This window comes from Agrococcus citreus, from assembly GCF_039527715.1.
In the GTDB taxonomy this organism is placed as follows: domain Bacteria; phylum Actinomycetota; class Actinomycetes; order Actinomycetales; family Microbacteriaceae; genus Agrococcus; species Agrococcus citreus.
This window is the reverse complement of the sequence record NZ_BAAAKK010000005.1, coordinates 305,232-356,800: the sequence shown is the minus strand read 5'-3', so window position 1 is coordinate 356,800 and position 51,569 is coordinate 305,232. Positions and strand designations below refer to the sequence as shown.

The following is a 51,569-nucleotide window of genomic DNA, read 5'->3' as shown; positions in this document are numbered from 1 at the left end:
GCGGCGGGCTCGCCGGCCAGTCCGACGACGACTGGGCGTGGCTCGAGGCGCGCGTCGTCGGCACGCTGCGCAACACGACGCGGGCGCTCGCCGACGCGATCGGGCGCTCCGATGCGGGCGTCATCGCGATCGTGTCGACGACGGGCGTCGAGCGCCCCACCGCGGGCAACGCGAACTACGTCGCGCTCAAGGCGGCGGCCGAGACGTGGCTCGCCGCGGTCGGCCACCACTTGCGCAGCACGCCCGCACGCACGGTCGTCAAGCGCGTGAAGTCGCTCGTCTCCGACGCCGATCGCGCGGCGCAGCCCGAGCGCGAGTTCGCCGGCGCGACCGACGTCACCGCCCTCGCCGCCGAGCTCGCGGGCGAGTTCGGCCCGAACCCCAGCTTCGACTGACCCGTCTCAGTCCTGGATGCGCGTGAGCAGGAAGACGGGGATGAGGCGCTCTGTCTTGCGCTGGTAGTCGGCGTAGTCGGGGAAGGCCTCGACCGCCCGGGCCCACCACGCGTCGCGCTCGGCACCCGGCTCGAGCTCGACCGCCGTGTAGTCGTGGCGCTCGGCGCCGTCCTGAAGCTCGACGTGCGGCTGCGCCTTGAGGTTGTAGTACCAGACCGGATGCTTCGGCGAGCCGCCAAGCGACGCGACCGCGAGGTACTGCCCGTCGTGCTCGACGCGCATGAGCGCGGTCTTCCGCAGCTTGCCCGACTTCGCGCCGATGCTCGTCAGCAGGATGATCGGCATCCCTCGCATCGTGTTCGCCTCGGCGCCGTTCGACGCCTCGAAGGCCTCGGCCTGCTTGCGCGCCCACTCTGAGGTGCTCGGTGCGTACTCGCCTGTCAGTGGCATCGCGTGATCCTTCTCGACGTCGTCAGTGGTCGCTCATCACGATATGCGCGCCGAGCGACCACCGGCGACGTCGAGCTCAGAGGCGGCCGACGCGGGTGACGCGCACGACCGCGGTGCCGGCATCCGCCGACGCCGCGAGGTCGATCGTGGCCCAGATGCGCCAGTCGTGGTCGCCGGCGGGGTCGGCGAGGATCTGCTGGGCCTCCCAGACGGCCGGGCCCTCGTCGATGACGAGCATGCGGGCGCTGCGGGCGTCGGCGCCCGTGCCGATCGCGCCGTGCTCGTCGTAGTACGCGTCGAGCGCCTCGCCCCACGCGGTCGCGTCGAAGCCCGAGGCCGCGTCGAGCTCGCCCAGCTCCTCGTGCTTGTCGAGGGCCGCGAGCTGCACGCGACGGAACAGCTCGTTGCGCACGAGCACTCGGAACGCGCGCGGGTTCGCGACCACCGAGGGCGGCGGCGGAGGCGCGATGGGCGCCTCGCCGGGCTCGGTCGGGTGCATGAGCTGCTCCCACTCGTCGAGCAGGCTCGAGTCGACCTGCCGCACGACCTCGCCGAGCCACTCGATCATGTCGAGCAGCTCGTCGCTCTTCGCCTCGGCGGGCACCGTCTGCCGGATCGCGCGGTACGCGTCCGACAGGTAGCGCAGCACGAGCCCCTCGCTGCGGGCGAGCGCGTAGTGCTGCACGTAGTCGGCGAACGTCATCGCCCGCTCCCACATGTCGCGCACGACCGACTTGGGCGAGAGCGCGAAGTCCGACACCCACGGCTGCGACGACGCGAACACCGCGAGCGCCTCGGTGAGCAGCTCCTCGAGCGGCTTCGGATGCGTGACGGCTTCGAGCAGCTCCATGCGCTGGTCGTACTCGATGCCGTCGGCCTTCATCGCCGCGACCGCCTCGCCACGGGCGAGGAACTGCTGTTGCGACAGGATCGGGCGCGGGTCGTCGAGCGTCGACTCGATGACCGAGATGACGTCGAGCGGATGCGTCGGCGACTCCGGGTCGAGCACGTCGATGACCGCGAGCGCGAACGGCGAGAGCGGCTGGTTGAGCGCGAAGTTGGGCTGCAGGTCGACGGTGAGGCGGATGCGCGGGGGTCCGTCGGGATCGTCGGGATCGGGATGCTGCTCCACGACGCCCGCGGTGCGCAGCGAGCGGTAGATCGCGAGCGCGCGCCGCTCGAGCGCGAGCTGCGACCGCCACGGCTCGTGCGAGGAGGCGATGAGGTCGCGCATCGCGCCGAAGGCGTCGCCGCCTCGGCCGATGACGTTGAGGAGCATCGAGTGGCTCACGTGCATGCTCGAGGCGAGCGGCTCCGGCTCGGCGGCGATGAGCTTCTCGAACGACGGCTGACCCCACGAGACGAAGCCCTCGGGCGCCTTCTTGCGCACGAGCTTACGGCGCTTCTTCGGGTCGTCGCCGGCCTTCGCGAGCATCTTCGCGTTGTCGGCCTCGTGCTCGGGCGCCTGTGCCACGACCGTGCCCGCGGTGTCGTAGCCCGCGCGGCCCGCGCGGCCCGCGATCTGGTGGAACTCGCGCGCCGAGAGCTGGCGCATCCGGGTGCCGTCGAACTTCGTCAGTCCCGTGAGCAGCACCGTGCGGATGGGCACGTTGATGCCGACGCCGAGCGTGTCGGTGCCGCAGATGACGCGCAGCAGCCCCTGCTGCGCGAGCTGCTCGACGAGCCGGCGGTACTTCGGCAGCATGCCCGCGTGGTGCACGCCGATGCCCGAGCGCACGAGCCGCGAGAGCGTCTGCCCGAAGCGGGTCGTGAAGCGGAACTCGCCGATCGCCTCGGCGATCTCGTCGCGCTGCTCGCGGGTGATGATCTTCACCGAGGTGAGCGCCTGCGCCCGCTCGAGCGCCGCGGCCTGCGAGAAGTGCACGATGTAGACGGGTGCGCGCTGGGTGGCGAGCAGCTCCTCGATCGTCTCGTGCACGGGCGTCATCGCGTACTCGTACGACAGCGGCACGGGCCGCTCGACGCCCGTGACGACCGCCGTGTCGCGGCCGGTGCGGCGGCTCAGGTCGTCGGCGATGCGCGTGACGTCGCCGAGCGTCGCCGACATGAGCACGAACTGCACGTGCGGCAGCGTCAGCAGCGGCACCTGCCACGCCCAGCCGCGCTGCGGGTCGCCGTAGAAGTGGAACTCGTCCATCACGACCTGGCCGACCTCGGTCGCCTCGCCGTTGCGGAGCGCGAGGTTCGCGAGGATCTCGGCGGTGCAGCAGATGATGGGCGCATCGCCGTTCACCGACGAGTCGCCGGTGACCATGCCGACGTTCTCGGCGCCGAAGATCTCGACGAGCGCGAAGAACTTCTCGCTCACCAGCGCCTTGATCGGCGCGGTGTAGAAGGAGCGCTGCCCCTGCGCGAGCGCCGCGAAGTGGGCGCCCGCGGCGACGAGCGACTTGCCCGTGCCGGTGGGCGTCGAGAGGATCAGGTTCGCGCCGCTCACGATCTCCATGAGCGCCTCCTCCTGCGCCGGGTAGAGCGTCAGCCCGCGCTCGGCCGACCAGGCGGCGAACGCGTCGAAGGCGGCGTCGGGATCCCAGGGGGACGGGGCGTGGTCGAGGAGGGGCATCGGATCGATCCTCCCGCACTTGCACCCGTTCGGTAGACTGGCCTGTGCTTCCCGCCCCCAATGACCCCTCCTCTGGCGTGCCCGCCGACGAGCCGTCGACGCCCGACGGGGCGCCCGCGAGCCTCGACCCGGCGGATGTCGCCACGACGCTCCGCGTGCTCGAGACGCTCCACCGCATGGATCGCGACGACCCGCACTACGTCGCGGTGCGCCAGGCGACGGCGAACATGTTCAAGGAGGTCAAGCTCGCGAGCCGCAAGGCGAAGCACGCGCGCATCCAGGCCGCCGACCGCGCGGTCGTCGCCGCGACCGCGACCGGTGCGCCCGACCGCATCGACGACGAGACGCGCGGCATCCCGCTCGAGACGCGCGTCGCATCCCCCACCGCCGGCACGCTCATCAAGTCGCGCGGCTGCTACATCTGCAAGCAGCAGTACACGCTCGTCGACGCGTTCTACCACCAGCTCTGCCCGGACTGCGCGGCGATGAGCCACGCGAAGCGCGACGCGCGCACCGACCTCACCGGCAAGCGCGCGCTGCTCACGGGCGGCCGGGCGAAGATCGGCATGCACATCGCGCTGCGGCTGCTGCGCGACGGCGCGCACACGACCATCACGACGCGGTTCCCGAGGGATGCGGTGCGTCGCTTCTCGTCGCTGCCCGACTCGAGCGAGTGGCTCGGCAGGCTCAAGGTGGTCGGCATCGACCTGCGCGACCCGGCCCAGGTGATGGGGCTCGCCGAGAACGTCGTGGCGGCCGGCCCGCTCGACATCCTCATCAACAACGCCGCGCAGACCGTGCGCCGCTCCCCCGGCGCCTACGCGCCGCTCGTCGAGGCCGAGCTCGCGCCGCTGCCGGACGGCCCGCTGCCCGAGCTCGTCACGTTCGGGCACACGAACGACGCGCATCCGCTCTCGCTCACCGCATCGATCGCGGCGCACCCGATCCTCGCGAGTACCGCCCGCACGGCCGATGAGCTCACCGCCGAGGCGATGGCGGCGGGATCGAGCTCGCTCGAGCGGCTCGCGGCCGGCACCGCGATCGACGCGGGCGGGCTGCTGCCCGACGAGGAGCACGTGAACTCCTGGACGCAGCACGTCGACCAGGTCGAGCCGATCGAGATGCTCGAGGTGCAGCTCGCCAACATGACTGCGCCGTTCCTGCTCGTGTCGCGGCTGCGCCCGGCGCTCGCCGCCTCGACCGCGCGCCGCACCTACATCGTGAACGTCTCGGCGATGGAGGGCGTCTTCGGCCGCGGCTACAAGGGTCCCGGCCACCCGCACACGAACATGGCGAAGGCCGCGCTCAACATGCTCACCCGCACGAGCGCGCGCGAGATGTTCGAGACCGACGGCATCCTCATGACCGCCGTCGACACCGGCTGGATCACCGACGAGCGACCCCACTACACGAAGGTGCGGCTCGCCGAGGAGGGCTTCCACGCCCCGCTCGACCTCGTCGACGGCGCCGCCCGCGTCTACGACCCGATCGTGCGCGGTGAGGCGGGCGACGACCTGTTCGGCGTCTTCCTCAAGGACTACGCGCCCGGGTCGTGGTGAGGCCGGCGTGACGCCCGCCGAGCTGCGCGCGCTGCCGCTCGGCACGCGCGTCGTCGTGCGCTACCGGCTCGACGACGGCGAGCACGCGGCGACGGATGCCCTGGGAGACCTGATCACGGTCGATCACGACCGGTGCACGGTCGCGACCCGTCGCGGCGACGTCGTGATCGCGATCGCCGACATCCTGATGGCGAAGACGGTGCCGCCGCCGCCCGCCCCGCGCCCACGCCGCCCCGCCAGGTGAACGTGCGGGTCCCGGGGCTACCATCGGCCGTGGGGTACACCCGCGACGAAGGAGCAGCTGCCATGACCGACACCACCGACTCAGGCGCCCGACGACGCGACGCGGACGGGCAGCGCTCCGCTGCCGAGCCGACCCGATCCGTCCCCGCGACGGGCACGGATTCGACCGACACCGCCTCCACTCGCAACGACGCTCCGGCGACCGCCGTCGAGCCCACCAGGGTCGCGCTCGACCCGACGCTCGACGGCCACCAGAAGCAGGGCATCACCGGCGGCACGTGGATCGCGCTCATCCTGGGCACGCTCATCCTCATCCTGCTGCTCATCTTCATCCTGCAGAACAACGTCGCCGCCGACTTCGCCTTCTTCGGGCTCGCGTTCAGCCTGCCGCTCGGCGTGGCGATGCTGTTCGCCGCGATCGCCGGCGTGCTCATCGCGGCGCTGCTCGGCTCGGTGCGCCTCTTCAAGCTGAGCCGCCGCGTGCGCAAGCTCGAGAAGGAGCGCGAGACCATCAAGCGCGCGATGCGCTGAGCGACTCGACAGCCGGCGCACAGAAGACTCCCCTGTCTCGCGGCCGGTCGACGGAGTAGCCTTCCCGACACCACGTCGGGGCTGCGGCGGGTCACTGGAAGCGACCGGCTCCGACATCGAGGGGGCCGTCATGATCCTCGTCTGCGGGGGCACCGGGCTGCTGGGCAGCCGGATCGTCGAGCACCTCCTGGACGCCGGTCGCGAGGTGCGAGCGCTCGTCCGGCCCGAGACGGATGCCGACACGCTGCGAGCCGCGGGCGTCGCCATCGCGCGCGGCGACCTGCGCGGGCCGACCGGTCTGCGCGCCGCGCTCACGGGAGTCGACACGGTCGTGACGAGTGCGAACGCGGTCACGCGCATCCTCGACGGCGACAAGGACCTCACGATCGCCGACGTCGACCTCGCCGGCAACCTCGACCTCATCCGTGCCGCGAGCGACGCCGGCGTGCGTCGCTTCGTGTTCGTCTCGGCGACCGGCCTGGGCCGGGGGCTCGAGCGGATGACGCCGCTCACCGAGGCGAAGTGGCACGCCGAGGAGGCGCTGCGGGCGACCGCCATGGAGGTCGTCATCGTGCGCAGCGACATGTTCATGGAGGTGTGGCTCGAGCCGCTCACGGGCATCGACGCCGAGAAGGGGAAGGCGGTCGTCTACGGGCGCGGGCAGACCCCGCACCGCTACGTCTCGGCGGACGACCTCGCAGCGCTGTGCGCGACCCTCGCCGTGCAGGCGTCCCCGCCGCGGCTGCTGGAGGTGGGCGGCCCCGAGGCGCTCACGCGCAACCAGGTGGTCGCGGCCTACGCCGCCGCGGCCGGCAAGCAGCTGCGCGTGCGCCACGTGCCCCGCGGGGTGCTCGACGTCGGCTCGCGCGCGCTCTGGAACGCGAAGCCGGCGCTCGCCTCGATGCTCGGCCTGGCACTGTTCAACGACACGCACCCGAGCATCACCGACGACGCGCCGCTGCGCGCGGCGGGCATCGAGCCGCGGACCGCCTCCGACTACATCCAGGCGGCAGTCTCGGTGCAGTGACCCCTTCGACGACGCCGGAGGTCACGCATCGGGCAGAGGCGCCTGTGCGACCACCCGCGACGTCGAGGATCCAGCGGCACGTCGGCGGCGCCGGGCGATGACGAGCTCGGCCACCGCGAGGTTGATGAGCCAGCCCGCCGTCATCGCGACGGCCCGCGACGTCTCGTCGCTCGAGCCGAACATCATCGAGCCGGGGATGAGCGCGAACGCCTGGGTGCCCGCCGCGACGCCGAGCGCGTAGGCACGCGTCATCCACGCGCCGTGCGCCGGGTAGCGGTGCTGCACCAGCGCCCGCACGGCGAGCGCGAGGGCGACGAGCATGTACGAGCCGAACGCCCAGCGGATCACGAGCAGCGCCGGCCCGTCGCCGGGCGGCAGCTCCGAGAACGTGGCCATCCACAGCGCCGAGAGCGCGACGACGAAGCCGGCCGGGATCAGCGCTCGGCCAGCGAGCCGGTGCCAGCTGCGCCGGCCGCGTCGCAGCTGCGGCACGAACTGGAAGGCGCCGACGACGCTGAACGTCACGCCCGCGATGATGTGCGCGATCACCGGCACCGGGAAGTCGGTGAAGCGCGCCGCCTCCGGCATGAGCGCGGGTCCGCCGCTCAGCTGCGTCAACCGGAGGGCACCCGAGATGATCGGGATCATCGTCAGCAGGACGAGTCCGACGGGGATGAGCCAGACGGCCCTCGATGTCCCCGCCCGCCCCTGCGTCGCCGCGAGCGCCACCGCCGTCACCTACGCCGACGCGGCGCCCGCGAGCGCGGGCTCCCGCGCCGCAGCGAGCTCCGCCTCGGTCGGGCGGGGCACGCCCGCCCACACGGCCTGGCCGAGCCACTCGGGCACGCGCGCCACCGCATCCGCGTCGCCGTCGATCCGCAGCTCCTCCGCCCGCAGCGCGTGCGCCCACGATCGGTCGCCGCGCCAGACGCGCACCATCACCGGCAGCCGGGTGGTCACCGTCGCGGTCACGTCGAAGCCCGGGTCGAAGTCGCACAGGTCGACGTCGCCGTCGCGGCACACGAGCCACCACCGCCCGGCGCTCGACGGCACATCCGTGAACCGCATCGCGACGACCGTGCGGCGGCGCGGCCACGCGTCGACATCGATCGTGCGGCGCATGTCCCACAGCAGCAGGTGCGGGTCGAGGTCCTCCTGGCCGAGCTCGCCGATCCAGCGCACGCCCCATGCCGCGAGCCCCTCGACGATCGGCCGCAGCTCCTCGCCCGACTGCGTCAGCCGATACGCGGTGCGGGCGCCGTCGACGCGCTTGCGCACGAGCCCCGCGTGCTCGAGCCGCTGCAGCCGCTTCGACAGCAGCGCGGGCGACATGTGCGGCACGCCGCGGCGCAGGTCGTTGAACCGGCTCGAGCCCGCGAGCAGCTCGCGGATCACCAGCAGCGTCCACCGCTCGTCGAGCAGCTCCATCGCCTTCGCGACGGGGCAGAACTGGCCATATCCACTCATCTTCGCCTCCACCGCCAGGTGTACGCCTGCGCGAGCGCGAGGGGAAGTACAGATCCAGTACCGCGAGCGGTGCACATCGGTGACTGGATGCGCGGCTCGAGCGGGAGCACGCTCGTCGCAGCGATCAGAGAGGATCACCATGAACACCATCGCTGCCGCGGTGACCACCGCGGCTCCCGAGATCAAGGCCAAGCACGCCGTCATGTGGGCGCTCGGCGACTACCCCGCCGTCGCGCACGAGGTCATCCCCGACCTCGGGCCGCGGCTCGTCGACGCGGTCGGCATCACCGGTGGCGAGCGCGTGCTCGACATCGCGGCGGGCGACGGCAACGCATCCATCCCCGCCGCCGAGCGCGGCGCGAGCGTCGTCGCGAGCGACCTCACGCCCGAGTTGCTCGAGGCCGGGCGGGCGCGCACCGCCGACTCCGGGCTCGACATCACGTGGCAGGCAGCGGATGCGGAGGCGCTGCCGTTCGCGGACGGCGAGTTCGACGTCGCCATCTCGTGCGTCGGCATCATGTTCGCGCCCTTCCACGGCGCGGCCGCGAGCGAGCTCGTGCGCGCGGTGCGGCCCGGCGGTCGGATCGGGCTGATCGCCTGGACGCCGGAGGGCTTCATCGGCGAGATGTTCAGGATCATGAAGCCGTTCGCGCCGGCACCGCCGCCCGGAGCCGAGCCCGCGGTGCTGTGGGGCAGCGAGGACCACGTGCGGTCGCTGCTGGCGGGGCGCGTCGACCTCGAGCTGCGGCGCGAGCTGCTCGACGTGCGGCGGTTCGCCGACGGAGCGGCATTCCGCGACTTCTTCAAGCGCACCTACGGGCCGACGATCGTCACCTACCGGGGCATCGCCGACCAGCCGGAGCGCGTCGCCGAGCTCGACCGGCTGCTCGCCGACCTGGGCGACCGCCACCGCGACGGCGACCTCGTGCAGCTCGAGTACCTGCTGACGACCGGCACCGTCCGCTGACCCCTTCTCAACGTCGCCGGTGGTAGGAGAGCGCGCATACGCGGCTGTGTGACCACCGGCGACGTTGAGGATGCAGGGGGCGGGGGCCCGGATAGGCTCGGAGGCCCGTCGCCACTGGAGGTTCGGTGCCCGTTTCACCCGTCGCCCATGCCGAAGATCTCGCCGACTTCGTCGACGCATCCCCCTCGAGCTACCACGCCGCCGCCGAGGTCGCCCGTCGCCTGGAGGGCGCCGGTTTCGAGTCGCTCGACGAGACGGATGCGTGGCCCGGCACCGCGGGCAAGTACATGGTGGTGCGCGACGGCGCCGTGATCGCGTGGGTCGTGCCCGCCTCGGCGAGCACCACGACGCCCGTGCGGGTCTTCGGCGCGCACAGCGACTCCCCCGGCTTCAAGCTCAAGCCGCAGCCGACCACCGGTCGGCTCGGCTGGCTGCAGGCGGGCGTCGAGGTCTACGGCGGGCCGCTCCTCAACTCGTGGCTCGACCGCGAGCTGCGGCTCGCGGGCCGGCTCGTGCTCCACGACGGGCGCGCCGTGCTGGCCGACTCGGGCCCGCTGCTGCGGCTGCCGCAGCTCGCGATCCACCTCGACCGCGAGGCGAACGACGGGCTCAAGCTCGACAAGCAGGCCCACACGCAACCGGTGTGGGGCCTGGGCGTTCCGGAGTCGGCCGACCTGCTCGCCGAGGTCGCGGCATCCGCCACGGTCGACGGTGCACCCGTCGACCCGGCGCGCATCCGCGGCTTCGACCTCGTCACCGCCGACGCTGCGCGCGGCGCGGTCTTCGGCAAGGACGACGCGTTCTTCGCCGCCGGCCGCCTCGACGACCTCGCGAGCGTGCACGCCGGCGCCGTCGCGCTCACCGCAGCCGCCGAGGGCTTCGACGGCGACCACATCCCCGTGCTCGCCGTCTTCGACCACGAGGAGATCGGCTCCGCCACCCGCTCGGGTGCCGCCGGCCCGTTCCTCGAGGACGTGCTCGAGCGCATCGGCCTCGCGCTCGGCGCCGACCGAGGCGAGCGGATGCGCGCCCTCGCGTCGTCGTGGTGCGTCTCGAGCGACGTCGGGCACTCGGTGCACCCGAACTACGCCGAGAAGCACGACCCGCAGGTGCGGCCGGTGCTCGGGTCAGGCCCCATCCTGAAGATCAACGCCAACCAGCGCTACGCGACCGACGGCGCCGGTGCCGCCGCGTGGAGCCGCTGGTGCGAGTCGGCCGGGGTGACGAGCCAGTCGTTCGTCTCGAACAACACGGTGCCGTGCGGCTCGACGATCGGCCCGATCACGGCGACCCGGCTGGGCATCCGCACGGTCGACGTCGGCATCCCCATCCTCTCGATGCACTCGGCGCGCGAGCTCGCCGGCGTGAGCGACCTGGCCGACCTCGCACGGGTCGCGGAGGCATTCTTCCGCGACTGAGCCCCCTCAGCCGTCGAGCCGGTCCGGCTCAAGCGAGCGACAGGAAGAGCTTCTCGAGCTCGTCGACGCGCTCGCCGCCATCCGGCTCGTCGGTCAAGCACTCCTTGAGCGCGCCCGCGACGACGAGGAAGCCAGCACGGTCGACGGCCTTCGAGACCGCCGAAAGCTGCTGCACGATGTCGCGGCAGTGCGCCTCGTCCTCGACCGCGGCGATGACCGCGGCGAGCTGCCCGTGCGCGCGGCGCAGTCGATTGACGATCTTGCGCTTCGCCTCGGGGTCGTGGGCGATGGACATGTCTGCGGTGCTGGTCATGGCGGTCCTCCTGGGTTGACATCCACGATACCCCTCGGGGTATAGTTTCGATACCCCCTGGGGTATCCACGATCACGAACTGCCTGGAGGGCAACATGTGCAGAGCGACGACCTGCCGCGTATGCGGCAAGACCACGTGGGCCGGCTGCGGCCAGCACGTGCAGGAGGTGCGGCGCACCGTGCCCGCATCGCAGTGGTGCAACGGCAAGCACTCCGAGCACGAGATCGAGCAGGCACGCAGCGCCCGCCCCGGATTCCTCGCCCGCCTGTTCGGGCGCTGACCCACGACCGAGAAGAGGACCCACCATGTGCGCACGCATCACCTGCGACCACTGCGGCAAGCCGACCTGGGCCGGCTGCGGCCAGCACGTCGAGGAGGCCCTCGAGGGCGTCCCCACCGCCGACCGCTGCCGCTGCTGATCCCGAGCTGAGAGGAACGAAGACCATGCTGCTGGAACGCATCTACGACGAGGACCTCGCGCAGGCGAGCTACGTCATCGGCTGCCAGGCGACCGGTGAGGCCATCGTGGTCGACCCTCGTCGCGACGTCGCCGTCTATCTCGACTTCGCCGAGAAGCACGGCCTGTGCATCGTGCACGTGACCGAGACCCACATCCACGCCGACTACCTCTCCGGGACGCGCGAGCTCGCCGACCGGACGGGCGCGCGCATGCACGTCTCCGACGAGGGCGGGCCCGACTGGACCTATGGCGCGGGCTTCGCCGGCGCGGAGCGGCTGCGTCACGGCGATTCGATCGTCGTCGGCAACGTGCGGCTGCAGGTCGTCCACACGCCCGGCCACACCCCGGAGCACCTCTCGTTCCTCGTCACCGACGGCGCGCAGGCGATCGATCCCGGCTTCATGCTCACCGGCGACTTCGTATTCGTCGGCGACCTCGGTCGCCCCGACCTGCTCGACGAGGCGGCCGGCGGCGTCGACACCCGCTTCGCGGGCGCGAAGCAGCTCTTCGCGAGCCTGCGCGACAGCTTCCTCACGCTGCCCGACTACGTGCAGGTGCTGCCCGCCCACGGTGCCGGCTCCGCGTGCGGCAAGGCCCTCGGCGCCATCGCGACGACGACTGTCGGCTACGAGCGAGCCTTCGCGTGGTGGGCGCCATACCTCGCCGCCGCCGACGAGCAGGCCTTCGTCGACGCGCTGCTCGACGGCCAGCCCGATGCGCACGCCTACTTCGCGCGCATGAAGTCGCAGAACCGCAGCGGGCCGGCACTGCTCGGCGAGCTCGCACCGCTCCCGGAGCGCTCGACGGAGTCGGTGCGCGAGCTGCTCGAGACCGACGCGGCGATCCTCGTCGACACCCGCGATCAGCACGCCGTGCACGAGGGCACCGTCGCTGGCGCGCTCAACGTCCCGGGGGTCGACAAGGCCGCGACCTACGGCGCGTGGGTGGTCGACCCCGAGGTCGAGTCGCGACCGCTCGTGCTGCTCGCCGACGACGAGGACGAGGCTGGGCGGATGCGCGACCACCTCGTGCGGGTCGGCATCGATGCCGTCGACGGCTACACGCGCTCGCTCGACGGGCTGCCGCTCGTGCAGCCACGACTGATGCAGCCGGAGGAGCTCGACGGCCTCACGGACCTGGAGCTCGTCGACGTGCGCAGTCGCGCCGAGCACGCAGCCGGCCACATCCCCGGCTCTCGCCACCTCAGCGGCGGCCGCGCGCTGTGGCACCTCGACGAGCTGCCGAGCTCCGGCACGGTGGTGACCTACTGCCAGAGCGGCGTGCGCAACAGCGTCGTCGCGAGCGCGCTGCGCCGGGCGGGCGTCGACGTCATCGAGCTCGACGGCTCCTACGCCGGCTGGGCGCGCGCGACCGATCGCGAGCCAGCGACCACCGCGTGACCACGCTCGCGGTGGCGGCGACGCGCTGCGCGGGACGCCGCGGTCGCGACCGGCCTCGACATCGAGCCCTGACCCATCCCACCCGACGACCGCAGAGGATCCGACATGCCCACTCGTGAGATCACCATCGACACGCTCGAGCCGACCATCGCCGACCACGGCATCGTGCTGCTCGACTTCTGGGCGGCATGGTGCGGCCCGTGCCGCATGTTCGCCCCCACCTTCGAGCGTGCGGCCGAGCAGCACCCCGACATCGTCTTCGGCAAGGTCGACACCGAGGACCAGCAGCAGCTCGCGGCTGACTTCCGCATCACCTCGATCCCGACGCTCATGGCGTTCCGAGATGGCATCCGCGTCTTCTCGCAGCCCGGCGCGCTCACGCCCGAGCAGCTCGAGCAGCTCATCGCGGGCGTCCGCGGGCTCGACATGGACGACGTGCGCCGGCAGCTCGCCGCGCACGAAGCAGGCTCGGCGTCGTGAGCCGACGTCGACCGGCGATCCGCTGCGCGCCGGGGACCGCCGAGCGCGTGACCCAAGCGGCGGTCGGCGTGCTGCTCGCCGCGTTCGCGCTCGACAGCAGCTCCCAGCCGGTGCTCGCGATCGCGGCAGCCCTCGGCGCGGCGCTGCTCATCGTGGGCGCGATCCGCGGCTGGTGCCCCGGCGGCCTGCTCGCGCAGCGCGCCGCCGCCGTCGCCGACCGTGAGACCGCTGAGGGGCCGCTCGGGCGCTGAACCGATCCGAGGCAGGCTCAGCCGACCACCGGCGCGGCCTCCTGCCGCCGCACGATCTCGTTGATCCACGCGGGCGCGAACGGCGACGTGCAGTTCGGGGGCGTCGGGTAGTCCTTCAGCACCTCGAGCCGCTCGCCGATCGCGAGCGCGCGGCCCCGATGCTGCGGATGCGCGATGCCGATCTGCGCGAGCGTCGTGTTCATCTCCCACTGCAACCGGTCCGGGGCATCCCGCATCTCGGCCTCGATCGTGTCGAGCAGCGCCACCAGGTCGAGCCCCTCTGGGCGCTTCACGACCCGGTCGCTCGTCAGCGCCCATCCCGCGCTCGCGACCACCGCATCCGCGTCGCCGAGCCACGCCACGCGCAGCTCCTCCGCCGACGGATGCTTCTTCACGACGTAGTTGACGAGCCAGTCGTGCACCTTGGGCGCACGGGCCTCGCGCAGCATGCTGTCGAGCTCGTCGCGCGAGAACGACTTGGGGCGGCAGACGAGCAGGGCGAGCAGCCGCGCGGCCGTGTCGTCGGTCGCCCACAGCTCGAGCGCGAGCTCGTGCTGCGTCTTCAGGCGCTTCGCGATCGCGCGCAGCTTCGACAGGTTGACGCCGTGGTCGTCGCCGTGCCGCTCGTTGACCTCGCGCATGCGCGGGTCGTCGAGCGCAGCCAGCTCGGCCAGCAGGTCAGGCACCGTCTCGGTCATGCATCGATGGTGGCAGACGGATGCGACGTGCGGCATCGCGGGCACGGTCGGTATCGTCGGGCCAACACCGAGGAGCTGCCGATGGCCTGGAGCACACGCGAGCTCGCCGACCTCGCGGGCACGACCGTGAACACCGTGCGGCACTACCACCGGCTCGGCCTGCTCGCGCAGCCGGACCGCACCGCCAACGGCTACAAGCACTACGGCATCGCGCATCTCGTGCGGCTGCTGCGCATCCGACGGCTCGCCACGCTCGGCGTGCCGCTCGGCGACATCGCCTTGGTCGCGCAGGGCGGTGACGAGACACCGGCCGCGCTGCAGGCGGTCGACGCCCAGCTCACCGAGCGCATCGCCGAGCTGCAGCGAGCACGCGCCGACATCGCCGCGATCCTGCGCGAGGGCGCGCCCGCCGACAGCCCGCGCGGCTTCGAATCGGTCGCCTCGCGGCTCTCGGAGGCCGACCGCTCGATCCTGCACATCTACACGCGGCTCTACGACCAGGAGGCGCTCGACGACTTGCGGCGCATGGTGGAGGCCGAGCCGAGCCGCTCCGACGACGAGTTCGACGCGCTGCCCGCCGACGCCGACGAGGCGACGCGCGAGCGACTGGCGACCGAGCTCGCGCCGAGCCTCGTGCAGCACCTCGACGACTACCCGTGGCTGACGGATCCGACCATGCACGCGGCGCGCGACGACACCGTCACGCAGCAGACCTTCGTCGAGGCCGTCGTCGAGCTCTACAACGCGGCGCAGATCGACGTGCTCTCGCGCGCCACACGCATCGCCCACGAGCGCCGCGGCAGCGAGGCAGCAGCGGGTGAGCCTGCGCTCGACGAGGGGCGCGACCAGTTCGCTGAGGGCGAGCGCGCAGAGCCTTGACCGTGTGGTGAGAACACAGTGCCTACTGGGCTCAGCGTCGATACGGATCGACGCGATCCGACCCAAGGAGCATCACTGTGCACGCCATCGAGGAGCTCATCCTCGCCTTCCAATCGCTCGTGGCCCAGGTGCCCGAGCTCGTCCAGCCCTTCGTCGTCATCCTCGCCGGCATGGTCCCGTTCATCGAGGGCGACGCCGGCGGCCCCATCGGCGTGATCGGCGGCCTCCACCCGATCGTCGCCGGCATCGCCGCGGCGACCGGCAACTTCCTCGCGGTGCTCGCCGTGGTGACGCTCAGCTCGCGCACGCGCGAGGTCGTCGTCAGCCGGCACCACGCCGCAGCGGCGAACGGTTCGGTCGCGACCCTCGAGGCCGATCCCGAGCCGAAGCCGGAGTCCAAGGGCAAGCAGCGCGTGAAGCGCTGGCTCGTGCGCTTCGGCGTGCCGGGAGCGAGCCTGCTCGCCCCGCTCGCCATCCCGACCCACATCACCGCCGCGACGCTCGTCGCGGCCGGCACGCCGCGGGCCTGGGTGCTCGTGTGGCAGGCGGTCGCGATCGCGGTCTGGACCACGATCATGACGGTGCTGGCCTGGCTCGCGGTCACCGCGCTGGTGGGCTGAGCCATGCTCCAGCCTCCAGCAGCGCGACAGCGCGACATCGACCCGATGCTCGCCGAGCCGACGATCGCCGAGGACCTCCTGCTGCTGCTCTTCCAGCCGGATGTCGGCGTGCGCCCCGGCAGGGGCGCGATCGCGGGCGAGGGCACCCTCTACGCCGTGCTCGCGGGCGCCGTGCTCGCCGAGCTCGCGCTCGGCGAGCACGTGCGAGCCACGCGCAGCGGCAGCGGGGTCGAGGTCGTCGACGATCGACCGCCGACGGATGCGCTCCTGCGCGCCGCGTGGAACTACGTCGGGCAGCGCCCCCGTGCCGTGCAGACGGCGCTCGCCGCGATCGGGCCGACGCTCCGCGCACCTGTGCTCGCGCGCGTCGTCGACCGCGGCGACATCGTCGCCACGCAGCACCGCTACCTCGGGCTGTTCGAGTCGACCGTGCTCGAGGGCGCCGACTCCGATCGGCGCGCACGTCTCATGACCGCGGCACGTGCGGTCCTCGTCGACGGTGCAGCGCCCTCGCCGCGGACCGCAGCGCTCGTCGCGCTCCTCTGGGCGAGCGGCACGCTCCCGCAGTTCGACCCGGACATCCCGTGGAGCAGCGCCGTCATCGCTCGAGCCCGCGAGCTCGAGCAGGGCGACTGGGGCGCGGGCGCCGCGGGAGAGGCCGTGCAGCGCACGGTGCTCGCGATCTTCTCGGCGACCGTGGCCTCGGCGCTGTCGGCGCCCTCGCAGCCGTGACGCCGTGACATCCTGACGCCCCGGGCCGGTCAGCGGTTGCGCTCCGATTGGCGACTGCTGTCCGGCCCGCCCACCTCCTCGGGCAGCACATCGATCGGCACGAGCACGATGTCCTGCACCTTCCAGTCCTGCTCGATGCACGCATCCCGCGCCTCCACCAGCTGGGCGATGCTCGGCTCCATCCCGTGCCGCGGCACGATGAACGACTCCACGTGGAAGACGTGCCCCTGGTCGCGCACGCGCGAGCCGACCTCGAGCGTCCACGGCAGGCTCCGCAGGTACTCGTCGATCTTCGCCGTCACCGGATGCGGCTCGTCGCCGTCGAACGTGGTCGCCCGCGTGTCCATGAGGTCGGTGATGGCCGCCTTCATGTTCTTGAAGCCGTCCATGACGATGCTCGCGGCGATGAAGAGCGCGGCGGCCGAGTCGGCCCACCACAGTCCAAGACCGATCCCGCCGACGCCCACGATCGAGCCCGCCGCGGTCATCCAGTCGGCCTTGTTCATGTCGGCGTCGGCGAAGAGCACCTTGTCGTGCAGCTCCTTCGCGAGCTGCATCTTCACCCGCCCGAAGTAGATGGGCAGCGGGATCGTCAGCGCCATCGCGCCCATCATGAGCCAGCCGAGCCAGATCGTCTGCCCGAAGAGCACGACGGAACCGATCGGCGGATGCTCTGCGGTGATGAGTCCGGACGCCGAGTCGTAGATGAGGAACGCGCCCATCGTGAAGAGTGCGACGCCCGCGACGAGGTGCGCGACACCGACCGAGCGGTGGTAGCCGTACGGGTACTTCGGCGTGGGCTTCTTGTTGACGAGGCGCACCGCGAGCAGGAACGCGAAGGGCGGCGCGAGCGAGAGCAGATCCTCGATCCAGGCCGCCTTCATCGCCTGCGAGCTGCCCATCACGAGGTAGACCATGGTGATCGCGACGGCGAGGAACGCGATCGTGAACCACTCGAACCTGATGGCTCTGCGCAGCGCCTCGGCCTGGCGCTCGGGTAGCTCGACGCGGCCGAACCGAGGCTTCACGAGACCGCCTCCTCGTCGAGGAACGACTCGAGGGCGACGAGGAACGCGTTCTCGCCCAGCGGCGCGAGCATGACGTGCTGCTCGTCCCACTCGCCGGTGCCGGCGGTGACGTACGGGCGGGTGGCGGCGCCGAACTCCGTCCAGGGCGTGTCCTCGAGGAAGCCCCCGATCACGAGGTCGAGCTCCCCGGCCTCGAGCGCCTCCGCGAGCGTCGCCTCGCTGCCGGCCGTCCACGCGACCGTCGCGCCCTGCTGCTGCGCGAACTCCAGCACGAGCGTCGGCTCGGTCCCCGACGGCTCACCGCTGCCGCTGAGGTCGACCCACGGCGCGTTCTCCGTCACGCCGACGCGCAGCACGCCGCCCTGCACGCGCTCGAGCGTGCCGTCGGGATCGGCGGGGATCGAGCCGCAACCGGTCAGCACGACCGCGGTTGCAGCCATGGCCGCGAGCAGTCGGAGAGGCCTGCGCATGAGGCCGACCATAGCGAAGAACCGTCCCCCGGAGACTCGCGTCCGCTCCAGGCCTCCTGGGGCCGGCTCGACGCGCGCGCACCACTCCTGAGACGTCATCCGAGCCAGGCGCGCCCGGGTTTGCACACAGCGTTTCCTGATGACGCGGCTAGAGGCTGAGCGTTTCGCAAGCAATGCTCATGTTCGGTGGACCTGGCGGCTCGCATCGGGTGGACTCCGAGCGACGGAGTCCCCATCTCCAGCGAGGAGCCTGCGATGCCCCACTACATCGTCGACAGGAACGCCCAGGCGAACGGCGACCACGAGGTCCACCTCAGCGGCAGCGTCTGGAGCTGCCTGCCCGCCGAGGCCGATCAGCGCGAGCTCGGCTCGCACGACGGCTGCGCGAGCGCGTTGCGCATCGCGCGGCTGTTCTACGGCAAGGCGAACGGATGCGCGCGGTGCGCGGTGAGCTGCCACGTCCCATCGGACGCGGTCAGCTCGCTGGCTGCTCCCGGCGCGGCCGTCGGAAGCGCCTGACCACCGCGAGCGCCCCGGCGCCGCTCAAGGCGTCGGCCCTGGGGATCCGGTGGGGTGGCCGTCAGCTCCCGGTCGACTCCGCGCCGTAGTCGCGCGCCGACCACCGCTCCGGGCGGATGACGAACGCGACGAAGCCCTCGCGATCGGCGTACGGCTCGCCCGTGTACTTGATCGAGAGCCGGTCGACGATCGCCATGCCGTCGTCGCCGTCGATGCGCGCGACGACCTCGCCGCGCACCGTCGCCATCATGTAGGCGTCGTCAGGCGCCGTGATCGAGAGCGCGACGCGCGGGTCGCGGCCGACGTTGCGGTCCTTGCGCGAGCCGGCGATCGTGAAGAAGACGAGCTCGTCCTCGCCGTGCCGATCGATCCACAGCGGCACGACCTGGGGCGCGCCGTCCGGCTCGAGCGTCGCGAGGTGCGCGACCGCCTTCGTCGAGAAGTGGTGGGCGATGTCGGTCCATGCCTGCATCGGATGCCGTCCTCTCGCTGGACACGCCAGGGCGGGCCGCCGTCGCGCGCCAGCGTACCGATGCGCGCCGAGTGCGGCACCGCCGCGCCCACCGGGTGCCGAGCGCGCCGCCGCGCTCGGCACCCGTCGCCGTCAGCGGAGCGCGAGCGAGCGCTCGTCCGCGTCGGCGCCCGCGGGCAGGTCGGGGAACGCATCCGCCACGCCCTGATGGACGATGCGGCCCGCACGGGTGTTGACGCCGAGCGCGAGCGCCGGGTCGGCGGCGATCGCAGCCTCCCCGCCGAGCTGCGCGATGCGCCGGATGTACGGGAGCGTCGCGTTCGTGAGCGCCTTCGTCGCCGTCTGCGGCACGGCGCCGGGCATGTTCGCGACGCAGTAGTGGCGGATGCCGTCGACCTCGAACGTCGGCGACGCGTAGGTCGTCGGGCGGGAGGTCTCGAAGGCGCCGCCCTGGTCGATCGCGACGTCGATGAGCAGCGCGGTGGGCTTCAGCAGCGCGAGCTGCGCGCGGGAGACGACCTTGGGCGCCGCGCGGCCGGGCACGAGCACTGCGCCGATGACGACGTCGGCGTGCGCGAGCTCGGCCTCGACCGTCGCGACATCCGACATCAGCACGCGCGCTCGCCCGCCGAGCAGCGCGTCGAGCTGGCGGATGCGCTGCGGCGACATCTCGAGCACGGTCACCTCGGCCTGCATGCCGAGCGAGAGCTGCGCCGCCTGCGTGCCAACGGCGCCGCCGCCGATGACGAGCACGCGGGCCGGCGCGACGCCGGGAGCGCCGCCGATCAGCAGGCCGGGACCGCCCCCCGGGCGCATGAGGTGCGCGGCCGCGGCGTGCGCGGCGAGGCTGCCGGCGATCTCGCTCATCGGCGCGAGGAGCGGCAGCCCGGTGCCGTCGGCGACCGTCTCGTAGGCGACGCCGAGCGTGCCGGCGGCGAGCAGCGCTTCGGTGAGCGACCGGTCGGCGGCGAGGTGCAGGTAGGTGAAGAGCGTGAGGTCGTTCCGCAGGAATCCGTATTCCTCAGCGATCGGCTCCTTCACCTTCACCAGCAGCTCGGCCCGCCCCCACGCATCCTCGCGCGAGACGAGCTCGGCGCCCGCCGAGAGGTACTGCTCGTCGGGGAAGCCCGCGAGCGCCCCCGCCCCGTGCTCGACGAGCACCGTGTGCCCCGCGCGCACGAGGTCCTCGGCGCCGGCGGGCGCGAGCCCGACCCGGGCCTCGCCCGGCTTGATCTCCTTGACGACTGCGATGCGCATCCGCCGCTCCTTCTGCTGAGCAGCGCGGCGGGTTCCGCGGCGCTGCGGTGTGTGTGGCTTGTGTGCCTGACTCGAGTGTGCCGCGCGTTCGGGCTCCTGGCCACCGCGGATCAGTGCTGGTGCAAGGCGGAGCCGGCGAGGCCGACCTCCGCATCGTTCGCGCGCTCGACGAGCGCGGCCCTGTCGGCCGCGATCGTCAGCGCTGCGACTCCTCGGCGATGGCCTGCTCGATGGCGGCGACGTAGTTGACGACCTCCTGGTCGCTCACGATGAAGGGCGGGCTCAGCTGCAGCGTGTTGCCGCGCAGCGGGCGCGTGATGAAGCCGAGCTCGACCGCCCGGTCGGCGACCCGCTCGTTGACGAGCCGCTCGTCGAGGCTGACGCCGCCGAGGAAGCCGGCGACGCGTACGTCGACGACGGCCTCCTGCCGCTGCTGCAGCCCGTCGAGCTGGGCGCGCAGCACCTGCTCGAGCTCGCGCACGCGCGGCACGAGGCCGTCGCGCTCGAGCACGTCGAGGTTCGCGAGCGCCACGGCGGCGGCGGTGGCGTGGCCCGCGTAGGTGGCGCCGTGGCGGAAGACGGGGGTGTCGGGCGAGTCGACGTAGAAGGGCTCCCACAGGCGGTGTGCGACGAGCACGCCGCCGAGCGGCGCGTAGCCCGAGGTGACGCCCTTCGCGAAGGTGACCATGTCGGGCTCGATGCCGTAGCGCTGTGCCGCGAACATCTCGCCCGTGCGGCCGAAGCCCGTGATGACCTCGTCGAGGATGAGCAGGATGTCGTGCTCGCGAGCCAGCCGCTGCAGGCCCTCGAGGTAGCCGTCGGCGGGCGGGTTGACGCCGCCGGTGCCCTGGATCGGCTCGGCCACGATCGCGGCGATGCTGTCAGCGCCGAGCCGGGCGATCGTCTGCTCGACCTGCGCGATGTCGTCGGCCGAGACGCGTGCGGTCTCGGGCACGAGCGACTCAGTGCCGTAGCCCTCGCGGTTGAAGTCGAGGCCCGCGATGCTCGTGCCGTAGGCGTGCAGGCCGTGATAGGCGTGCTCGCGGCTGAGGATGATCTGCTTGCTGCCTCGGCCCTCTCGCTGCCAGTGGCGGCGGGCGAGCTTGCAGGCGACGTCGATCGCGTCGGAGCCGCCGGAGTTGAGGATGACCTTCGCGCGCTCCATGGGCGCGAGGGCGGCGAGCCGCTCGCCGAGCTCGAGCGCCTGGTCATTGGCGTAGCGCCCGAACACGTGATAGGTCTCGAGGCGGAGCATCTGCTCGTGCGCGGCACGCGCGAGCTCGGGGTGCGAGTGGCCGATGTTCGCGTGCCAGAGGCCCGCCGTGCCGTCGAAGAGGCGCTGCCCATCGGCGGTCGTGAGGTAGGAGCCCTCGCCGCGCTCGATCACGAGCTGGCGGCCGAGCACGGAGGGCATGTGCGCCTGCGCCGACCAGAGCGCCGGACCGTCGAGCACGGCGCCCGTCGTCGTGCTGATGGCTGGGTCGGTGAGCGTCATCGCTTCTCCTCGTCGAGTCGGTGCCGCGGCGATCGCGTGCGGGCGCATCGGAGCGCGCCTCTCGGCAACCATACGAGCGCGGATGCGTCAGGTACAGCGACGCTTCCTTACCGGTTCTCGTCGGCGGCGCTTACATGTTCGCGAGCGCGTCCCTGACCGCTTCGCGCACCGCCCGGAAGGCCGGATGCTCCGCTGCACCCGAGCGCGTCAGCAGCAGCACGCGACGGTCCGTCTCCGCCGGCAGCAGCGCGCTCGGGCGCAGGCTGCTGCCCGCCTCCCGCACCACGAGGTCAGGCAGGAACGCGGCGGCGAGCCCGGCCTCGACCATCCGCAGGTGGAAGAGCATGTCGGACGATTCGTGCACGACCCGCGGCTCGATTCCCACCTCCCGGCACACGCGGAGCGCCCAGAGCGTCGAGGGCGCGTCGGGCGGCTCCATCACCCACGGCACGTCGCGCAGCTCCTCGATGGAGTCGGCGGCGTACCGCTCGGGCAGGTAGCCGCGCACCGGGTCGCGGCCGATCTCGGCCGCATCGACGACGTCGGCGGGCGCGAGCTGCGTGCCCGCGAACGTGTCGACGATCACCGCGTCCACGCGCCGGGCGACGAGCTGCAGCACGCCCTCCTGCGGGTCGAGCCGACGCAGCCGCACGTCGAGCCCGGGCTGATCGCGCATGAGCGAGCGGAGCGCCGACGGCATCACGAGCCGCGCGATGGACGAGTAGACGGCGACGGTGAGGATGCCGCGCGGCTGGTGGTGCGAGGCGGCGAGCTCGGTCTCGGCGTGCTCCATCGCGGCGAGCACCGCCTCGGTGTTGCGGACGAGCTCGAGCCCGGCGGGCGTCAGGCGTGCCGTGCGGCCCACCTTCTCGAGCAGCGCCGTGCCGGTCTCGCGCTCGAGCACCGAGAGCTGCTGCGAGACGGCGGAGTGGCTGTAGGCGAGCTCGCGCGCCGCCGCTGTGATGCTCCCGTGCATCGCGACCGCGCGCAGCATCACGAGGCGATTGAGGTCGAGCACGGTCGTAGCCTACGAGCCGGCGACGGGGGCGCCTCCGTCGGCGGTGGTGCGTGGCGCGACCGGCGAGAAGGGAGCGCGCCTGCGCGGCTCAGGCAGTCTCGGCTGGCTTCGCGCGGCCCGGTCCTCGACGCTCATCCTCGCGAGCACGCGCACGTCGACGCCCGCAGGGAAGTAGGTGCGCCGCCGCCGCTCGAGCAGCAGCAGGTACCACCAGGCGGGGACCTTCCTGCCCTTCGATCGATTGTGCGGCCGGCATAGCGCCTGCCCGTTGCTCTCGACCGTGGGTCCGCCGCGCGACCACGGGAAGATGTGGTCCACCTCGGTCGCCCGCGCCGAGCATCGTCCCGCGACGTAGAAGGCGGCTGCCTCGCAGCGGCCGGCCGCTCGCTCCATCACCGCCGCCCGTGGCGCGTACTTGAAGGTGCGCCAGGGATCACGCCGGGGGAGGACCGGATGCCGGGTGAACAAGGGGCAACGGATCACTGCCAGCGCGACGATGACCGCCGCCACCCACGGCACGTAGGGCGCGACCGCGGCGAACATCGGCCCATAGACCAGCACCCAGACATCCATGCGGCATCCTCCGTCGCAGCCACGCAGTGCGCCGCAGCCGCGGGCCCTCCGCTCGATTCTGCACCGGGACGGCGAGTGCGCGTGCCTCTGCCCACTCGCCGTCCCGTCGCCCAGCTATCCGTCCCGGACCGAGCCGCCGGCAGGCTGCCGATCTGGCTCAGCGCCGCCGCCACACCGGTTCCTGGAGGCGCGCGCCGCAACCCTGGGTGCCGATGCGCGGCTCAGTCCTGACGAAGTAGGCATCGGTCGCGCCCTCCACCGCCGATGCCGATGCCGATGCCGACGCTCCTCACTACTCCTTCAGGAGGCGACGGTGGATGCGCGCACCGGACGCCTTCAACCGTCGGATGGCAGCAGGTCTCGCGCCCGACGCTGATCTGCCGCTGTGCAACTGCGCACCATGCTCGGAATGAAGAAGAGGTCCGCGACTGCCCAGACGAACCAGAGAAGCCATAGGAGGGACCAACCGTTGCCTTGGGCCTGTGGGCTCGCCACCGGGTCGAGAGCGCTCGAGAAGCCGAGACCAAAGCCGTACATGCCAGCGGCCCAGAAGGCGAGCATGACGACAGCACTGATCGGTCGACGCAGATAGAAGCGGTGCGCTCCGAACGCACCCAAGAACAGCAGAAGCACGTACGCGGCACCCTGGGATTTGCTCGGCGGTGCCATGGTTGCAACCACTCGTGCGGAGCTGTCCGGCGCGTAGGGCCCCCACGACGAACCGTCCCACCACCGCGTCAAACCGGACCCTTGCTCGACATACCAACCAGCTGCCTGCGAAGGGGGAGACCCTGTCATGGAGCGAGCATAAGGGTGGCGATACGCCTCACGATGGTGGCAAAGCCGATCCTTGCGCTCACCTAAGCGCGTCTCAATACGGGATGCTGCAACGAGTCCTCCTGCCCAGCAATGAAGTGCTCTCGGCATCGAGTTTGTTCGGGGACGTCATTCGGCGGCACTCCTACCTTGCCCGCGTCGACGCAGCCAAGCCGGGTCCCCCGCGATGTCGATGCCCTCATCGACGATCGCTACAGAGACGGGTTCAGTGCTCCGCTGGTGGCCGCACCGTGACACGAAAGTACGCATTCTGGCTACGAAAGTGGCCACTCAGCCAGAGAAACAGCACGGCGGCGATCCGCGCCGGGAGTCGAGTGGCGCTTCATCCGCCACGGCCCCGTGGCCTACTCCCCGCCCAGCTGCCCCGTCATCCGGTCGCGCATCGAGGTCGATGCGGCGTTGAGCCCGACGAGCTCGACGGTCTTCCCGAGCCGGCCGTACTTCGTCTCGATCGCGTCGAGGGCGGCGACCGTGGATGCGTCCCAGATGTGCGAGCGCGACAGGTCGATCACGACGTGGTCGGGGTCGTCGACGTAGGAGAACTGCGTCGTCAGGTCGTTCGACGACGCCCAGAACAGCTCGCCCTCCACGGTGTAGCGGGCCGACGCATCCGTCACCTCGCGCCGCACCGACTGGAAGTGCGCCACTCGCCGGGCGAAGAGCACCATCGCCACGAGCACGCCGACGATGACGCCGATCGCGAGGTTGTGGGTGATGACGACCACGACGACGGTCGCGACCATGACGAGCGTCTCCGACAGCGGCATCCGATTGAGGGTCGACGGGCGGATGCTGTGCCAGTCGAAGGTGCTGATGACGACCATGATCATCACGGCGACGAGCGCCGCCATCGGGATGAGCGCCACGACGTCGCCGAGCACGACCACGAGGAGCAGCACGAAGACGCCCGCCAGGAACGTCGAGACGCGCGAGCGGGCGCCCGAGACCTTGACGTTGATCATCGTCTGGCCGATCACCGCGCAGCCGCCCATGCCGCCGAAGAAGCCGGAGAGCAGGTTCGCGACGCCCTGGCCCCACGACTCCCGCGTCTTGTTCGAGCGGGTGTCGGTGATGTCGTCGACGAGCTTGGCGGTGAGCAGCGACTCCATGAGCCCGACGAGCGCCATCGCGAAGGCCGTGGGGCCGATGATGCTCAGCGTCTCGAGCGTGAGCGGCACCTGCGGCACGAAGAGCTCCGGCAGGCTGCGCGGCAGCTCGCCCTGGTCTCCGACGTTCGGCACCGACCAGCCGAACACGAGCACCGCGGCGGTGAGCAGCACGACCGCGATGAGCGGCGCCGGCACCACCTGCTGCAGCCGCGGCAGCAGCACGATCACCGCGACGCCGACCGCGACGAGCGGGTAGACCAGCCACGGCACCCCGAACAGGTGCGGCAGCTGCGCGATGAGCACGAGGATCGCGAGCGCGTTGACGAAGCCCACCATGACGCTGCGCGGGATGAACCGCATGAGCCGCGCGACGCCGATGAGCGCGAGCACGATCTGCATGACGCCGGCGAGCAGCACCGTGGCGATGAAGTAGTCGAAGCCGTGGTCGCGCATCATCGGCGCGATGACGAGCGCGACGGCGCCGGTCGCCGCCGAGATCATGGCGGGCCGACCGCCGACGAAGGCGATCGTCACCGCCATGACGAAGCTCGAGAAGAGGCCGACGCGCGGGTCGACGCCAGCGATGATCGAGAACGAGATCGCCTCGGGGATGAGCGCGAGCGCCACGACGAGGCCGGCGAGCGCCTCGCGGGTGAAGAGGCGCGGGCTCTTCAGCACCGTCAGGACGGATGGGTTGTCGCGGTAGCGCTCGCGCGGCGGCGTGGCGGTGGCCAATGGGACTCCTGGAAAGCGCTGAGCGCGGTGAGACCGGAAGGGGGAGAGGCATCCGCCCCTCCCCCGATTCTCTCAGCCGACCGGCGCAACCTCCGGCTCAGGCTCGATCTCGCCCGCGGCCCGCGCCTTCCGCAGGTTGCGCCGCACGATCGGCCAGAAGAGCGCCAACGCACCCGCTGCTATCAGGCTCGTCAGCACCTGCGCGCGGCCCGACTCGCTGCCGAGCATGATGAAGACGATGCCGATCGCCGCAGCGATGAGCACGACGTTCAGCACCGGGAACAGCCACACCTTCAGCGTGAGCGCGTCGCGCTCCTCCGGGGTCATCTTGAGGCGCAGGCGCCACTGCGTGACCGCGATGAAGACGAAGACGAACAGCGCGACGAGACCCGTCGAGTTCATGATGAAGTCGTAGATGCCCGAGCTCGGCGCGATGAAGTTCACGAGCGTCGCGATCAGGCCGCCGGCGGTGGATGCGAGCACGGCGAAGACGGGAACCCCTCGCTTCGAGCGCTTCGACATGATCGCCGGAGCGAGCTTCTGCTCCGACAGCGCGGCGAACATCCGCGACGCCGAGTAGGTGCCCGAGTTCAGCACCGAGATGACGGCGGTGAAGATGACGAGCGTCATGATCGTCTCGGCACCCGGGATGCCGAGCAGGCTGAAGACGTACGCGAACGGCGGGATCTCGTCGGGCGACGGCAGCTGGTTCCACGGCACGACCGTGACGATGACGAGCACCGCGCCGACGTAGAAGAGCATCACGCGCCAGATGACGGTGTTCGCGGCCTGCCGCACGCCCTTCGCCGGGTCCTCCGACTCGGCCGCCGCCATGACGGCGATCTCCGCGCCGAAGTAGGCGAAGAGCACGAGCGCGATCGACGAGACGACCACGCCGAAGCCGTTCGGCATGAAGCCGCCGTGCTCCCAGAGGTTCGGGATGGAGATCGAGGCACCCGGCCACAGGCCGAGCGCGAAGAGCACGCCGGCGCCGAGGAAGACGACGATCGCGACGACCTTGACGCTCGCGAGCCAGAACTCCGTCTCGCCGAATGCGCGCAGCGAGATGAGGTTGGTGGTCACGAAGATGGCGAGCAGCACCAGCGAGCCGAGCCAGGCCGGCACGGCTGGGAACCACTCGGCGATCATGCCGCCGCCGACGACCGCCTCGTAGGCGATGACACCCACCCAGAAGTACCAGTAGAGCCAGCCGACGATGTAGGCCGCCCAGTCGCCGAGGCCGACGCGCGCGTACTCCATGAACGAACCGACGGCCGGGCGTGCGGCGGCCATCTCGCCGAGCATCCGCATGGCGAGGAAGACGATCATGCCGCCTGCGAGGTACGAGAGCGTCGCCGCGGGGCCGGCCGCCAGGATGACGTTGGCCGAGCCGACGAAGAGGCTCGCGCCGATGATGCCGCCGAGCGCGATCATGGTGACGTGGCGCGACTTGAGCTTCTTGCCGTGCGGGGCCGGCGGGGTGCCGGATGCGTCGGACTCGAGCTCGACGGAGTGCGGGTTGGATGCCACGAGTCGGCGCCTTCCTGGAGAGGTCGCACCGAGGCGAACGATCCGCGGCACCCGCCAATGGTAGTTATCAGACAAGCCAGCGCAAGCATGCGCCCAACCTGTTGGTCCTACCTGCTGGTCGAGCCGGTCCGCGCGCGCAGCGCGCTGACCGAGTCGAGACCACTCAGCCCTTCTTGAAGTGCTTCCGGATCCGGTCGGCCTGCGCCACCGTCAGGTGCCACTCGGTCCCGATCTCGTGGTCCTCGAACGGCCCCTCGCCGTCCTGCGGGTTGCGGAGGAAGCCGCGGACCTGCTTGCCCTTGCGATCCAGTCCCAGCTCGCGCGACAGCTCTACCGGGGTGATCGTGCCGTGGGTCTCATCCGTCTCGTCCATAGGCACGAGGCTACCGGCGACCCGTCGACCCGACGCGGCGCGACGGGGCTTGCTGCTGAACGCAGCTGACCCCGTCGCGCAGATCGGTTACTGGTTCACTCCGGCAGCGTCGCGTAGAGGCGCCCGACGACTTCGCCGCGCGCCAGGCGAGCGAGCCCGTCCGGGATCTCGTCGAAGCCAAGCTCCTCGGCGCGGATCACCAAGTCACCCGACGCGACCATGTCGATGACTTCCTGCAGGTGCTCGGGCTTGCCCTGTGGGGTCGACCCCTGGAGCGTGATCGCCTTGGCGATCAGCTCGTAGGAGTTGAACGTGAACTCGGTCTTGCCCAGTCCGACCTGCGAGACACGGCCGCCGCTCTTGACCGCCTTCAGCGCACCCGTCGTCGTCGTCCCGAAGCCGGCGAAGTCGACGATGACGTCGAGGTCCATGCCCTCGAGCTCGGAGACATCCTTGAAGACCTCAGTGACGCCCTGCTCGCGAGCGGCATCCCAGGACGACTCCTTCGGCTCGACGCCGTAGACGGTCGCTCCCTTGAGCACCGCGATGCGCGCACCCGTCATGCCCAGTCCACCGAGACCGATGATGCCGACGCGGTCGCCGGCCTTCACCTGGCCGTGCACGACGACGCCGGTGTAGGAGGTGACGCCAGCGTCCGTCGCAGCGGCGGCCTGACCCCAGTCGATGCCCTCCGGCAGCTTCACGAGCAGCGACGCCGTGACGAGGATGTATTCCGCGTACGCGCCGTCGTGCGTGACACCGGGCGCGTCGGTCGAGTGAATGGCACCCACGACGGGGTCGCCGATCTGCCAACCCGAGACGCCCTCGCCGAGTGCTGAGATCGTGCCCGCAGCCTCATGACCCAGGATCAGCGGAAGGTCGGTCGAGAAGGGAATGACGCCTTCCATGTAGCCGACATCGCTGTGGCAGAGCCCGGTCGCGCGCACCTTGATGGCGACCTGCCCGGGTCCGGGCTGGGGAACCTCCGCATCAGCCAGGCGGAGAGGCGTGTGCACTGCGTCGAGGATCCATGCCTTCATGGGGGCTCCTTTGCTCGGTGATGGCCACGGCGGCGCGCGATCCGAGCACTGCCGGACCGAGCCTGCGATGGCTGCGTCTTCAACTATCAGACACTTGTACGATAGCTTGCTTCTGCTTGGATGGGCACGCACTCGCGGAGGGAGAGACGACCGATGGAGCGCAGCTTCGACCGGAGCGACCCACGGGCGCTCCGCAGCCGGACCGCGATCCTCGAGACGGCGCGCGCGCTTGCTGATGCGTCGCCGAGCGGCTTCACCGTGAGCGAGATCATCTACGCCGCCGCGATCAGCCGCAGCACGTTCTATGCCCACTTCCGCGACGCGGACGACGTCTACTTCGCTCTGCTGGATGACCGCCTGGATGCGATCTCGCAGAGCGACCTCGAGGCGCGTCAGCGCGGCGATGATCCCGCCCAGATCCTGCTCACGGGTCACGCGAGAGTCATGCGTCATCTCGCCGAGCATCGCGAGTTCTTCGCAGCCGTGCTCGCCTCACCCGAGCGGGCGAAGGTGCGTGAGCGATTCACACGCCGTCTCGCGGAGCTGCTCGTGCGCTCCATGGATGCGGCGCCCTCGCATCCCAATCCTGTGGAGCTCCAGGTCGCGGCGGTCTACACGGCTGCGGGCTTCACCGCGGCCGCATCCGATTGGCTCGCTGGGGCGTTCGACCTCGACGAGGCCGAGCTCACGCGCATCGTGGTCGCGATGACTCCGGAGTGGCTCCGCAACCCCGAAGTGCGCGCGCCCTGACGGGCTCGAACAGGCGCGGCCTGTAGCGCCGAGCGCGCCCGCACCTCGGCTACGTTGACGACATGGCCACGATGGTCCCCGCGGTGATCCGCCCGAAGACACCGCCCGGCGAGGTGCTGGTCTTCGAAGCGCTGCGCGACCACCCGGGCACCGACGGCTGGCTCGTCTGGCACGGCCTGCCCATCCGTCACCACGAGACGCAGCTCGAGGGCGAGGCCGACTTCGTCATCATGGTCCCCGGCGAGGGGATGCTCGTGGTCGAGGTGAAGTCGCACGACCGCATCGACGTCGATGACCGCGGCTGGCGACTGGGCAGCGGTGCGCCGACGCTCCGCTCCCCCTATGACCAGGCGTGGGACAACAGCCGCAGCATCCGCATGTGGATCGAGCGCCGCGCGTACGTGCCTGGGTATCCGATCTGGCAGGCGGCGTGGTTCCCGCGCGTCGGCGGAGAGTTCACGAAGCGGCTCGACCAGCGCCTCGACGTGCCCGCGAACGCCACGCTCACCCGCGCTGACCTCGACCCGAGCCGGCTCGTGACGAGCATCGTGCGCGTGCTGCGCCACGGCGCACGCGAGCTCGAGCGGCGCCTGCCGCCGTTCGCGAGCGACCGGCCCGACGAGCAGGACATCGCCGACGCGCGCGCGGCGCTCGTGCCGGCGGTCAGCTGGAGGCTCGAGGCCGCCGACCGCCGCGCCGCCCGCGCGCGCAACCTGCGTGAGGCGACCGAGCGGCAGGAGGAGGCGCTGCGCTACTTCGCCGGCAACGACCGCCTCATCGTCACCGGTCCGGCCGGCACGGGCAAGACGAACATCGCCGTGCGCGCGGCGCAGCAGCAGGCGAACCGCGACGAGCGCGTGCTGCTCACGTGCTTCAACCGGCTGCTCGAGGCCGACTTGCAGCGGCGGCTGCGCACGCGCGACGACATCGAGGTCGCGTGCGTGCACGAGCTGATGCTCGCGGTCTCGAAGCTCACTCCCCCGGCGGATGCAGACGACGCGTGGTGGAACGGCACGCTCCCCGACGCGACGCTCGCCGTGACGCGCGCACCCGGCTTCGAGCCGCCCTTCACCTGCCTGGTGGCCGACGAGGCGCAGGACCTCGCCCGCGACTCGACGCTCGACGTGCTCGACAGCCTGCTCGTCGGCGGCCTCGCCGGATCGCGCGTGGTGCTCGCCGGCGACTTCACCCACCAGGACATCTACCGCGTCACGCTGGGCGAGGAGCGCGCCCCCGAAGGCGGCGCGCGCCGCGAGACCATCGCCGCCCGCCTCCCCGGCGCCGCCCGCATGACGGTCACGAACAACGTCCGCCAGTCGCCGCAGCTGGTCGAGTTCATCGAGACGGTGCTCGCGGGTGATCTGTACGACGCATCCGACCGCGACGACGACGAGGAGCGCAGCGCCGCGGTGCACCTCTACCGCTCGCGCGAGCAGCAGGACGAGCAGCTGCAGCGGGCGCTCGCCGAGCTTTGGGAGGACGGCTGGGAGCCCGAAGAGATCGTGATCCTCTCCCCGCGCCGCGATTCCGCCGCCGCTCGGGCGAGAGGCCTGGTGGTGGATGCGCTGGCGCCCGGCGGCATGACCGGCTCCGGTGTGCGGTGGGGCACGATCCACGCGTTCAAAGGCCTGGAGGCCCCGGTGGTCATCGTCACCGACGTCGACGGCACCGGCCCGCTGTGGCAGGACCTGCTCTACGTCGGCATGACGCGCGCGACCGATCGACTGGTGGTGCTGACCTCATTGGGGGAGCTGGCCGAACTCGTCCCAACGCCCCGTTCCGAGCCCTGACGCGACTGCCCTTCGGCCGCGCCGACAACCCGCCTACCGCGCCGCTCCACGCGGAGCGACCTGAGCGTCTCGCCGAGGCGGCGAGAATGTTCGCAAGCCGGGTCACCGGCCCCCGCCTAAGCGAAGGTCGACAGTCAGCCCGGCATGGCTTTCACTGAATCACACAGCGACCCAATCGAATTCCGCCCGGAAGTAGCGCGGGTCCACGGTCACGTCTTCGACCAGCCTTTCTGAGACCGAGACTCCAATCCTGAGGTCTTTCAGCAGCTGGCACAGCTTCATGCCATCAATCAAATCGATCTCGGCCGCTCCCGCCCGCGAAGCCTCCTCGCGAGCAGCGGAAGTGAACTCTCCCGTCGTAATCAGCAGGCCCTTGTCACCGCGGCCAGCCATCGCCCCCCGGAAGTCCCGCACGGCGGGAGAGCCGACAGATCCCGCATACCGCTTGCACTGGAAGTACACCTTGAAGGACAACAGCGAGACGCGGTAGACGCCTACACCGTCGATACCTCCGTCTGCGGGACGACCTAGCACTCGAGTGCTGACGAAGCCCGCTTCCCGGAGAATCCTCTGTGCTAGTCGTTCGAACCCTGAGGGCGACAGCTGCATGACGGCGTCGAGAAGCGATTCCTGCCAGCGGTCCTCGTCCGCTAGTGCCAGCTCACCGGCGTTCGATTCGACTCCCACGCTCGCGCTTCCACTGGTTTCGAGTCCAACCGATACAGCGGGGCGGACGACGTCTCTTCGAGCATTCGGGCCAATACTGGGAGCGCGGAGCTCATAAAGCTCGGCGCGTGTGATGTCGCGACCACCTCGAGTAAGACGCCAGACTCCGCGCTCCGAGTTTTCCAGAAGGTTAAGCCCCTTGAGCCGCGTGCGCCTCCACGCGAGCCGGTAGTTCAACTCCGTGCGCGGCCCATCTCCATGGAGGACAGCCTGCTGCTCTTCGGAGTAGTGACCCTGCGTTCGGAGCTCCGAGTCCAGCTCGTCGAGTGTTGCTGAACCACCAAGAGCACGGAGCGCGAGGATTAGATGCCATTCGAGGTCGCGATCGGTGGGAAGTGCAACCGGCATTGTGCCCCTTCTGTCGTAACGGACGCTCAGCGTATGCGGCCGCACGGTGCGGTGCGGCCGATCGTGGCCACGGTTCGAGTTTGAGCGTAGCTCGACCGCTCGGGCGAGTAGCCGATCCGGTATCCGTCCAAGAGACGACAGCGCGTCCTTGCGATCGGCGTGGTGGAGCCCCTTGGCCCGTGTCCGAGCAGGTATGACACCAGTGCGTTCCGAGTCGCCACGGCCCCGAGGACTTCACTCGACTGTGAGTCGAATTGAGGTGACAACCTGCGCCGGATCCTCGTGCTCCCAATATCGGAGTACGCGCCATCCTCGTTCTTGCAAGCCTCGGGTCGCAGCTTGGTCGCGCTGTACGTTTCGCGCGAGTTTCGGCCCCCAGTATTCGCTGTTCGACTTGGGTTGAGTGGCATGGGCTGGGCATCCATGCCAGAAGCAACCGTCGATGAAGATCGCGACGCGGCGTCGAGGGAAGGCGATGTCGGCGCGCGTCCTCAAGTCCGGTTCTAGGCGATAGTCGACTCGATACCGGAATCCAGCCGCATGAAGACGCCTCCGAACTTCCAGCTCGGGCCGCGTGTCTCGCCCCTTGTTCGAACGCATAGAGCGACGCGTGCCCTCGTTCGACGCCCACGACCGCATGGGGTCAGTCCAGAAAACCAGCAATCTCTGCGCCGAGCGCACGCCCAAGCGGGATCGGTACTGCATTCCCGATCTGGCGAGCAATCTGCGTCTTTGACCCCACGAACCGGTGTTCGTCGGGGAAGCCCTGGAGCGTCGCTGCCTCCCAATGCGTGATCGCTCGATCCGCGGTCGGGTGAAGGTATCGACCCTTTTCGGGCTTGAAGAACTCTGTGCGGATCGTCACCGAAGGACGATCCAGGTGCATGCGTCCCATCACGTCTCCCGAGCCCGTCTTGTGGCCAACCCAGCAAGGGGCCTTCAGGTGCTCAGGCAGGTCGAACCGATTGCCGCCGCGAGGAATCTCCGTGAAACGCCGCATCGACAGCTCGGAGTAGCGCCGGCCGAGGTGCAACTCGTCCGCGCGGAACGAGCCCTTGAACGTGCGCCCCTGAAAGTCCATGGTCCTCGTGTCGGGGAACTCGACACCTTCGACGTCTTCGGGAATGTGTGCGAGCGCGGTCCCCACCGCGATCGGAGTGCTCGTGTGCGTGCGATCCGGCCAGCCGGGGAAACCCAGGTCCCGTCGGAATCCGATGAGGATCGCGCGCTTGCGCGTTTGCGGCGCGCCGTAATCGGCTGAGTTGAGAATGCGCGCTTCGAAGTCGTAGTCCCGAAGACTGCCGTCGTCAGCAGACGCCCGGAACTGCGCAAACTGTGGAGACTTGCCGAAGGCCGCAACATTCTCTACTACGAACAGTTCCGGCTGCACGGCCAAAATGGTCCGCTCATACTGGCGCCAGAGATCGTTCCGCTCGTCATCGACCTCCTGCTTGCCGAGTGTGGAGAACCCCTGACACGGCGGACCACCGATGATCACGCGGGCCATACCGGGCGTCGCGCCGCCCTCATCGAGCCAGTGCTTGATGTCCATCGCGTGCACTTCGGCATCGGGGAAGTTACTGCTGTAGGATGCTGCCGCTGCGGTGTCGAATTCGACGGCGGTCACCGACTCGAAGCGTGCTGATGCGTCGTGGAAGCCTCTGGACAGACCCCCGGCACCCGCGAACAGATCGAGCATTCGGATTGCGTCGGGCATCCTGACAATCTAGTCCGCACCCGCGACATCGTGTGCGGGCTCGCGGGGCCGGCTGGGAGAGACGGTGGGCCAGCTCGGCTGCACACTGCACGTGCGTGCGTGCGTGAGCATGCATCGAAGTGCGCCCGGTCGTCGCGACGCAAAGTCGCGCCCGAGCGAGGAAGCGGATGCCAACTCCACACCACAGGTCGGCAGTCCCCCGCGAGACAGACCGGGCCGTGGGCGAGCTCTTGGAGCGACTCACCAGGCGCCATCACGCGTATCCGGGAGCCCGCACGACCCCTCTGATGGCGGCACGTGCGCGTAAGTACTCCCGCCGGGCAGGATGGGCGGGCTCCGGCCAACCGATGACGGATTCTGACGCAATGCGCCTCCTCGCAGCGGCAGACCTCGCCGCCAGCGGTGCGGTGGCCCGCGCCAAGACTGGACCACGGCGATACATCGGAATGACTCCGAAGTCCGGTCGCAACCGCGCGTCAGCCCGATAGCGCCCGCGAACGGCGAAGGACTTCGATCGGGGTGCGGCACGCGAACCCGGGCGGCAACGACGCGCCCGTCCCGCGGGAAGCCCGAGGGCAACCACGAGCGCGCCGCGTCGGTACGTGTCCGACGCGTCAGCTAGGTTCAAACAAAGACTCCGGTTGTCCCCAGCGACCGCGGGTGTCGAGCTTCGCGCCGATGGAGGTCTCATGCGAGGTTGGGAGCTTGATACGTCCGACTTGGATGCTGTCGTGCGCGAGCAGACCAGGGTTTGCCTGGACGTTTACGCGAAGGACCCTAGCCGGATCACTCAGGACGCCAACAATGAGCGCCGGATCTCGCAAGGCGGGTATTCGAGCCGGCAACTCGAGGAGCTGGTCCAGAACGCGACAGACGCAGCCAAGCACAACGGCTCTCGAGTGGAAGTGGTGTTGACGAAATCGACGCTCTACGTAGCCAACGATGGCGAGCCGTTCACGGCCGAGGGCGTCCGCTCCATCCTGGCTTCAGACATCTCCGCGAAGGACGATGAGCGAATCGGCAAGTTTGGGATCGGCTTCAAGTCGCTGCTTGCGGTTTCCGAGCGACCACTCGTCGTGAGTCGAACCGTTGCGTTCGCGTTCGACGCGGGTTGGGCGGCCGAGACGCTACGTAGCGAGGGCTACGACCTGCCCCAGTACCCGATCATGCGGCTGGCGAGAGTAGTGAGCGCCGCGGCGGAAGGCGCAGCGGACCCGGTCTTGGCCCAGCTCATGGAATGGGCGGCCACCGTTGTCGTTGTGCCGCTCAACGTGCCGGTCGACGAGATTTCGAAGCGGCTCTACGACTTCTCTCCGCAGTTCGTCCTCTTCTCCCCTCACATTTCGCGAGCGGTCTTGCGGAACGAGGCTGGCTCCGATCCCACGGCAAGACCGGGTAGGTCAGGGCGCCCAGCTACGCGCTCCATTCGCCAGGAGTCAGTGCGAGAAGGCATTGCCTTGCTCCATGTCGATGGGCAAGAGCCTCAGCCCTGGGCGATTGCCCGCCTCAGCCACGAGCCCACACCGCAGGCGCTAAGGGATGGAGGGCACATCGCGGCTCGCCAGAAGGTCGAGCTGCAGTACGCGCTGCCGATGCAGTCGTCACCGGGTCTTGGAACCTTCTGGGCGTACTTCCCTACGCAATTTCAGTCGACGCTTTCAGGGCTGATCAACGCCGCGTGGAAGCTCAGCGACGATCGTACGGGTCTGCTGGAGGGCCCGTTCAATAGGGAGCTGCTAGGGCGGCTGCCGGAACTGGTCGCTGAGGCCATCGGCAGATTTTCCGGCTTCCATTCACCCGCTGCAGTGATCGACGCGCTTCCCGCGCGAGGCGACGAAGCCCGAAACTGGGCCGACCGCGACATCAACGAGCCCATCTACAAGCGCCTGCGCACGGCGCCGTCGATACCAGATGGAGCTAGCGCGCTCCGACTCCCACGAGACCTTCAATGGGTCGGAGATGCCACCGACGCCTGGTTGCAGAACTGGGCGGCGCTCCCGAACGCGCCGACGGCGGAGTGGGTTCATCGCGACGTTTATCGCACACCGGAACGCCGGTCCAAAGTTGAGAGGCTGATGCGGCCCGCGGGCCTTCGACGCGACGGAACCAACCTGGTTGGGCTTGACGTCTGGTTGCAAGCGCTGGTCGCAAGACCCACTGCGTCTCAGGCTGCGGCGGCGATTGGGCTTGCGGCCGAAATAATGGCGGACGCCACGGGCATCCACGACCCCAAGACGCGGACCGCGGTCGTCACCGCGATCAAGCGCGCGCGGATCGTGCTCCTCGAGGATGGCTCGCTGGCGGCGCCTGAACGTGGACGCGTCTTCGTCAGGGTCGAGGGCGAAGCTGCCGACGATGTGTCCTACGTCAACGCCGACCTGGCCAACTATCCCGGAATCCGCGAGCAACTGGCGCGCCTGGGCGTCGTGGTCATGGACCGTAGCGGCGAACTGCACGCATCAATCGCGAAAATCAAGGGAAGAGGTGGCAATACTCCGGACAATTGGCAACGCGTCTGGACGGTACTCAGAGACATACCGGCGGACACCGCAGTCCGCATCCTCCGGGAAGATCTCGGCGAACCTCTGGTGACGCTCGTCTGTGTCAGAAACGCGGATCGACAGTTCGTGCCTCTCTCGAAAGTTTTTCTTGCTGGTGTAGTGATTCCCGCCGACGGGAGCCGCGACCGAGCCTTCCTAATCGATCCGAACTTCCATCAGAACGACGCCGATCTCTTGAGACGGCTGGGAGCTGTCGATGCTCCGGTTTGGAGACACGACGCGCCACGCGAAACGTGGCTGGACCAGTTCGAGCAGATGGGCTTCGACGAGTTTACGGACAAGCAGACTGGGGCCAAGCCGGACCGCACAAGACTTCAGATCTCCGGATCTGCGCCGCCGTGGCCACTCGAGCAGATGCGTTTCATGTCCGACGCCGCTCGAGCGGCGATAACCGAGCACGTACTGCGCCATGGACTTGGCGAAGACTGGCAGGTGCGACACCAGACCAACAATAGTTACGGGCGCGCATTTGTAGCGTCGCCCGAGACCTGGCTGCTACGCCGCTACGGACTCTTGAAAACGGCATTCGGGCTGCTGTCCGCGAGCCGGGTCGTGCGGAGCGGCGACATGGTGGATCCAGCGGTACTGCCGGCAGTCGAAGTGTCTGATGCGGTTGCCGCCGCGTTGAGCATCAAGGACGATCCAGCTGAATATGTTTCCAGCGATTGGATGAAACTCAAGGCGATCGCCGACACGTGGACCCGAGGCGACGTGGACGATCAGCGGCGGGCCGCGTTCTACGCGTGGCTGCCGGGCCAGATCCGGCCAGATGAGATTGTCGTCAGAGTGGGACGCGCCACCCAGTCGGTTCCGCTTGGGAACGTCGGGATCGCAATCGACGAAGCCACCTACGAATCCATGCTGGAGGCGCAGGTTCCCGCCTTGCTGGTACCGGACGCCGACGACGCTCAACGATTCATCGAGCTGTGGGGCATGCCGCTTGGTACCGACCTCCTGCAAGAGGAGGTCGTCACGGAGCCGTCCGGTGAGGCCATCTACGCAACGGATGCGTTCCCGCCCCTCAAACTATGGCTGAAGGCGGAAGATTTCGATCTGCGACTGCAACCGGCGGCAAGGATCGTGAAGATGATGGCGACGCCGCGCGGCCAAGTTGCGAAGCCCATCTCGGTCCGCCGTGAAGGTGACACGATTTTCGTCACCGCGGAGGAGCCGACCCGCCGCCTCGCCCAGATTTCCGAAGCGCTCTCGCTCGGCCTGCAACCCGCGGACTTGGCAGGCATCCTGGATCAGATGGCCGCGACCGCCACGGACGAGCGACGAGTCAGGATCAAACGGGCCGCTGACCACGACGACCGCCTCTTGGCAGCGGTCGGCGTCGATCCGCTCCGACGGGCGATCCCGGCTCAAGCGCTCGAAATCCTCGAGGCTCGACCCGGCGGTGTATCTGAACGCGAGATCGCTGGGCTGGCGCGCGCGGTTCACGGAGTTGGCATCCTCCGCCACCTACGAGCGGCGCTCGACGAGCAGGGCTTGCAGCCGCCAAAGGAATGGGCGGGACGCCGGGTTACGCGCCAGTGGGTCAATTCACTCGGATTCCCGGCTGATTGGGCTGGATTTCCCGGTGGCTCACGCCCGGCGGTCGAGATCATCGAAGGCCCGGCGGTGTTGGGCGAGCTGCATGGCTACCAGCGCTTCGTCACGGACCGCATCAAGGCCCTCCTCAGGGGGGTAGGCGAAGACCGAGGCATGGTGTCTCTGCCGACCGGAGCCGGCAAGACGCGCGTCACCGTGCAGGCCCTGACCAACGCTCTCAAAGATGGCGACCTGTCCACGGATGCTCCACTGGTCTGGATCGCGCAGACCGATGAGCTTTGCGAGCAGGCGGCTGACTCTTGGTCATACGTATGGCGTGCGATCGGACCCGGGATACCGATGCGTCTCGGGCGGCTGTGGGGGGACAACGAAGTGCCGGAAGAGCCCGGCAGCTTCCAGCTGATCATCACGACCACGAGCAAGCTGCACTCCATAACGACCCGGCCTTCTGACGAATACGAATGGCTTCGCTCCCCGTCTGCAGTAGTGATCGACGAGGCACACGCTTCGATCGCTTCCACGTACACCGAGATACTGGGTTGGTTGGGTCGGGCAACGCGAGGCAGAGACAAGACCGAACGGCGCCCCCTCATCGGTCTCACAGCAACACCGTTCCGAGGTGTGGATTCCGAAGAGGCAACCGACCGGCTGGTTAACCGATTCGACAGCAACCGCCTCGACCGCGGGGCTTTCTCGAAGGAAGATCCGTACAAGGAGCTGCAGGAGATGGGCGTGCTAGCACGCGTACGCCATGAATCGCTCGACGGCGTCGATGTGCAATTCACTCCGGTCGAGCTCGCGGAAGTCGAGAGGCTCAAGACCTTGCCTTCTTCGGTGGCCGAGACCCTCGGCGGAGATGCCGCACGAACCCTCCGCATCGTCGACTCGATTGAGGCGCGCCCTGACGACTGGACGATACTTGCTTTCGCGCCGTCGGTAGAGAGCTCCCGTGTACTTGCCGCCCTGCTGACCCAACGAGGGGTCTCCGCTGTCTCGATATCCGCAGAAACCGAGCCCGCAGCGCGCCGCCACTACATCGAGGAGTTCAAAGCTGGAAGAATTCGGGTGCTCACGAATTACAATGTGCTCGCGCAAGGATTCGACGCTCCGAAAGCACAGGCCGTCTACGTCACGCGGCCGACCTTCAGCCCAGTCGTCTATCAGCAGATGATTGGAAGAGGGCTCCGCGGCGAGCGGAATGGTGGAACGGACGAAGTCCTCATCGTCAACGTAAAGGACAACTTCATCAACTACGGGGAGCTTCTGGCGTTCAACAAGTTCGAGCACCTCTGGACCAAAGATTGATCGCCGGACTCGATGCCTCGCAGGAGCAAGTCTCTGCTGTCGAGGCTCGCGCGCGACAATTAGTTTTCGCGGGCCCCGGTGCAGGCAAGACGCAGACGATATCAGCACTCGTAGCGAACCTACTCGAGCATCACGACCTCGACGGTTCGAGCGAACTGGTCGTCATCTCCTTTTCCAACGCCGCGGTCCGTGCTGTAGACGAGCGGCTGCGGGCGCACGGCTTGCCTGCGGTAACGGTGCAAACGCTGGACTCCCTCGCACGTGAGGCGATCAGAGACTTGTCGGATTCTGATGTGCCGACCGCCTCATTCGACCGTCGCATCGAAATGGCCACTGAACTGGTGCAGGCCAACCGATGGGACAGGTTGGGCTCGCTGCAGCACCTGATCGTCGACGAGGTTCAAGATGTGGTTGGCGTGCGCGCCGACTTCCTGATCTCGATTCTCCAGGCTCTGCCGTCTGGATCTGGATTCAGCCTGCTCGGTGACCTAGCGCAGGGCATCTACGACTTCCAGCTGCGACCAGACCCAAGACGACCGAAGAAGCGTGCATCGGACACGACTGCCCAGGAGCTGTGCCTTCGAGTGCTCGACCTCGGCGACGTCTCTCAACGGACCCTTGCAGGTCAGTATCGAGCCTTAACGCGAGACAGCCTTGCCGCTGCCGGATTGCGGCACTCTGCGCTGGGCGCCGACGACGGAGTGGAGCTCGAGAGGTTCATCTCGAGGATCGTGCAGGTTGGCTCTGTGGATGCCGCCGCAATTGCGGCCGATCGCTGGCCCGGTCGCACAGCCTTCCTTACCGCAACCAATGGTCAAGCGCTGCTGGTTGCCCGCACGCTTACTGATGGCGGCCACAACGTAGAACTAAGCCGCGGCGCACAACAGCGTGTCATTGCAAGATGGCTTGCACCCGCTCTTGCGGGCATCGAGACCCGAGACCTGACCCGAACCGAGTTCGTCGACATCACGGCGGAGCAGGAACCCGACGCGGATGCTCTCGCTCGGTGGCGTGGGATGCGGGCGGTCGCCCCCAGCCGAGGCCCCGACGTCGACCTTCGGAAGCTCGCGCAGCGCCTGCGACAGCCGAGGCCCCTGCCGCCCGCGCTGATCGATCAGGTCGAGACCGGATTTGTTGTGTCGACAGTGCATCGAGCAAAGGGACTGGAGTTCGACAACGTGGTCCTCGTCGATTTCGCGTCGAAGAGGTTGCTAGAGCGAAGCGACGACTATGGGGAGCGAGATCGCGCCCGATATGTAGCCATCACACGGGCACGTCGCCGGCTGGTGCGCGCCATCGGCCCGGACGACCGATGGGTGCGACGAGATAGCCGTAGCGCATCCTCGTCGGGCCGCTGGATCGTGGGGGGCCCGCAGGACTGGATGACACACGGGTTTGAACTGCGCCTCGAGGATCTCGAGCGACCTAGCCAAGGGCGAGACGACCACGCCGCAACGCAGAGGTATCTCCGCGATTCCGTAGCGCGAGGAGACGCGCTGACGCTCTCGCCCGATCCGAGGCAATCCACTTTAAGCGTGCCCGTCTATTCGGTCACCCATGCCGGAATCCTGGTCGCGCAGACCACTCCCGCCTTTGGCGAGGCTCTAGCGGCGCGGATCCGGAGCAGAGAAAAGAGCAGCCGCGCTTGGCCCGCCCTCGCTGGCGCACGTGTCGATGCCATCGCCACTCGTCCTGAACTGCCCACGGGCCAGGGCTCGAGGAGCGGACTGTGGCTAGTCCCGGTGGCCTCCGGGCTCCTGAACATCAAGTGGAACGGATCTACCTCATGAAGGATCTCAGCCCCTGGTACCTCGCGAGGGAGGCGATGGCAGGAGCCGTGGCCGCCGACCTCTACGGGAGCGCGGCAGATGAGCTACTCGACGAATCACCGCTTGACCGCTTCATCGTCGGGATCCTTCATCCGCTGGAAGGCGGCGGCTCGACCGCCGCCGTGGAAGCCGCGAATGAGGTTCCCGAGGACGAATCCGAGGTCGCTCCGGATGCGGGGTACGACCCTGGGGTTTCGTTCGCCCACCTGCGCTACCCCTCGACAATCGGCCTGACGTTCGGTGTCACGGAAGAGACCCAGGCGCTCTCCATCGTCGTCCGGGCGGACCGCTATGCTCCCGTCGCTCTGGACGGACCCGCCGTTGAGCCAATCGTTGCCAGCCGAGCCAAGACGCAAACGGTGCTCGAATGGAGGCGAGTGAGCCACGGCCCCACCGACACGGTCATCGACCTCACGCCAGGGACCAAACAACACGACCTCCACGACGGGCTGCAGCTTCGAGCCGTCGTTCGTCCGCCCCGGTGGGGCGTCGTGAGCGTGACCGTCGTGTTGCTCAACACAACGACCAAGCCCGAGAAGGAGCGCTCCGACGCCTTCGCCTGGTTCAGGCCAGAAATCGAGGTGTCGTCGATCGGTGGCGAGTTCGCGGATCGCAGCCCGGAACGCCTGTTAGGGCATTTGGACGCCGACGAGCGCAGCGGGGCTTTGCTCTACCGAAAGGAACGCAATCTCGCGGTCGGCCACGGAGTCGCGGTCACGTGGGAAGAACAACACCACGTCACCCACCTGGCAACGACCTTCTTCCCCACACACGATCTTCAGCTAGCAGAGGCAGATCGAGCTGACATCGCGGGTCTCGAGATGCCGAATCTCGCGGACGCGGGCTCGGTCGACCCACTTCTTCACCTCGTCGCAAAGTACGAGGCCTGGATCCTCGAGCAGCGCGCGCGCATCCCCGACCTACCACAGGTCCACCAGGTCGCCGCGAGAAAACATCTCGAAGAAGCTGAGCGCGCCGCGCAGCGGATGCGACGTGGTATCGCGCTTCTCGAGGAAGACGAGGTAGTGGGTCGAGCCTTCCGACTCATGAACCAAGTGATGCAAGAGCAGCGGACGCGTCAAGAAATGATTCGCCAGCGACTCACTCGGCCCCCGACTGACATCGTCGGCGCATGGCGGCCGTTCCAGATCGCCTTCATCCTTCTCAACCTCGAGGGCGTCGCATCCGCTGACAGCGGAGATCGCGACTTGGCTGATCTGCTTTGGTTCCCGACCGGCGGCGGGAAGACAGAGGCCTACCTCGGACTCATCGCGATCACGCTTCTACTTCGACGCCTGCGCGGCGTCGGAGAGAACGGCGACGGCGGTGGCGTTGGAGTCATCATGCGCTACACCCTCCGCCTGTTGACTCTGCAGCAGTTCGAGCGTGCAGCCGGACTGATCTGTGCCCTCGAGGATCTGCGAGAACGCGAATCCGACCTCAAGTCGAGGGAGCCGTTCTCCATAGGGCTTTGGGTCGGGCAAGCGGCGACACCCAACAATGCCAAAGACGCCGCCGCCGCGCTCAAGAAGAAGCGCAACGACGAGCCCACGGGAGAGCTTGGCGACCCGGTCCAGCTGTTGCGGTGCCCGTGGTGTGGCACGCAGCTCACGCCGTACGACTATGCGGTAGTTGACGCCAGTCTCCAGGTGCGGTGCAGCAACCGCGAATGTCGCTTCGCTCGCGGCCTGCCGGTTCATCTCATAGATTCCGACGTTTACGCACGACTCCCTTCTCTCGTGATCGGCACGGTCGACAAGTTCGCCATGCTTGCGTGGAAGGCTGAGGCAGGGCGCCTGTTCGGGGTGGGCTTCCACGCCCCGCCCGACCTGATCGTGCAGGATGAGCTGCACTTGATCAGCGGCCCGCTCGGGACCTTGGTGGGCTTGTACGAGACCGCGATCGACCACCTCGCAACCGACGGCGGGACAGGGCGCCGGCCCAAGGTGGTCGCATCTACGGCCACCATTCGACGCGCGAGCCAACAGGTGCGGGCAGTCTTCGATCGCGAGTCTCGTCAGTTCCCACCGCCGGGGATCGACGCCGGAGATTCGTTCTTCGCAGTGGACGCGGAGGCGGCGCAAAAGGGGACCCGACGTTATGTGGGTCTGATGGCACCGTCGACGAGCCACGCAACTCTGCTGGTCAGAACGTACGCCGCGCTGCTTCAGGGCGCTCGAGACCTCGACTGCGACGACGACGTGCGCGACGCGTACTGGACGCTGCTCGGCTACTTCAACAGTCTGCGGGTGCTCGGTTCCGCCTACATCCAATCTATCGACGACGTCCGCGACCGGATCAAGGTAGTGGCAACGCGAAACGGCTCGATCGCGCGAGCGACCCGCTCTCCCGATGAGCTCACGTCACGCGTTCGGTCGAGTGATATTCCTGACATGCTCGATGCGTTGGCGACTCCATACCCGTCCAAGGGCAGTCCCGACATCGTCTTGGCGACGAACATGATCTCCGTCGGAGTCGATGTCGACCGACTCGGACTCATGGCTGTGATGGGACAGCCGCAAACCACCGCCGAGTACATCCAGTCGACCAGTCGCGTTGGCCGCAAGCATCCGGGCCTGGTGTTCACGATGTTCAACGCGTCACGTTCTCGCGACCTCTCCCACTATGAAGGCTTCACTTCCTACCATCGCGCCCTCTATCAACAGGTAGAGGCAACCGGTGCAACACCCTTCGCCGCACGCGCACTTGATCGCGGCCTGCACGGACTCCTCGCCATACTGGCTCGACACGGAATCTCCGGTGCAGCCGGAGATGTTGACGTGCGCGTACCCGTAGCGGCACGGGGGTTCGCTGAAGTCGTAGCCGTGATACGAAAGCGTGTCCTGTCCGTGCAACGCGAGGACGGCGAGGATGTCGCAGCGCAGGTCGAAGCTTCGCTGCAACAGTTGATCGATCAATGGACAGAGGCGGCAGACGACAACGCGATCACACGCTATGTTCGGTGGCCGAAGCAGAGCCACAAACTACGATCTCTCATCGTGCCCGCGGGAGATTCCAGCATGCTGGATGACGAAGGTGAACTCCTGATCGAGAGCTTTCCACCCTCTTCGGTGCCGTGGCCGACATTGACCAGCCTCAGAAACGTCGATCGTGAAAGTACGTTGAAGATCATGTCCAGCCGGAGAGCCAAGCCCGAGGAGGTCACCGATGGCCACGACTGATCGACCGAAGGCGAGGCAGAGCCAACTGGTCACGACCTATGGCGTTGGCTCGCTGTTTCCGGCAGGCGACCAGAGCTTTATGATCTGCGGGATAGACGATTGGGATGAGCGATCATCTCCGAGTATCGAGGAACCGCGACTCGCGAGGTCGATGGGTGTTGCGCACTTTCGGGGGCCGTCGAGCGGGCGCTCCAGCGGTGATGTGCCCGCCGTGCGGTTTCCTGAGATGCACTATTGCCCGAACTGCCGCAGGCTCGCGCCGTTCTGGAAGTTCAATTCGAAATCGATGACCTGCGATGCTCCGGAATGCGAGGATCGAGACCTCACCCCTTCTCGCTTCGTTGCGTGCTGCGAAGACGGACACATCGAGGACTTCCCGTACTTCGCATGGGTCCATCGAGGAGCCCCCTCGACCGGAGGAAGCCACCTCTTGAGGATCGAGACTCGCGGCGCGTCGTCTTCTCTCGCGGACATCGAAATCCACTGCAGTTGCGGCGTACGACCATACAATCTGGAGGGCTCATTCTCACGGATGGCGCTCCGGGAGATCAAGCCATGTTCGGGCAGGCGCCCGTGGTTGCCCGGGGCTCGGGATGACGCGTGCGGTAAGCCGTTACGCGTCCTGCAGCGCGGGTCGGCCAACGTCTGGTTCGCAGCCATGCAATCGGCGATCTCCATTCCGCCCTGGTCCAGTCCCGACGCCAAGTTCGTTACCAAGTACTGGCCGATGTTGCAGTACATGCCCGACGATCCACTGCGCGATACCGTCTCACAAATGATCGCGGAGAGCCGCTCCGAATCGCTCACCGTGCAAGGGATCGTCGATGCCGTGCGTCAGCGCAAGGGCCTCGCCACCACGGCTGCCCCCACGGACGATTCGCTCCGCGACGAAGAATACCGAGCACTCGTCGACGGTAACGATGGAGCCTCGCTCGACACCTTCCGCTGCATCCAGGTCGCCGTGCATCCTGCGATTCGCCGATTCATCGGGCAGGTCTCCGTCGTCCCACGGTTGCGGGAGGTGCGGGCGCTCGCCGGGTTCACACGAGTCACAGCTGCCCCCACAGCGACGGCGTCACCCGCGATCGCGAAGCTGAGTCACCAAAGGGTAAATTGGCTGCCTGCAACCGAGGTGCTGGGAGAGGGGATCTTCGTACGTCTTGACGAGAGCGTCGTCAAGGGATGGGAGAGCGAAAGTCTCGCATCGTTGCGCGCTGGCGCGCTCGCATCCGCGATCGATGCACGCAATATCTCCACCGGGGATGTTGCTGTCACCCCGCCGACAGCGAGGTTCCTTGCGGTACATTCCATCGCGCACGCTCTGATGGTCGAACTCAGCCTCGATGCAGGTTATCCCGTTGGTTCACTCCGCGAACGGATCTACGCTGGGGAGGGGCAGGCTGGCATCCTGCTATATACCGCATCGTCGGACTCCGCTGGAAGTCTTGGCGGGTTGGCGGCGCTCGGCCAGGCAGCTAGTTTTGCGCGGGCACTGTCCGCGGCCGTCTCTCGTGCTGGATGGTGTTCGAACGACCCGGTGTGTGCTGAGTCCGGGCCGTCTGGATCCGACGGCTTGAACTTGGCTGCGTGCCACGCCTGCCTCTTGGTCCCGGAGACGAGTTGCGAGCATCGCAACATCTACCTCGATCGCGTGACCCTGGTCGGCTGGACAGATGGAACGAATGGCGGCCTCTTCGACAAGATCGGCGCGATCACGTAGGCCGCTGGTGCCGCGCGCCTCGCACAGGCGCGTCGGCCGGTGGCAGCGCCGCCCAGCAGTGTCACGCGACGTCACATGCTCGCGCCGACGACCCATCCGCGAGAGAATGGAAGGCAGCCCGCCGCCGCAGTCGGGTCACCCTTCCCCCAACACAGGGCGTTGACCGCGCCCCCGCTTGGAGTTCCATGATCTCGATCGAGCACGTCAGCAGACGGTTCGGCTACGGCCCCGACGCCGTCGTCGCGCTCGACGACGTCTCCATCGAGGTGGCCAAGGGGCAGATCTTCGGCGTCGTCGGACAGTCGGGCGCCGGCAAGTCCACGCTCCTCAGAACCGTCAACGCGCTCGAGCGGCCCGACTCCGGCCGCGTCACCGTCAACGGCGTCGACGTCACCGCCCTCAGCGGCAAGGCGCTGCTCAACGAGCGCCACAAGATCGGCATGGTCTTCCAGCACTTCAACCTCGTCGGCAACCGCACCGTCGCGCAGAACGTCGAGTTCGCGCTCGAGGCCACTGGCGCCCCCAAGCAGGAGCGCCGCCCGAAGGCGCTCGAGATGCTCGACCTCGTCGGCCTCGCACACCGCGCCGACGACCGCCCGAGCCAGCTCTCCGGCGGCCAGCGCCAGCGCGTCGGCATCGCTCGTGCGCTCGCCTCGGGCCCCGACGTGCTGCTGAGCGACGAGGCGACCAGCGCGCTCGACCCCGAGACGACCCGCTCGATCCTCGAGCTCATCCGCCGCCTCAGCCGCGAGCTCGGCCTCACCGTGCTGCTCATCACGCACGAGATGGAGGTCGTCAAGCGCATCTGCGACGCCGCCGCCCTCATGGAGCACGGTCGCGTCATCGAGCAGGGCAGCCTCGACGAGCTCATCCGCACGCCCGGCAGCCGCGTCGCCGCCGAGCTCTTCCCGGTGGGCGAGGCGCACTACATCCCCAACCACCGCATCATCGACATCACCTACACGGGGCTCAGCGCCGACCGCCCGGTGATCGCGCAGCTCTCGCGCGACTTCGGGCTCGACGTCTCCATCCTCGGCGCCGCGCTCGAGACGATCGGGGGGCACCAGGCCGGCCGCACCCGCCTCGCCGTGCCCGGCGACGCATCCGTCGCGCTCAAGGTGATCGACTCGCTCACCGCACAGGGCGTCACCGCCTGGGAGGTGCTCGCATGATCGACATGGCCTCGCCCGACTTCTGGCCCAACCTCTTCGCCGTGCTGCTCGAGGGCACGTGGGAGACCCTCTACATGACGGCGGTCGCGATGGCGATCACCTTCGTCGTGGGCCTGCCGCTCGGCATCATCCTCGTCGGCACCGAGCAGGCGCGCTTCCTCGAGCGCCCGTTCGGCTCGCGCGCCCTCGGCCGCATCATCAACGCGGTGCTCGGCTTCGTCGTCAACCTCGGCCGCTCGGTGCCGTTCATCGTGCTGATGATCGCGCTCATCCCGCTCACCCGCTGGCTGCTCGGCTCGTTCATCGGCACCGGCCCGGCGATCGTGCCGCTCACGCTCGTCGCCATCCCGTTCTTCGTGCGCGTCGTCGAGATCGCCGTGCGCGAGGTCGACCCGGGCCTGTTCGAGGCGGCGGAGTCCCTCGGCGCCTCGCGCTGGCTGCTCGTGCGCCGCGTGCTGCTGCCGCAGGCGACCCCATCGATCCTGCTCGGCACCGCCACCACGATCACCTCGATCATCAACTTCTCGGCGATGGTCGGCGTGGTCGGCGGCGGCGGCCTCGGCAACGTCGCGCTCACGTACGGCATGCAGCGCTACAGCTGGATCCACATCGTCGGCGTCGTCATCATCCTCTTCCTCCTCGTGCAGCTCATCCAGTGGGCGCTGACCGCGCTCGCCCGCAAGCTCGGCGCACCCTCCACCCGACGCGGCCCCAAGAAGGACGCGATGGCGGATGCGCAGGCCCACCTCGACGTGGACCTCACGACCAACACGCAAGGCACCCTCGACCGCGACACGCCCCGCAGCGCGTAGCCGCGCCCCAGCACCTCACCCCCGAAGGAATCACCATGGCCTCCCGCACCACCCGTCGCATCGCGACGACCATCGCCGCCGGCATCACCGTCGCGGCCCTCGCCGCCTGCTCGTCGGGCGCATCCACCCCCGAGGCCCCGGCCGACGGCTCGCTCGGCGAGATCCGCGTGGGCGCGCTGCCCGTGCCCGCGGGCGACATCCTCGAGTGGGTGGACGAGAACCTCGCCGAGGAGGCCGGGCTCGACATCGAGTACGTCGAGTTCACCGACTACAACACGCCCAACCCGGCGCTCTCCGACGGCACGACCGACGCCAACCTCTTCCAGAACTCGACGTTCATGGAGACGTACAACTCGCAGGCCGGCGGCACGCTCGTCTCGGTCGGCGAGGTCTACCTGCCGGCCGCCGCCTTCTACTCCGAGTCGCTCACGTCGATCGACGAGCTCGGCGAGGGCGCGACGATCGCCATCCCGAACGACCCGACCAACGAGGCTCGCGCGCTCGAGATCCTTGCGGCCGAGGGCCTCATCGAGATCGCCGAGGGCGCCACGAACCTCGACGGCATCACCGCGAACCCGTCGAACTTCCGGTTCTCCGAGGTCGAGAACGCGACGCTGCCGCTCGCGATCCCCGACAACGACGCCGTCTTCGTCACCGCATCGTTCGCGCTGCCGGCCGGCCTCACGCAGGATCAGGCGATCCTCACCGAAGGCGACGACTCCGAGTACTTCAACATCCTCGCCACGACGCCCGAGCTGCAGGACGACCCGCGCATCGCGAAGCTCTACGAGCTGCTCACGAGCGACGAGACGGATGCCTACATGCTCGAGACCTGGGGCGGCCTGATCGTGCCCGGCACCGAGTGATCGACCCGCTCACCCGCTGATATCCGAGTCGCGCCGCGTGCCCTGTGCACGCGGCGCGACTGCGTCTCCGGCGCCGGGTCGCGTGTCAGTGGCCGCGTCTACTCTGCTCGCAACGAGGCGGAGTCGATGTGGGTGGTCGCATCTACTCTCCTCACAAGGAGGCGGCGATGACGAGCACCGAGCAGGCACGAGCAGCGGTCGCTGCCGCCCGCAGCCTGCTCGCCGAAGCCCCGTCGTTCTCGACTGCGTCGAACGGCGAGGTCGCCGAGCTGCTCGGCCGAGTCGCAGAGCTGGCCCGAGTCGCCGAGAGCCTGCAGGTGCGGCTCGCCCACGAGGTGGAGGAGCGCACGCACGGCGCGGCAGATGAGCCGCTCTGCATGCTGCTCGGGGCTCGGCACGAGCGCGAGGCGGTCGCGAGAGCCTTCGGTCTCGGCTCCCGCCGCGCGCTCGACCTGCTGCTCATGGCGCGCGCGACATCGCCGTCGATCGCCATCACCGGCGCCGCCATCCCCGCCAGGTATCCGGGGGTCGCCGGCGCGCTCGCCGAGGCCGAGATCTCGTTCGCGCAGGCGCACGCGATCGTCTCGACCATCGAACCGGCCGCTCCCCGAGCCGACGTCGAGCAGCTCGCCGAGGCCGAGCAGCTCCTGGTCGGCGCGGCCACCGACCCGGCCACGCCGCTGCCACCCGAGCAGCTGGTGGTGCTGGCCCGCCGGTGCGTGGCGCTCCTCGACCCCGACGGGGTGCTCCCGAACGACGAGCAGCAGCGCGCGCTTCGGTCGCTGCGCATCCGGCAGCAGCGCGACGGCTCGTGGCTCACCGTCATCCGCTCCCCCGCCGAGGACGGCTCCGCCATCAAGGCGGTGGTGGATGCGTACACCGGCCCACGCGTCAAGGTCGCGTTCCACGACGATCACTGCGATCACGGCGGCGGCTCGGGAGCCGACTGCAGCAGCGCGGAGCGTTCGCTCGACGACCGCTCGCCCGAGCAGAAGGCGCACGACGCCTTCGTCGCCATGGCCAAGGCGCACGCTGCCTCCGGTGATGCGCCGCTCGCAGGCGGCGAGTCGCCCTCTCTCGTCTTCACCGGCACGATGGAGGCGTACGGCGCCTACGTGCAGCAGCTTTGCAACCCCGACCGCACGCTGACGATCGAGCACACGAGCAGCCTCGTGCCGATCCAGCACGTCGACCGGCTCGTCTGCTCCGCCGACATCCACCACCTCATCGTCGACGAGCACGGCCACCCGCTCTGGTTCGGCCGCGCGCAGCGGCTCTTCACCCGCGCGCAGAAGCGCGCCCTCGCGAAGCGGGACAAGGGCTGCCGGGTCAAGGGCTGTGGCATGCCCGTGGCATGGTGCGAGACGCACCACATCGTCCCCTGGCAGCTCGGCGGCGCCACCGACGTCGACAACGGCATCCTCGTCTGCAGCTACCACCACCACGAGATTCACGCCGGCCGGTTGCGCGTCGAGAAGGCTGGACCGGAGCCCGGCAACTGGCGGATCGTGCCGCTGCTCCAGCCGGCGCGGTGGAGCGGCAGCGCATCCGCCGCGGCTCCGATCGCCACTGCGATCGCCACCGCGACCGTCGCCAGCGGATCGCTCGCCGCGGCCGCACCCGACTCGCTCGCCATGAGGATTCCGGAGCCCCTCGCCGGCACCGATGTGCCCACCATCGCGAGCGCCGAACCGCGCGAGCCGCGCGGGCCGAGGTCAGCCGAGTGCGTCCCTCGACAGCCACGGCGCCCGCGGGTTGCGCCCAGCGCATCCAAGGCGAGCGCATCCAGGCCGAGCACATCCGGGCCGACGGAGCGACGCCTCCGCACGCTCCTCGACGACCACGGCCGGGCTCGCCGGCGTCGAGTGCGGGCCGACCGGCTGCCGCGACCCGGCATCGTCCTGCGGCGCTGATCCGAGTCGGCCTCGCACGCCTCGCATCCTTCGCACACAGCGCGCAGACCGCGCATTCGGTTCCACGGCGTGCAGAGCGGCATGCTTGATGGATGCAATCCCCCCGCGACGCTGGTCCATCCTCGTCTGCGTCCACGTCGTCATCCCCGCGGGTCGTGAATCATGAGGGGAAGGCTGCGGGCATGCGCCAGCTCGCGGCCTCGGTGCCGATCCGGACGGCTGCGAGCGGCGCGCAGATCGCGATCCCGATCCTCGTGGTCTCGATCACGGGTGACATCGCCCTCGGCGCCGCGCTCGCAGCGCTCGCGCTCGTGCCGAGCATCATCGCCGCGCCGCTCGTGGGCGCGATCCTCGACCGCGTGCACCGGCCGCGTCCGCTCATGATGGCGGCCG

46 protein-coding genes and 1 pseudogene are annotated in these 51,569 nt (G+C 69.2%); 26 read left to right on the top strand and 21 right to left on the bottom strand.

The features are described 5' to 3' along the window. Positions 1–395: pseudogene (locus tag ABD106_RS10515) on the top strand (oxidoreductase); the annotation flags it as partial. Positions 396–401: 6 nt separating this feature from the next. Here ABD106_RS10515 and ABD106_RS10510 read toward each other — a convergent pair. Both ABD106_RS10510 and ABD106_RS10505 read right to left on the bottom strand, forming a co-directional pair. Further along, complete coding sequence (locus ABD106_RS10510; RefSeq protein ID WP_343920124.1) at positions 402–845, bottom strand: nitroreductase family deazaflavin-dependent oxidoreductase; 444 nt, start codon at positions 843–845, stop codon at positions 402–404. A 76-nt stretch (positions 846–921) separates the two neighbouring features. Then, positions 922–3,429: a DEAD/DEAH box helicase gene (locus ABD106_RS10505; RefSeq protein ID WP_343920122.1), complete on the bottom strand. Its 2,508-nt coding sequence runs from the start codon at positions 3,427–3,429 to the stop codon at positions 922–924. Positions 3,430–3,506: 77 nt separating this feature from the next. Between ABD106_RS10505 and ABD106_RS10500 the strand changes: the two genes are divergently transcribed. From ABD106_RS10500 to ABD106_RS10485, 4 genes are all read left to right on the top strand, one after another. Next, a complete protein-coding gene (locus ABD106_RS10500; RefSeq protein WP_343921046.1) occupies positions 3,507–4,988 on the top strand; it encodes an SDR family NAD(P)-dependent oxidoreductase in 1,482 nt (493 codons plus the stop codon). 7 nt (positions 4,989–4,995) lie between these two features. Further along, the gene (locus ABD106_RS10495; protein ID WP_343920120.1) at positions 4,996–5,232 is read left to right on the top strand and encodes a putative acetyltransferase; all 237 of its coding nucleotides are present in this window, start codon (positions 4,996–4,998) and stop codon (positions 5,230–5,232) included. Positions 5,233–5,294: 62 nt separating this feature from the next. Continuing rightward, a complete protein-coding gene (locus ABD106_RS10490) occupies positions 5,295–5,762 on the top strand; it encodes a LapA family protein (RefSeq protein ID WP_343920118.1) in 468 nt (155 codons plus the stop codon). Between the two features lie 130 nt (positions 5,763–5,892). After that, entirely contained in the window at positions 5,893–6,789 is an 897-nt protein-coding gene (locus ABD106_RS10485; RefSeq protein WP_343920116.1) for an SDR family oxidoreductase, read from the top strand. 21 nt (positions 6,790–6,810) lie between these two features. Here ABD106_RS10485 and ABD106_RS10480 read toward each other — a convergent pair whose 3' ends face one another. Beyond that, complete coding sequence (locus ABD106_RS10480; protein WP_343920114.1) at positions 6,811–7,518, bottom strand: DUF2306 domain-containing protein; 708 nt, start codon at positions 7,516–7,518, stop codon at positions 6,811–6,813. Positions 7,519–7,527: 9 nt separating this feature from the next. Next, positions 7,528–8,256, bottom strand: coding sequence for a winged helix-turn-helix transcriptional regulator (locus tag ABD106_RS10475; protein ID WP_343920112.1), 729 nt, complete (start codon positions 8,254–8,256; stop codon positions 7,528–7,530). 139 nt (positions 8,257–8,395) lie between these two features. Between ABD106_RS10475 and ABD106_RS10470 the strand changes: the two genes are divergently transcribed. Both ABD106_RS10470 and ABD106_RS10465 read left to right on the top strand, forming a co-directional pair. Next, positions 8,396–9,223, top strand: a complete 828-nt coding sequence (locus ABD106_RS10470) for a class I SAM-dependent methyltransferase (RefSeq protein ID WP_343920110.1) — start codon at positions 8,396–8,398, stop codon at positions 9,221–9,223. A 125-nt stretch (positions 9,224–9,348) separates the two neighbouring features. Next, positions 9,349–10,641 carry a M18 family aminopeptidase gene (locus ABD106_RS10465; RefSeq protein WP_343920108.1) on the top strand — a complete coding sequence of 431 codons (1,293 nt, stop codon included), beginning with the start codon at positions 9,349–9,351 and terminating at the stop codon, positions 10,639–10,641. Positions 10,642–10,669: 28 nt separating this feature from the next. On the opposite strand, the gene ABD106_RS10460 is transcribed toward ABD106_RS10465, so the two are convergent. Further along, positions 10,670–10,954 carry a metal-sensitive transcriptional regulator gene (locus ABD106_RS10460; RefSeq protein ID WP_343920106.1) on the bottom strand — a complete coding sequence of 95 codons (285 nt, stop codon included), beginning with the start codon at positions 10,952–10,954 and terminating at the stop codon, positions 10,670–10,672. Positions 10,955–11,049: 95 nt separating this feature from the next. Here ABD106_RS10460 and ABD106_RS10455 point away from each other — a divergent pair, with 95 nt between their 5' ends. The 4 genes from ABD106_RS10455 to ABD106_RS10440 all read left to right on the top strand — a co-directional run bounded on the left by ABD106_RS10455 (position 11,050) and on the right by ABD106_RS10440 (position 13,546). Then, a complete protein-coding gene (locus ABD106_RS10455) occupies positions 11,050–11,235 on the top strand; it encodes a hypothetical protein (RefSeq protein WP_343920104.1) in 186 nt (61 codons plus the stop codon). Between the two features lie 164 nt (positions 11,236–11,399). Beyond that, on the top strand, positions 11,400–12,815 hold the full coding sequence (locus tag ABD106_RS10450; RefSeq protein ID WP_343920102.1) for an MBL fold metallo-hydrolase: 1,416 nt from the start codon (positions 11,400–11,402) through the stop codon (positions 12,813–12,815). A gap of 105 nt (positions 12,816–12,920) precedes the next feature. Beyond that, positions 12,921–13,295: a thioredoxin gene (gene trxA, locus ABD106_RS10445; protein WP_343920100.1), complete on the top strand. Its 375-nt coding sequence runs from the start codon at positions 12,921–12,923 to the stop codon at positions 13,293–13,295. Next, positions 13,292–13,546: a YgaP-like transmembrane domain gene (locus ABD106_RS10440; RefSeq protein WP_343920098.1), complete on the top strand. Its 255-nt coding sequence runs from the start codon at positions 13,292–13,294 to the stop codon at positions 13,544–13,546. The genes trxA and ABD106_RS10440 overlap by 4 nt, the downstream gene beginning before the upstream one ends. A 17-nt stretch (positions 13,547–13,563) precedes the next feature. Here the strand turns inward: ABD106_RS10440 and ABD106_RS10435 are convergent, their stop codons facing one another. Next, a complete protein-coding gene (locus ABD106_RS10435; protein WP_343920096.1) occupies positions 13,564–14,244 on the bottom strand; it encodes a DNA alkylation repair protein in 681 nt (226 codons plus the stop codon). 81 nt (positions 14,245–14,325) lie between these two features. Between ABD106_RS10435 and ABD106_RS10430 the strand changes: the two genes are divergently transcribed. From ABD106_RS10430 to ABD106_RS10420, 3 genes are all read left to right on the top strand, one after another. Further along, positions 14,326–15,123, top strand: a complete 798-nt coding sequence (locus ABD106_RS10430; RefSeq protein WP_343920094.1) for a MerR family transcriptional regulator — start codon at positions 14,326–14,328, stop codon at positions 15,121–15,123. Between the two features lie 77 nt (positions 15,124–15,200). Next, positions 15,201–15,743 (top strand): small multidrug efflux protein, encoded by a 543-nt coding sequence (locus ABD106_RS10425; protein ID WP_343920092.1) that lies wholly within the window; start codon positions 15,201–15,203, stop codon positions 15,741–15,743. 3 nt (positions 15,744–15,746) lie between these two features. Beyond that, the gene (locus ABD106_RS10420; protein ID WP_343920090.1) at positions 15,747–16,475 is read left to right on the top strand and encodes a GOLPH3/VPS74 family protein; all 729 of its coding nucleotides are present in this window, start codon (positions 15,747–15,749) and stop codon (positions 16,473–16,475) included. A gap of 29 nt (positions 16,476–16,504) precedes the next feature. On the opposite strand, the gene ABD106_RS10415 is transcribed toward ABD106_RS10420, so the two are convergent. Beyond that, the gene (locus ABD106_RS10415) at positions 16,505–17,503 is read right to left on the bottom strand and encodes a cation diffusion facilitator family transporter (protein WP_343920088.1); all 999 of its coding nucleotides are present in this window, start codon (positions 17,501–17,503) and stop codon (positions 16,505–16,507) included. After that, complete coding sequence (locus ABD106_RS10410) at positions 17,500–17,973, bottom strand: transporter substrate-binding domain-containing protein (RefSeq protein WP_343920086.1); 474 nt, start codon at positions 17,971–17,973, stop codon at positions 17,500–17,502. Before ABD106_RS10410 ends, ABD106_RS10415 begins: the two co-directional genes overlap by 4 nt. Positions 17,974–18,228: 255 nt before the next feature. Between ABD106_RS10410 and ABD106_RS10405 the strand changes: the two genes are divergently transcribed. Then, positions 18,229–18,492, top strand: a complete 264-nt coding sequence (locus ABD106_RS10405) for a hypothetical protein (RefSeq protein ID WP_343920084.1) — start codon at positions 18,229–18,231, stop codon at positions 18,490–18,492. 61 nt (positions 18,493–18,553) lie between these two features. On the opposite strand, the gene ABD106_RS10400 is transcribed toward ABD106_RS10405, so the two are convergent. From ABD106_RS10400 to ABD106_RS10355, 10 genes are all read right to left on the bottom strand, one after another. Further along, on the bottom strand, positions 18,554–18,964 hold the full coding sequence (locus ABD106_RS10400; protein ID WP_343920082.1) for a TIGR03618 family F420-dependent PPOX class oxidoreductase: 411 nt from the start codon (positions 18,962–18,964) through the stop codon (positions 18,554–18,556). A gap of 132 nt (positions 18,965–19,096) precedes the next feature. Continuing rightward, positions 19,097–20,221 carry an alanine dehydrogenase gene (gene ald, locus ABD106_RS10395; RefSeq protein ID WP_343920080.1) on the bottom strand — a complete coding sequence of 375 codons (1,125 nt, stop codon included), beginning with the start codon at positions 20,219–20,221 and terminating at the stop codon, positions 19,097–19,099. 196 nt (positions 20,222–20,417) lie between these two features. After that, a complete protein-coding gene (locus ABD106_RS10390; protein ID WP_343920078.1) occupies positions 20,418–21,716 on the bottom strand; it encodes an aminotransferase family protein in 1,299 nt (432 codons plus the stop codon). A 130-nt stretch (positions 21,717–21,846) separates the two neighbouring features. Beyond that, entirely contained in the window at positions 21,847–22,734 is an 888-nt protein-coding gene (locus ABD106_RS10385) for a LysR family transcriptional regulator (RefSeq protein ID WP_343920076.1), read from the bottom strand. Between the two features lie 9 nt (positions 22,735–22,743). After that, a complete protein-coding gene (locus tag ABD106_RS10380; protein WP_343920074.1) occupies positions 22,744–23,307 on the bottom strand; it encodes an HNH endonuclease in 564 nt (187 codons plus the stop codon). A 336-nt stretch (positions 23,308–23,643) separates the two neighbouring features. Continuing rightward, a complete protein-coding gene (locus tag ABD106_RS10375; protein ID WP_343920072.1) occupies positions 23,644–23,976 on the bottom strand; it encodes a TM2 domain-containing protein in 333 nt (110 codons plus the stop codon). A gap of 512 nt (positions 23,977–24,488) precedes the next feature. Further along, on the bottom strand, positions 24,489–25,988 hold the full coding sequence (locus ABD106_RS10370; RefSeq protein ID WP_343920070.1) for a SulP family inorganic anion transporter: 1,500 nt from the start codon (positions 25,986–25,988) through the stop codon (positions 24,489–24,491). A gap of 72 nt (positions 25,989–26,060) precedes the next feature. Beyond that, entirely contained in the window at positions 26,061–27,518 is a 1,458-nt protein-coding gene (locus tag ABD106_RS10365; protein WP_343920068.1) for an amino acid permease, read from the bottom strand. A gap of 163 nt (positions 27,519–27,681) precedes the next feature. Next, on the bottom strand, positions 27,682–27,891 hold the full coding sequence (locus ABD106_RS10360) for a hypothetical protein (RefSeq protein ID WP_343920066.1): 210 nt from the start codon (positions 27,889–27,891) through the stop codon (positions 27,682–27,684). Between the two features lie 95 nt (positions 27,892–27,986). Then, entirely contained in the window at positions 27,987–29,366 is a 1,380-nt protein-coding gene (locus ABD106_RS10355) for a zinc-binding dehydrogenase (protein WP_343920064.1), read from the bottom strand. Between the two features lie 9 nt (positions 29,367–29,375). Here ABD106_RS10355 and ABD106_RS10350 point away from each other — a divergent pair, with 9 nt between their 5' ends. After that, positions 29,376–29,681, top strand: a complete 306-nt coding sequence (locus ABD106_RS10350) for a TetR-like C-terminal domain-containing protein (protein ID WP_343920062.1) — start codon at positions 29,376–29,378, stop codon at positions 29,679–29,681. A gap of 62 nt (positions 29,682–29,743) precedes the next feature. Then, complete coding sequence (locus tag ABD106_RS10345) at positions 29,744–31,471, top strand: nuclease-related domain-containing DEAD/DEAH box helicase (protein ID WP_343920060.1); 1,728 nt, start codon at positions 29,744–29,746, stop codon at positions 31,469–31,471. Positions 31,472–31,630: 159 nt separating this feature from the next. Here ABD106_RS10345 and ABD106_RS10340 read toward each other — a convergent pair whose 3' ends face one another. From ABD106_RS10340 to ABD106_RS10330, 3 genes are all read right to left on the bottom strand, one after another. Further along, complete coding sequence (locus ABD106_RS10340; RefSeq protein WP_343920058.1) at positions 31,631–32,545, bottom strand: restriction endonuclease; 915 nt, start codon at positions 32,543–32,545, stop codon at positions 31,631–31,633. A gap of 234 nt (positions 32,546–32,779) precedes the next feature. Beyond that, entirely contained in the window at positions 32,780–33,184 is a 405-nt protein-coding gene (locus ABD106_RS10335; protein ID WP_343920056.1) for a very short patch repair endonuclease, read from the bottom strand. Between the two features lie 4 nt (positions 33,185–33,188). Beyond that, complete coding sequence (locus ABD106_RS10330) at positions 33,189–34,262, bottom strand: DNA cytosine methyltransferase (RefSeq protein ID WP_343920054.1); 1,074 nt, start codon at positions 34,260–34,262, stop codon at positions 33,189–33,191. 731 nt (positions 34,263–34,993) lie between these two features. Here ABD106_RS10330 and ABD106_RS10325 point away from each other — a divergent pair. From ABD106_RS10325 to ABD106_RS10285, 9 genes are all read left to right on the top strand, one after another. Beyond that, the gene (locus tag ABD106_RS10325) at positions 34,994–39,682 is read left to right on the top strand and encodes a sacsin N-terminal ATP-binding-like domain-containing protein (RefSeq protein WP_343920052.1); all 4,689 of its coding nucleotides are present in this window, start codon (positions 34,994–34,996) and stop codon (positions 39,680–39,682) included. Next, positions 39,679–41,472 (top strand): UvrD-helicase domain-containing protein, encoded by a 1,794-nt coding sequence (locus ABD106_RS10320; RefSeq protein ID WP_343920050.1) that lies wholly within the window; start codon positions 39,679–39,681, stop codon positions 41,470–41,472. The genes ABD106_RS10325 and ABD106_RS10320 overlap by 4 nt, the downstream gene beginning before the upstream one ends. After that, entirely contained in the window at positions 41,469–44,693 is a 3,225-nt protein-coding gene (locus ABD106_RS10315) for a helicase-related protein (RefSeq protein WP_343920048.1), read from the top strand. The genes ABD106_RS10320 and ABD106_RS10315 overlap by 4 nt, the downstream gene beginning before the upstream one ends. Continuing rightward, positions 44,680–46,413, top strand: coding sequence for a DrmB family protein (gene drmB / locus ABD106_RS10310; protein ID WP_343920046.1), 1,734 nt, complete (start codon positions 44,680–44,682; stop codon positions 46,411–46,413). Before ABD106_RS10315 ends, drmB begins: the two co-directional genes overlap by 14 nt. Positions 46,414–46,598: 185 nt before the next feature. After that, entirely contained in the window at positions 46,599–47,585 is a 987-nt protein-coding gene (locus tag ABD106_RS10305) for a methionine ABC transporter ATP-binding protein (RefSeq protein ID WP_343920044.1), read from the top strand. Beyond that, positions 47,582–48,397 (top strand): methionine ABC transporter permease, encoded by an 816-nt coding sequence (locus ABD106_RS10300; RefSeq protein ID WP_343920042.1) that lies wholly within the window; start codon positions 47,582–47,584, stop codon positions 48,395–48,397. Before ABD106_RS10305 ends, ABD106_RS10300 begins: the two co-directional genes overlap by 4 nt. A gap of 35 nt (positions 48,398–48,432) precedes the next feature. Continuing rightward, a complete protein-coding gene (locus tag ABD106_RS10295; protein ID WP_343920040.1) occupies positions 48,433–49,263 on the top strand; it encodes a MetQ/NlpA family ABC transporter substrate-binding protein in 831 nt (276 codons plus the stop codon). A 167-nt stretch (positions 49,264–49,430) separates the two neighbouring features. Next, complete coding sequence (locus ABD106_RS10290; protein ID WP_343920038.1) at positions 49,431–51,176, top strand: HNH endonuclease signature motif containing protein; 1,746 nt, start codon at positions 49,431–49,433, stop codon at positions 51,174–51,176. Positions 51,177–51,358: 182 nt separating this feature from the next. After that, on the top strand, positions 51,359–51,569 hold a 211-nt coding region (locus ABD106_RS10285), incomplete at its 3' end, for a hypothetical protein (protein ID WP_425545740.1).

What these genes read in the sequence shown, in the direction of transcription:
- ABD106_RS10510 (WP_343920124.1), bottom strand. Translation starts at nt 845, where the DNA reads ATGCCACTGACAGGCGAGTACGCACCGAGCACCTCAGAGTGGGCGCGC.
- ABD106_RS10505 (WP_343920122.1), bottom strand. Translation starts at nt 3,429, where the DNA reads ATGCCCCTCCTCGACCACGCCCCGTCCCCCTGGGATCCCGACGCCGCC.
- ABD106_RS10490 (WP_343920118.1), top strand. Translation starts at nt 5,295, where the DNA reads ATGACCGACACCACCGACTCAGGCGCCCGACGACGCGACGCGGACGGG.
- ABD106_RS10485 (WP_343920116.1), top strand. Translation starts at nt 5,893, where the DNA reads ATGATCCTCGTCTGCGGGGGCACCGGGCTGCTGGGCAGCCGGATCGTC.
- ABD106_RS10475 (WP_343920112.1), bottom strand. Translation starts at nt 8,256, where the DNA reads ATGAGTGGATATGGCCAGTTCTGCCCCGTCGCGAAGGCGATGGAGCTG.
- ABD106_RS10470 (WP_343920110.1), top strand. Translation starts at nt 8,396, where the DNA reads ATGAACACCATCGCTGCCGCGGTGACCACCGCGGCTCCCGAGATCAAG.
- ABD106_RS10460 (WP_343920106.1), bottom strand. Translation starts at nt 10,954, where the DNA reads ATGACCAGCACCGCAGACATGTCCATCGCCCACGACCCCGAGGCGAAG.
- ABD106_RS10455 (WP_343920104.1), top strand. Translation starts at nt 11,050, where the DNA reads ATGTGCAGAGCGACGACCTGCCGCGTATGCGGCAAGACCACGTGGGCC.
- ABD106_RS10450 (WP_343920102.1), top strand. Translation starts at nt 11,400, where the DNA reads ATGCTGCTGGAACGCATCTACGACGAGGACCTCGCGCAGGCGAGCTAC.
- trxA (WP_343920100.1), top strand. Translation starts at nt 12,921, where the DNA reads ATGCCCACTCGTGAGATCACCATCGACACGCTCGAGCCGACCATCGCC.
- ABD106_RS10435 (WP_343920096.1), bottom strand. Translation starts at nt 14,244, where the DNA reads ATGACCGAGACGGTGCCTGACCTGCTGGCCGAGCTGGCTGCGCTCGAC.
- ABD106_RS10430 (WP_343920094.1), top strand. Translation starts at nt 14,326, where the DNA reads ATGGCCTGGAGCACACGCGAGCTCGCCGACCTCGCGGGCACGACCGTG.
- ABD106_RS10420 (WP_343920090.1), top strand. Translation starts at nt 15,747, where the DNA reads ATGCTCCAGCCTCCAGCAGCGCGACAGCGCGACATCGACCCGATGCTC.
- ABD106_RS10410 (WP_343920086.1), bottom strand. Translation starts at nt 17,973, where the DNA reads ATGCGCAGGCCTCTCCGACTGCTCGCGGCCATGGCTGCAACCGCGGTC.
- ABD106_RS10405 (WP_343920084.1), top strand. Translation starts at nt 18,229, where the DNA reads ATGCCCCACTACATCGTCGACAGGAACGCCCAGGCGAACGGCGACCAC.
- ABD106_RS10400 (WP_343920082.1), bottom strand. Translation starts at nt 18,964, where the DNA reads ATGCAGGCATGGACCGACATCGCCCACCACTTCTCGACGAAGGCGGTC.
- ald (WP_343920080.1), bottom strand. Translation starts at nt 20,221, where the DNA reads ATGCGCATCGCAGTCGTCAAGGAGATCAAGCCGGGCGAGGCCCGGGTC.
- ABD106_RS10390 (WP_343920078.1), bottom strand. Translation starts at nt 21,716, where the DNA reads ATGACGCTCACCGACCCAGCCATCAGCACGACGACGGGCGCCGTGCTC.
- ABD106_RS10380 (WP_343920074.1), bottom strand. Translation starts at nt 23,307, where the DNA reads ATGGATGTCTGGGTGCTGGTCTATGGGCCGATGTTCGCCGCGGTCGCG.
- ABD106_RS10375 (WP_343920072.1), bottom strand. Translation starts at nt 23,976, where the DNA reads ATGGCACCGCCGAGCAAATCCCAGGGTGCCGCGTACGTGCTTCTGCTG.
- ABD106_RS10360 (WP_343920066.1), bottom strand. Translation starts at nt 27,891, where the DNA reads ATGGACGAGACGGATGAGACCCACGGCACGATCACCCCGGTAGAGCTG.
- ABD106_RS10350 (WP_343920062.1), top strand. Translation starts at nt 29,376, where the DNA reads ATGCGTCATCTCGCCGAGCATCGCGAGTTCTTCGCAGCCGTGCTCGCC.
- ABD106_RS10345 (WP_343920060.1), top strand. Translation starts at nt 29,744, where the DNA reads ATGGCCACGATGGTCCCCGCGGTGATCCGCCCGAAGACACCGCCCGGC.
- ABD106_RS10340 (WP_343920058.1), bottom strand. Translation starts at nt 32,545, where the DNA reads ATGCCGGTTGCACTTCCCACCGATCGCGACCTCGAATGGCATCTAATC.
- ABD106_RS10335 (WP_343920056.1), bottom strand. Translation starts at nt 33,184, where the DNA reads ATGCGGTCGTGGGCGTCGAACGAGGGCACGCGTCGCTCTATGCGTTCG.
- ABD106_RS10330 (WP_343920054.1), bottom strand. Translation starts at nt 34,262, where the DNA reads ATGCCCGACGCAATCCGAATGCTCGATCTGTTCGCGGGTGCCGGGGGT.
- ABD106_RS10315 (WP_343920048.1), top strand. Translation starts at nt 41,469, where the DNA reads ATGAAGGATCTCAGCCCCTGGTACCTCGCGAGGGAGGCGATGGCAGGA.
- drmB (WP_343920046.1), top strand. Translation starts at nt 44,680, where the DNA reads ATGGCCACGACTGATCGACCGAAGGCGAGGCAGAGCCAACTGGTCACG.
- ABD106_RS10305 (WP_343920044.1), top strand. Translation starts at nt 46,599, where the DNA reads ATGATCTCGATCGAGCACGTCAGCAGACGGTTCGGCTACGGCCCCGAC.
- ABD106_RS10300 (WP_343920042.1), top strand. Translation starts at nt 47,582, where the DNA reads ATGATCGACATGGCCTCGCCCGACTTCTGGCCCAACCTCTTCGCCGTG.
- ABD106_RS10295 (WP_343920040.1), top strand. Translation starts at nt 48,433, where the DNA reads ATGGCCTCCCGCACCACCCGTCGCATCGCGACGACCATCGCCGCCGGC.
- ABD106_RS10290 (WP_343920038.1), top strand. Translation starts at nt 49,431, where the DNA reads ATGACGAGCACCGAGCAGGCACGAGCAGCGGTCGCTGCCGCCCGCAGC.